The 56,149-nt window shown below is 68.0% G+C and carries 50 protein-coding genes and 1 pseudogene; 28 read left to right on the top strand and 23 right to left on the bottom strand.

Annotated features, from left to right (window positions below):
- Positions 1-164: 164 nt before the first annotated feature.
- Genes ACWEKS_RS37610 through ACWEKS_RS37600 form a run of 3 tightly spaced genes read left to right on the top strand, consistent with a single transcriptional unit; the run spans position 165 to position 2,830 of the window.
- Positions 165-545: a hypothetical protein gene (locus ACWEKS_RS37610; RefSeq protein WP_452344505.1), complete on the top strand. Its 381-nt coding sequence runs from the start codon at positions 165-167 to the stop codon at positions 543-545.
- Between the two features lie 18 nt (positions 546-563).
- Positions 564-1,469: an SGNH/GDSL hydrolase family protein gene (locus tag ACWEKS_RS37605; protein ID WP_452344504.1), complete on the top strand. Its 906-nt coding sequence runs from the start codon at positions 564-566 to the stop codon at positions 1,467-1,469.
- The gene (locus ACWEKS_RS37600; RefSeq protein WP_452344503.1) at positions 1,466-2,830 is read left to right on the top strand and encodes an acyltransferase family protein; all 1,365 of its coding nucleotides are present in this window, start codon (positions 1,466-1,468) and stop codon (positions 2,828-2,830) included. Before ACWEKS_RS37605 ends, ACWEKS_RS37600 begins: the two co-directional genes overlap by 4 nt.
- A gap of 20 nt (positions 2,831-2,850) precedes the next feature.
- Here ACWEKS_RS37600 and ACWEKS_RS37595 read toward each other — a convergent pair.
- Both ACWEKS_RS37595 and ACWEKS_RS37590 read right to left on the bottom strand, forming a co-directional pair.
- Positions 2,851-3,045: pseudogene (locus ACWEKS_RS37595) on the bottom strand (IS481 family transposase); the annotation flags it as partial.
- A 66-nt stretch (positions 3,046-3,111) separates the two neighbouring features.
- Complete coding sequence (locus ACWEKS_RS37590) at positions 3,112-3,855, bottom strand: alpha/beta fold hydrolase (RefSeq protein ID WP_452344502.1); 744 nt, start codon at positions 3,853-3,855, stop codon at positions 3,112-3,114.
- A 73-nt stretch (positions 3,856-3,928) separates the two neighbouring features.
- On the opposite strand from ACWEKS_RS37590, the gene ACWEKS_RS37585 reads away from it, so the two are divergent.
- From ACWEKS_RS37585 to ACWEKS_RS37575, 3 genes are all read left to right on the top strand, one after another.
- The gene (locus ACWEKS_RS37585; RefSeq protein WP_452344501.1) at positions 3,929-4,624 is read left to right on the top strand and encodes a helix-turn-helix transcriptional regulator; all 696 of its coding nucleotides are present in this window, start codon (positions 3,929-3,931) and stop codon (positions 4,622-4,624) included.
- 308 nt (positions 4,625-4,932) lie between these two features.
- Positions 4,933-6,396, top strand: coding sequence for an alkaline phosphatase family protein (locus tag ACWEKS_RS37580; protein WP_452344500.1), 1,464 nt, complete (start codon positions 4,933-4,935; stop codon positions 6,394-6,396).
- A gap of 183 nt (positions 6,397-6,579) precedes the next feature.
- Positions 6,580-7,248, top strand: a complete 669-nt coding sequence (locus ACWEKS_RS37575) for a hypothetical protein (RefSeq protein ID WP_452344499.1) — start codon at positions 6,580-6,582, stop codon at positions 7,246-7,248.
- Here the strand turns inward: ACWEKS_RS37575 and ACWEKS_RS37570 are convergent.
- The 7 genes from ACWEKS_RS37570 to ACWEKS_RS37540 form a co-directional block, all read right to left on the bottom strand.
- Complete coding sequence (locus ACWEKS_RS37570; RefSeq protein WP_452344498.1) at positions 7,194-7,430, bottom strand: hypothetical protein; 237 nt, start codon at positions 7,428-7,430, stop codon at positions 7,194-7,196. The genes ACWEKS_RS37575 and ACWEKS_RS37570 overlap by 55 nt on opposite strands.
- Positions 7,431-7,453: 23 nt before the next feature.
- Complete coding sequence (locus tag ACWEKS_RS37565; protein WP_379379444.1) at positions 7,454-7,744, bottom strand: hypothetical protein; 291 nt, start codon at positions 7,742-7,744, stop codon at positions 7,454-7,456.
- Positions 7,745-7,866: 122 nt separating this feature from the next.
- Positions 7,867-8,601, bottom strand: coding sequence for a respiratory nitrate reductase subunit gamma (gene narI, locus ACWEKS_RS37560; RefSeq protein WP_452344497.1), 735 nt, complete (start codon positions 8,599-8,601; stop codon positions 7,867-7,869).
- Positions 8,598-9,278 (bottom strand): nitrate reductase molybdenum cofactor assembly chaperone, encoded by a 681-nt coding sequence (narJ, locus tag ACWEKS_RS37555; protein ID WP_452344496.1) that lies wholly within the window; start codon positions 9,276-9,278, stop codon positions 8,598-8,600. Before narJ ends, narI begins: the two co-directional genes overlap by 4 nt.
- A complete protein-coding gene (locus ACWEKS_RS37550) occupies positions 9,275-9,451 on the bottom strand; it encodes a hypothetical protein (RefSeq protein ID WP_379379438.1) in 177 nt (58 codons plus the stop codon). The genes narJ and ACWEKS_RS37550 overlap by 4 nt, the downstream gene beginning before the upstream one ends.
- Positions 9,448-11,220 (bottom strand): nitrate reductase subunit beta, encoded by a 1,773-nt coding sequence (gene narH, locus ACWEKS_RS37545; protein ID WP_452344519.1) that lies wholly within the window; start codon positions 11,218-11,220, stop codon positions 9,448-9,450. The genes ACWEKS_RS37550 and narH overlap by 4 nt, the downstream gene beginning before the upstream one ends.
- 10 nt (positions 11,221-11,230) lie before the next feature.
- A complete protein-coding gene (locus tag ACWEKS_RS37540) occupies positions 11,231-14,962 on the bottom strand; it encodes a nitrate reductase subunit alpha (RefSeq protein ID WP_452344495.1) in 3,732 nt (1,243 codons plus the stop codon).
- A 323-nt stretch (positions 14,963-15,285) separates the two neighbouring features.
- Here ACWEKS_RS37540 and ACWEKS_RS37535 point away from each other — a divergent pair, with 323 nt between their 5' ends.
- The 3 genes from ACWEKS_RS37535 to ACWEKS_RS37525 all read left to right on the top strand — a co-directional run bounded on the left by ACWEKS_RS37535 (position 15,286) and on the right by ACWEKS_RS37525 (position 18,070).
- Entirely contained in the window at positions 15,286-15,729 is a 444-nt protein-coding gene (locus ACWEKS_RS37535; RefSeq protein ID WP_452344494.1) for a YdeI/OmpD-associated family protein, read from the top strand.
- A 127-nt stretch (positions 15,730-15,856) separates the two neighbouring features.
- Entirely contained in the window at positions 15,857-17,071 is a 1,215-nt protein-coding gene (locus tag ACWEKS_RS37530) for a DUF222 domain-containing protein (protein ID WP_452344493.1), read from the top strand.
- A gap of 636 nt (positions 17,072-17,707) precedes the next feature.
- The gene (locus tag ACWEKS_RS37525) at positions 17,708-18,070 is read left to right on the top strand and encodes a hypothetical protein (protein ID WP_452344492.1); all 363 of its coding nucleotides are present in this window, start codon (positions 17,708-17,710) and stop codon (positions 18,068-18,070) included.
- A 143-nt stretch (positions 18,071-18,213) separates the two neighbouring features.
- On the opposite strand, the gene ACWEKS_RS37520 is transcribed toward ACWEKS_RS37525, so the two are convergent.
- Entirely contained in the window at positions 18,214-19,326 is a 1,113-nt protein-coding gene (locus ACWEKS_RS37520; protein WP_379468259.1) for a hypothetical protein, read from the bottom strand.
- 3 nt (positions 19,327-19,329) lie between these two features.
- Entirely contained in the window at positions 19,330-20,466 is a 1,137-nt protein-coding gene (locus ACWEKS_RS37515) for a phosphotransferase family protein (protein ID WP_452344491.1), read from the bottom strand.
- A 325-nt stretch (positions 20,467-20,791) separates the two neighbouring features.
- On the opposite strand from ACWEKS_RS37515, the gene ACWEKS_RS37510 reads away from it, so the two are divergent.
- Positions 20,792-22,147, top strand: coding sequence for a DoxX family protein (locus tag ACWEKS_RS37510; protein ID WP_452344490.1), 1,356 nt, complete (start codon positions 20,792-20,794; stop codon positions 22,145-22,147).
- On the opposite strand, the gene ACWEKS_RS37505 is transcribed toward ACWEKS_RS37510, so the two are convergent.
- Entirely contained in the window at positions 22,137-23,099 is a 963-nt protein-coding gene (locus ACWEKS_RS37505) for a poly(ethylene terephthalate) hydrolase family protein (protein ID WP_452344489.1), read from the bottom strand. The two genes, ACWEKS_RS37510 and ACWEKS_RS37505, sit on opposite strands and share 11 nt — an antisense overlap.
- A 209-nt stretch (positions 23,100-23,308) precedes the next feature.
- Here ACWEKS_RS37505 and cobA point away from each other — a divergent pair, with 209 nt between their 5' ends.
- Positions 23,309-24,517: a uroporphyrinogen-III C-methyltransferase gene (cobA, locus tag ACWEKS_RS37500; RefSeq protein WP_452344518.1), complete on the top strand. Its 1,209-nt coding sequence runs from the start codon at positions 23,309-23,311 to the stop codon at positions 24,515-24,517.
- Positions 24,518-24,569: 52 nt separating this feature from the next.
- Positions 24,570-26,054, top strand: coding sequence for an MFS transporter (locus ACWEKS_RS37495; RefSeq protein WP_452344488.1), 1,485 nt, complete (start codon positions 24,570-24,572; stop codon positions 26,052-26,054).
- 15 nt (positions 26,055-26,069) lie between these two features.
- On the opposite strand, the gene ACWEKS_RS37490 is transcribed toward ACWEKS_RS37495, so the two are convergent.
- Positions 26,070-27,059 (bottom strand): SMP-30/gluconolactonase/LRE family protein, encoded by a 990-nt coding sequence (locus ACWEKS_RS37490; RefSeq protein ID WP_452344487.1) that lies wholly within the window; start codon positions 27,057-27,059, stop codon positions 26,070-26,072.
- Between the two features lie 56 nt (positions 27,060-27,115).
- On the opposite strand from ACWEKS_RS37490, the gene ACWEKS_RS37485 reads away from it, so the two are divergent.
- Both ACWEKS_RS37485 and ACWEKS_RS37480 read left to right on the top strand, forming a co-directional pair.
- Positions 27,116-27,691, top strand: a complete 576-nt coding sequence (locus ACWEKS_RS37485) for a TetR/AcrR family transcriptional regulator (RefSeq protein WP_452344486.1) — start codon at positions 27,116-27,118, stop codon at positions 27,689-27,691.
- 74 nt (positions 27,692-27,765) lie between these two features.
- Complete coding sequence (locus ACWEKS_RS37480) at positions 27,766-28,416, top strand: HD domain-containing protein (protein ID WP_452344485.1); 651 nt, start codon at positions 27,766-27,768, stop codon at positions 28,414-28,416.
- A gap of 14 nt (positions 28,417-28,430) precedes the next feature.
- Here ACWEKS_RS37480 and ACWEKS_RS37475 read toward each other — a convergent pair whose 3' ends face one another.
- Positions 28,431-28,925, bottom strand: a complete 495-nt coding sequence (locus ACWEKS_RS37475) for an Lrp/AsnC family transcriptional regulator (protein WP_379386513.1) — start codon at positions 28,923-28,925, stop codon at positions 28,431-28,433.
- Positions 28,926-29,029: 104 nt separating this feature from the next.
- Between ACWEKS_RS37475 and ACWEKS_RS37470 the strand changes: the two genes are divergently transcribed.
- On the top strand, positions 29,030-30,157 hold the full coding sequence (locus tag ACWEKS_RS37470) for a metallophosphoesterase (protein ID WP_452344484.1): 1,128 nt from the start codon (positions 29,030-29,032) through the stop codon (positions 30,155-30,157).
- 10 nt (positions 30,158-30,167) lie between these two features.
- Here the strand turns inward: ACWEKS_RS37470 and ACWEKS_RS37465 are convergent, their stop codons facing one another.
- The 4 genes from ACWEKS_RS37465 to ACWEKS_RS37450 form a co-directional block, all read right to left on the bottom strand.
- Positions 30,168-31,583 carry an NAD(P)/FAD-dependent oxidoreductase gene (locus tag ACWEKS_RS37465; protein WP_452344483.1) on the bottom strand — a complete coding sequence of 472 codons (1,416 nt, stop codon included), beginning with the start codon at positions 31,581-31,583 and terminating at the stop codon, positions 30,168-30,170.
- A 291-nt stretch (positions 31,584-31,874) separates the two neighbouring features.
- On the bottom strand, positions 31,875-33,362 hold the full coding sequence (locus ACWEKS_RS37460; protein WP_452344482.1) for a gamma-aminobutyraldehyde dehydrogenase: 1,488 nt from the start codon (positions 33,360-33,362) through the stop codon (positions 31,875-31,877).
- A 37-nt stretch (positions 33,363-33,399) separates the two neighbouring features.
- Complete coding sequence (locus tag ACWEKS_RS37455; protein ID WP_452344481.1) at positions 33,400-34,764, bottom strand: aminotransferase class III-fold pyridoxal phosphate-dependent enzyme; 1,365 nt, start codon at positions 34,762-34,764, stop codon at positions 33,400-33,402.
- 12 nt (positions 34,765-34,776) lie between these two features.
- On the bottom strand, positions 34,777-36,267 hold the full coding sequence (locus tag ACWEKS_RS37450) for a CoA-acylating methylmalonate-semialdehyde dehydrogenase (protein WP_452344480.1): 1,491 nt from the start codon (positions 36,265-36,267) through the stop codon (positions 34,777-34,779).
- A 134-nt stretch (positions 36,268-36,401) separates the two neighbouring features.
- On the opposite strand from ACWEKS_RS37450, the gene ACWEKS_RS37445 reads away from it, so the two are divergent.
- The 4 genes from ACWEKS_RS37445 to ACWEKS_RS37430 all read left to right on the top strand — a co-directional run bounded on the left by ACWEKS_RS37445 (position 36,402) and on the right by ACWEKS_RS37430 (position 43,336).
- Complete coding sequence (locus tag ACWEKS_RS37445) at positions 36,402-37,973, top strand: PucR family transcriptional regulator (protein WP_452344517.1); 1,572 nt, start codon at positions 36,402-36,404, stop codon at positions 37,971-37,973.
- 253 nt (positions 37,974-38,226) lie between these two features.
- Positions 38,227-41,280 carry a BTAD domain-containing putative transcriptional regulator gene (locus tag ACWEKS_RS37440; RefSeq protein WP_452344479.1) on the top strand — a complete coding sequence of 1,018 codons (3,054 nt, stop codon included), beginning with the start codon at positions 38,227-38,229 and terminating at the stop codon, positions 41,278-41,280.
- An 80-nt stretch (positions 41,281-41,360) separates the two neighbouring features.
- On the top strand, positions 41,361-42,575 hold the full coding sequence (locus tag ACWEKS_RS37435) for an FAD-dependent monooxygenase (protein WP_452344478.1): 1,215 nt from the start codon (positions 41,361-41,363) through the stop codon (positions 42,573-42,575).
- A gap of 188 nt (positions 42,576-42,763) precedes the next feature.
- Positions 42,764-43,336: a methyltransferase family protein gene (locus ACWEKS_RS37430; protein WP_452344477.1), complete on the top strand. Its 573-nt coding sequence runs from the start codon at positions 42,764-42,766 to the stop codon at positions 43,334-43,336.
- Positions 43,337-43,338: 2 nt separating this feature from the next.
- On the opposite strand, the gene ACWEKS_RS37425 is transcribed toward ACWEKS_RS37430, so the two are convergent.
- The gene (locus ACWEKS_RS37425; protein WP_452344476.1) at positions 43,339-44,181 is read right to left on the bottom strand and encodes an SCO6745 family protein; all 843 of its coding nucleotides are present in this window, start codon (positions 44,179-44,181) and stop codon (positions 43,339-43,341) included.
- A 250-nt stretch (positions 44,182-44,431) separates the two neighbouring features.
- Here ACWEKS_RS37425 and ACWEKS_RS37420 point away from each other — a divergent pair, with 250 nt between their 5' ends.
- From ACWEKS_RS37420 to ACWEKS_RS37400, 5 genes are all read left to right on the top strand, one after another.
- The gene (locus tag ACWEKS_RS37420) at positions 44,432-45,946 is read left to right on the top strand and encodes an APC family permease (RefSeq protein WP_452344475.1); all 1,515 of its coding nucleotides are present in this window, start codon (positions 44,432-44,434) and stop codon (positions 45,944-45,946) included.
- Positions 45,947-45,959: 13 nt separating this feature from the next.
- Complete coding sequence (locus ACWEKS_RS37415; RefSeq protein WP_452344474.1) at positions 45,960-47,348, top strand: purine-cytosine permease family protein; 1,389 nt, start codon at positions 45,960-45,962, stop codon at positions 47,346-47,348.
- Between the two features lie 5 nt (positions 47,349-47,353).
- A complete protein-coding gene (locus ACWEKS_RS37410) occupies positions 47,354-47,803 on the top strand; it encodes a nucleoside deaminase (protein WP_354851255.1) in 450 nt (149 codons plus the stop codon).
- A complete protein-coding gene (locus ACWEKS_RS37405) occupies positions 47,800-48,759 on the top strand; it encodes an isopenicillin N synthase family dioxygenase (protein ID WP_452344473.1) in 960 nt (319 codons plus the stop codon). The genes ACWEKS_RS37410 and ACWEKS_RS37405 overlap by 4 nt, the downstream gene beginning before the upstream one ends.
- Before the next feature lie 130 nt (positions 48,760-48,889).
- Entirely contained in the window at positions 48,890-49,567 is a 678-nt protein-coding gene (locus tag ACWEKS_RS37400) for an NADPH-dependent F420 reductase (RefSeq protein ID WP_364624018.1), read from the top strand.
- Between the two features lie 77 nt (positions 49,568-49,644).
- Here ACWEKS_RS37400 and ACWEKS_RS37395 read toward each other — a convergent pair whose 3' ends face one another.
- Together ACWEKS_RS37395 and ACWEKS_RS37390 are read right to left on the bottom strand one after the other, a co-directional pair.
- Complete coding sequence (locus ACWEKS_RS37395) at positions 49,645-50,007, bottom strand: DUF4189 domain-containing protein (RefSeq protein ID WP_452344472.1); 363 nt, start codon at positions 50,005-50,007, stop codon at positions 49,645-49,647.
- A gap of 541 nt (positions 50,008-50,548) precedes the next feature.
- A complete protein-coding gene (locus tag ACWEKS_RS37390; RefSeq protein ID WP_452344471.1) occupies positions 50,549-50,947 on the bottom strand; it encodes a PPOX class F420-dependent oxidoreductase in 399 nt (132 codons plus the stop codon).
- A gap of 356 nt (positions 50,948-51,303) precedes the next feature.
- Here ACWEKS_RS37390 and ACWEKS_RS37385 point away from each other — a divergent pair, with 356 nt between their 5' ends.
- On the top strand, positions 51,304-51,498 hold the full coding sequence (locus ACWEKS_RS37385) for a hypothetical protein (protein WP_452344470.1): 195 nt from the start codon (positions 51,304-51,306) through the stop codon (positions 51,496-51,498).
- Between the two features lie 43 nt (positions 51,499-51,541).
- On the top strand, positions 51,542-51,745 hold the full coding sequence (locus tag ACWEKS_RS37380; RefSeq protein WP_452344469.1) for a DUF5988 family protein: 204 nt from the start codon (positions 51,542-51,544) through the stop codon (positions 51,743-51,745).
- A 215-nt stretch (positions 51,746-51,960) separates the two neighbouring features.
- Here the strand turns inward: ACWEKS_RS37380 and ACWEKS_RS37375 are convergent, their stop codons facing one another.
- Positions 51,961-52,647 (bottom strand): TetR/AcrR family transcriptional regulator, encoded by a 687-nt coding sequence (locus ACWEKS_RS37375; protein ID WP_452344468.1) that lies wholly within the window; start codon positions 52,645-52,647, stop codon positions 51,961-51,963.
- 35 nt (positions 52,648-52,682) lie between these two features.
- On the opposite strand from ACWEKS_RS37375, the gene ACWEKS_RS37370 reads away from it, so the two are divergent.
- Positions 52,683-54,056, top strand: a complete 1,374-nt coding sequence (locus tag ACWEKS_RS37370) for an FAD-dependent monooxygenase (RefSeq protein WP_452344467.1) — start codon at positions 52,683-52,685, stop codon at positions 54,054-54,056.
- 222 nt (positions 54,057-54,278) lie between these two features.
- Here ACWEKS_RS37370 and ACWEKS_RS37365 read toward each other — a convergent pair whose 3' ends face one another.
- On the bottom strand, positions 54,279-55,154 hold the full coding sequence (locus ACWEKS_RS37365; RefSeq protein WP_452344466.1) for an NmrA/HSCARG family protein: 876 nt from the start codon (positions 55,152-55,154) through the stop codon (positions 54,279-54,281).
- Positions 55,155-55,259: 105 nt separating this feature from the next.
- Here ACWEKS_RS37365 and ACWEKS_RS37360 point away from each other — a divergent pair, with 105 nt between their 5' ends.
- On the top strand, positions 55,260-55,841 hold the full coding sequence (locus ACWEKS_RS37360; protein ID WP_452344465.1) for a TetR/AcrR family transcriptional regulator: 582 nt from the start codon (positions 55,260-55,262) through the stop codon (positions 55,839-55,841).
- The last annotated feature ends 308 nt before the right edge of the window (positions 55,842-56,149 follow it).

Raw genomic sequence — 56,149 nt, 5'->3', positions numbered from 1 at the left:
CTCCGTCGATCGGACCGTTGACCATCGATGGCCTCCTCGTCGAGTTTCCCGATTGTCCAGGGGTTTTGCGGTTTGCTGAATGCCGCACCCCGGCCGTCGGGGACTCTTGTACACTCCGCGCAAAAGTGAAAAGTCCACCGTTCAATTTGCGATTCGAGGGTTTCATGAAGTTCCGTATCCCAGGCGCACGCACCGCGGTGGCCGCCATCGGCGGGGTCGTGCTGATCGGCGCGCTGGCGGCGTGCGGAAGCGACAAGACCGCCGACACGCCCACCACCCCGGCGAGCACCACCGCTGCCGTCGTGAGCAGTTCGGCCGCTCCCGCGAGCAGCGCTGCCCCGGCGCCGAGCGCGGCCCCTGCGCCCGCCGCGGCCCCGGAGGTCGCGACCGAAGCACCCGCCCCGCAGCCGGCGGCCCCCGCAGCGCCCGAAGCGCCTGCGGCACAACCGGTTGCGCCCAAGCCCGCGCCGCAGACCCAGCAGGCGCCCAAGCCCGCGCCGCCGACCCTGGATGCCCCCGGGTTCGAGCCCCGCGCAGGCTACTGACGAAACCGGAGTACACACGTGTCGGGAATCAACGGTCGGTGGCTGTGTGCCGCGGTGGTCGCGTTCGCCGCGGCCATGACGGGAACATCGGGGGCGCAAGCGGATTCGGTTCCGCAGGGTAAGGAACTCGTCATCCTGGGCGACTCGTTCACGGCCAACGGCTGGAACCCGCTGTCCCAGGAGAAGAAGTGCGACCACGGCGACACCGCGTGGCCGGTGCAGCTGGGCGCACTGATGGGCGTGCAGGGCACCGATCGGATGTGGAACCAGTCGTGTCCGGGCGCGTCGCTCGACACCGGGGACGGATACACCCTGAAGGTCCAGGCCGCCAACGCCGACAAGGCGGGCTCGTTCGGCCCGAAAACCAAGCTGGTGACGGTGCAGTTCGGCCTCAACGACGTCTGGGGTGGCGCCCCGCAGTCCCCGTGGAGCTCGATCGAGCGCTGCTTCTACGACGTCGTCGGCGGCTGCGGTCCCGACGCGGTGGCCGCCGGCCGAATGACCGACCCGCAGAACGTGACCGGCGCCGAGTACGCCTCCCGCATCAGCAAGGTCATCACCTACATCCGGTACTACGCCCCGAATGCGCACATCGTGATCGTCGGCTACCCGGAGCTGTTCCGGCCCGACCAGGACGCCATCTGCTTCGACATCGCCGGTGTCCCGGCCACCCAGCCGCGCGGCCGCACGGTCGTCGAGTACCTCAATCGCATCGACCAGGCCGAGCGGGAAGCCGCCGCGCAGCTGAACCTGGAATACCTCGACGCCCGCGCGCTCACCGCCGGGCATGGGCTGTGCACGCCGCAGCAGTGGGTCAACGGAGTGTTCGACCCGAAAGTCAATATCGCCGGGCTGCCGTTCCACCCCGCTCCGCAGGGCGACGCCGTGGTAGCAAACGCACTGTACGAGAGGTACGCACGATGACCCGCCCGCCCGAAGTCGCCCCGCGCGAGGCCTCCGCCGCGCTCGCGGTGGAGCAGTACACCACCCAGCTCCTCCAGCCCGCCCAGGCCACGCGGGCCGCCGAACCGGTCCTGACGGCCGAGCCGGCCCGGACGAAGGGTCTCACCGAGTCCGTCGCCGAGCGCGCCCGGCGGGAGCGGCCCGCGCTGCCCTCGCTGACCGGCGCGCGGTGGTGGGCGGCATTCGCGGTATTCGTGTTGCACGCCTTGGTGTTCCTGCCGGTCTACCCGTTCCAGAAGTCGGCGCTGTTCCGCCACATCCACGAGTGGATCCCGATGCAGCTCGGGGCCGCGGGCGTCACGTTCTTCTTCGTGCTGTCCGGTTTCATCATCTACTGGTCGTTCCGGCCGGGCATGTCGGTGCGCGCCTTCTACCGGCGGCGGGTGCTCAAGATCTATCCGACGCACCTGTTGGCCGCCGCCGCCTTCATCGTGGTGGCGAGCGTGCCCCTGCACCGCGCGGTGGTGTGGGTGCCGAACCTGCTGCTGGTGCACACCTGGGTGCCGAAGTGGACCACGGTCGGTGGGCTGAACGTCCCGTCCTGGTCGCTGGCCGCGGAAGTGCTGTTCTACCTGAGCTTTCCGCTGCTGCTGCCGCTGGTCATGCGGATCCCGACCCGCCGCCTGCTGCTGGCCGCGGGCCTGCTGATGCTGGGCATCGCCCTGCTGCACACCTCGTACTTCCTGTGGGTGGACGGTCCGAAGGGCATCGCGAATGCCTTTGCGCCGCGGCTGGTTCCGGGCAACGCGTCGCCGCACTACGAACTGCACGCCTCCCCGGCCTGGTTCCAGCAGCCCGACATCCCGGTGTCCCCGTCGTACTGGCTCAGCTACACCTTCCCGCTGTCGCGCCTGCCGGAGTTCTTCCTCGGTGTGCTGGCGGCCCGTATGGTGCTCGAAGGTCGTTGGCGCAACACCAATCTCGCCTGGCCGCTGGTCGCGCTGACCGTCGCGTACGCGGCGACCTGGGTGGTGCCGGTGAACTACAAGATGTCGGTGCTGCTGCTGCCCCCGATGACGGCGGTGGTGGCCACCATGGCCGCCCGGGACCTGGCCGGCATCCGCGGCCTCAACTCCCACCCGCGCATGGTGTGGCTCGGCAATGTCTCCTTCGCCTTCTACCTCATCCAGTTCCCGGTCATGGTCCTGGTCACCCGATACCTGATCGGCGGCAGGGAATTCGGCATCCTCGGCTGGGCCGGCTTCTCCCTGCTGTGCCTGGTCGTGTCCACCGCCCTCGCCGCACTGCTCTACCACTGGGTCGACCTGCCCATCATGCGGAACTTCGCCCGCTCGAAGCGGGACACCCGCGCGAAGGTCTAGTTGTACTGCCCGGGGACGTTGCCACCGCCGTCGGGGATGTTCCCGAGCTTCTTCACGTCCACGTGGACGAGCGATCCCGGGTGGTCGTGCTCATACCGGCGAATTGGCTCACCGGTCGCCCTGTCTATATAGGACAGCCGATTCAGACGGGCCGAGCACAGGATGCGATGAGCCGTCGACGGGGCGACGCCAAGCCTGCTCGCGAGTTGAACCGGGCTGATCTTTCGGGAATTGAAGAGGGCCAGCCGCTTCGGCTGGCCCTCTTCAGGTCTGTCTGCGGTTCAGTCAGCTGGGGAAGTCGCTGCTGCGGCGAGGATGTGGGCGAGGTCGCCGGGGCGGCTCCACATGGGCCAATGCCCGGTCGGGAGGTCGATGAGGTCAACATGGTCGAGGTTTGACACCTCGGCGAACATGGGATGACCCGAGTTGGCCAGCTCCATTATCTGCGCGCTCGGGATCGAGCAGCACACCAGAGTGGTCGGGACCGCCAGACGCGCATCGTTGGTGAGCTCCACTTGCTGGCGTAGCACGGGACCGGGTTCTGGAACGGCCCTGGCTCGAAAGCGCTCGAGAGCCTCCGTGCTCAGGCCCTCGAGGCTGGCCTGCTCCCCGAGCGCGTCGAAGGGCGGCAGGGGAAACTCGTCCAGATCCTCGGGCGCATCCGGGGCGAAGATACTGCCGGACGCGACGGGCCCGCTATCGACCCACACCACTCGGCGGACAAGTTCAGGATGCTGATCGAGCACAAGGCTTACCGGCGCGTTGGCTCCGCTGTGCGCCACGATGACTACCGGCTGGGCCTCGGAAGCATCAGCCTGGGTCATAGTCTGCTCGATCGCCGTCGCCTGGTCATCGAGCGTCCTGGACGCCCGCTTGGGGTCCCGCTCATCGAGGCCGGGAAGCGTCATCGGGATGGTTCGCCAGCCGTCAGCGGGCAGGTGTTCCAGCACCTCGTCCCATGCCCAAGCCCCTAGCCAATGGCCAGCGATCAGGATTATGGTCGGGCGGCTCGCGTTGTTCGTCACACCACGATGCTCTCGAGCCTCGCGGACAAGGGTATGTCACCATTTTTGGCATGATTTTTTGCCGGGGCGGGAGATGAAGAGGGCGGAGCGACTCCACGCCCTGTCCGAGATGCTGCGACGCAGCGGACCGCGTGGATGCACTGCTGAGCGACTGGCAAAAGAGTTCGGCGTGTCCGTGCGGACGGTCAAGAGAGACCTCACCGCACTCGAGAACAGTGGCGCGCCGATCTGGTCGCGCCCGGGCCCCGGCGGTGGCTACGGGCTAGTCGCCCGAGGCACCCTGCCACCGGTCAGCCTGACCCCTGTGCAGGCAGTGGCACTACTCGCGGCAGTCTCTGCTGCACCCGATGCCCCCTACGCCGATCTCGCCTTGGCCGGCGTTCGGAAGATTATGGACGTACTCGATCCACAGACCCGGACGAAGGCCGATGAGCTGGCCAGTCGCGTCTGGGTGAACGCGCCTCCTGCTCCGCGCGCGATCAAGTCAGCGCTGGAGGAAGCGATGGCCGAGCAACGGGTGGTGCGTATCCGCTACACCTCGCGGGACGGCAGCAAGACCACCCGCGACGTCGAACCGGTGATGTTCGGCTCCACGAACGGCCATTGGTACCTGATCGGGTGGTGCAGGCTACGCAGCGATATGCGGTGGTTCCTCGTGTCCCGTATCGAGCACGCCAGTGCAACCAAGATTGCCTGCAGCGGCCATGACATTGACGAGATCGGCATCCCCCCAGCGACAGCAAGACCCGTGAATGGCCACGGTGAGTGAGGCACTCGATTTATCAACGTCTCCGGTCAATACATCTAGTCCACGCTCGACCTGTTGCTTGTCGATAGCTGTACTTGCTGGCCGACGTTCCTTGCGGCACGACCTTCCCCATTGCTGGTCGTCCGTCCAAAAGCCGGGTGGTGTTCACCGCCCGGCCATGGGCAGAGCGGTGATCCGACACCTAGAACCTGTTCTATTCGGGGCGCACTTCGGTAACGACCCGCAAAGGAACATGTATGCGCCACAAAGGCGTTGGAAACGGCCACGGCAAATTATTCGCTATCACGACTGCGGCCGCACTGGCCGTCTTGGGAGGCTCCGCGGTCACGCCGTCCGTGGCGCATGCCGCGGTCACCAGCCCGAACCTGATCGTGGATGGCGATGCCGAGGCGGTGGCACAGTGCTCGCCGAAGGGGCTGGACGGCATGACGCTGCCGGGCTGGACCATCGGCAAGGGTGAGCCGAATGCGGTGTGCTACGGACAGTCCGGATGGCCGGACGCGTCCTCGCCGGGTCCGTCGAACCGGGGTTCGAAGTTCTTCGCCGGCGGCGGCACCGGTAATGCCGAGATGGATCAGACCATCAGCGTCTCGGCCGCGGGTGCGGCCATCGACCAGGGTGGCGTGAGCTTCGATCTCAATGGCTGGCTGGGCGGATTCGGTGCCCAGGACGATCGGGTCAACATGACGGCGACGTTCCTCAGCGCATCGGGGTCCGAGCTCGGCTCCGCCGAGTGCGACGACGTGAGCAGCATCGATCGCGGCCTGAAAACCGGTCTGCTGCAGCGTGATACGAAGGGCACCCTGCCGAAGGGTACGCGCGCGGTGAAGATCCAGCTGAACTTCAGTTGGACCTACGGCGACACCAACGACGGCTACGCCGACAACCTGTCGTTCACCATCGGCGCCGCACTGCCCGCACCGAAGCTCACCGCACCCGCCACCACGGTGCCGGGTTACGACCACGTCTTCATGGTCTACCTGGAGAACCAGGACTACGACGGCCTCACCGGCATCATCGGAAATCCCCAGGCCCCCTACATCAACGGCCTGCGGTCGCAGGGCGCGACACTGAGCCAGTCCTACGCCACGACGCATCCGAGCGATCCGAACTATGTCGCGCTGGCGGCGGGCGGACTGTACGGGCTGGTCGACAACAGCGTGGGCGCGACGACCATCGACGCGCGCCACATCGGCAACAGCGCGGACGCGGCGCACAAGAGCTGGAAGGGCTACGCCGAGGACGCCAACGGCAATTGCGACCAGTCCTCGCACGATCAGTACTACCCGGATGACCTGCCGTTCTTGTACTTCCAGAACATGAAGTCCAACCAGTCCTACTGTGCGGCGCACCTGCAGCCGCTCACGCAGATGACGACCGACCTGCAATCCGCCGCCACCACCCCGAACTTCGTGTGGTTCGCCGCCAACGAATGCCACAACATGGAGGGCTGCGGCGTCGCCTCGGGTGACAGCTGGCTGGGCGCCACCCTGCCCGCGATCCTCAACTCCCCGGCCTGGAAGCAGCAGCGCTCCCTGCTGATCGTGACCTTCGACGAGGGCGCCACCAAGGCGTTCGGCCCGCTGTTCCCGAACCGGGTCCCGACCATCGTGCTCGGCTCGCAGAACTCCGTGAAGCCCGGCTACACCAGCTCCCAGCGCACCGACCAGTACGGCTTGCTCCGCACCATCGACACCGCCCTCGGCCTGCAGCCCCTGACCAACAACGACGGTTACGCGGCCACGGTGAACGACATCTGGTCCGGCCACTGACGGTCCCGTCGCTCGTCCGGACGATCTGACCGCGCAGGCACACCCGGTGTGCCTGCGCGGCATGTTCGGCGTTGCTGCGCGGCATGTTCGGCGTTGCTGCGCGGCGTGTCCGGGCGACGCGCGGCATCCTGGGCGGATCGCGAGGTGCGGGATCCTGTCGGTTCGCGCGGCTAGTCTGCGTGGATGGTCAAACCGGAGTCGGCGCTGCGCCGCTTGATGCGCGATACGGGAAAACTGCTGCAGCCGTATGGGTTTGAGGGGGCCGAGCCGACCTGGGTGCGGGGGATGCCCGGCGGTACGGCCACCGTGGCGCGGACGCGGACATTCCGAACGTTCACCGGTGGACAGCAGATGCTCCGATTCGGGCTGGGCGCCTGGGCGACCCCGACCGCGTGGTGGGAATTCCGCAACTGGCGCAACGAACGCCTGGGCCTTGCACCGCTCGCGATCGAGGCCGCGGCGGGGCCCGGCCTGCTCCCGGGCGAGGGCCTACCCGAGGACCCGGACCAGCTGTGGTCGGTGCGCCTCGACCCCGACCAGCCGGGTCACGTCCAGCCCGGCGATATCGACCTGATTCGCGCAGAGCTGCCCCGGCGCGTCCACGCCCACGCCCGCCGCGCGCTGCGCCTGCTCGACCCGGACAGCTATCTCGAAGAGCTGCTGGCGCAACCGAATCCGACCGTCGCCACTTGGGAGGCCATCGCCGTGCTGCTCGCCGAGCAGGGCCCGAGCTCCCGCCTGGACGAGGCTCTGGCTCGCCTGACGCGCGCAGCGCGGGAGCAGCCCGACTCGCGCACTCAGGACGTCGTCGACTTCATCGCGGCCCGCACCTTGTCGAGCCGCTCGGCGTAGAAGAACACCCGTCCGCATCCCAGGCAGAGCAGGGCGAGCAGGTCCGTGAGGGCCCGCCCGCCATTGCGCTGGATCAGATACGTATCCATATTCCCGCTGAGCGTCACGCGGCGTTCCCCGCAGTCGGGGCAGGGCGTGGCCGGTGGCGTAACCCGCTCGGGCGCGGTCTTCTTCGAGAACACCGCGCTATTGTCGCCCGGCGAGCCTATTGCTGCCCGGCGGAGCGCTGATACTCGCGCCAGGCCTTCTGCGTTTCGGTGAGTTTCGGCTTCGGTGTGCGATTGCGGAAGAAATTGACCACCATCACGACCGGCAGAATGAACGCCTGGAAGAAGATGAGGTAGGAGCCGCCGTCGAAAAGGAAGGCGAGATAGAAGGCGTAGCCGAGATAGACCGCGCCGAAAATGCCGTTGATCGAGCGTGAGGCGCTGCTCTGCCCCTGTCGCACCACCGCCAGCGCCAGCATGATCACGCCACTGAGCGCGAGCAGGCCCACATACCAATTGAACATGGTTTCCCCCGAAGACAATTCGAGCCCAACCGTTCGGCTCGGCCGCGCCGAACCATAACACCGGCCGGGACCGGGCGCCATCGATAAATCGATGCACGCCCGGTGTCTCAGCGCCGCGGAATGGCGGGGGTATCCCAGGCGCGGGCGTAGCGGGCCTTGTCCGCGGACTTGTTCGGCTTCGCGCGGTACACCACGTACGGGCGGACCAGGTAGCCGATGGGCGCGGAGAACATGTGGACCAGGCGGGTGTAGGGCCAGAAGGCGATGAGGGACAACACGATCAGGCCGTGCGCCTGGAAGGTCCAGGGGGTGCCGACCATGAGGTCGGGGTGCGGATGCAGGGTGAACAGGCTGCGGAACCAGGGGGAGACGGTCTCGCGGTAGTTGTAGGTACCCCAGAGCAGGTTGCTGCCGACGGTGTTGAGCAGACCGGTGATCAGGGCGGCGGCCAGCAGGATGTACATCACCTTGTCATTGGTGGTGGTGGCCTGACGGACGGCGGGGACGGTGACGCGGCGGTAGAGCAGGATGCCGATCCCGGCGATGACCGCCACGCCCGCAACCGATCCCGCGGAGACGGCGACCACGTGATAGGTCTCCTCGGAGATGCCGACGGCGTCGGTCCAGGACTGCGGGATCAGCACGCCGAGCACGTGCCCGCCGATCACCCCGAGCATGCCGAAGTGGAACAGCGGGCTGCCCAGGCGCAGCAGCCGCGACTCGTAGACCTGTGAAGACCGTGTGGTCCAGCCGAATTGATCGGTGCGATAGCGCCACAGGTGCCCGAGCACGAACGACGTGAACGCGATGTAGGGCAGCGTCAGCCAGAGCGCGGAGCTCATCGGCGGGCCTCCGATCCGGTGAAGGCGAGCGGGTCCATGGCGAAGGGCTCCAATCCGACTTCCTCTTCGGGCGGGCCCTGGGCGGCGAGTTCGGCGATACGCCGGCGGTCGGCGGTGGTGACCGGTGGCAGGGTCGCCACCACCGACGCCAGCACCCCGGCATAAGGAGATCCGCTGTCGGAAAGCGACAACCGCAGCAGTTCCAGCACCGGGACGTGTTCGCCCAGCAGTCGTTCGCCGCCGACGGGATCGACGGTGGCGGCGAATTCGAGCAGCACGGGCAGGTGGTCGGGCAGTTCCTCGTCGCCGAGTTCGACCCCGGCATGCCGGTAGGCGTGCTTGAACCGCAGCAGCGCCATCCCGCGCTTGCGGGTGTCCCCGTAGGCGTAGAAGGTCAGGTGCAGGCTGGCCCGGCGGCGCATGTCGAAGGTCTCGACATACTCCTGGGCCAGCGCGATCGCATCGCCGGTGCGCAGGTACGCGAGGAACCCGGCCAGCAGCGGACGGACCGCGTCCGGCAATTCCGCTGCGGCGGCGTCGAGTTCGTCGAGCATGGCCAGGGTCTGCGCGCTCGGATAGTCGAGCAGCAGCGCGCCCAGCCGCCACACCAGTCGCCGATCGCGTTCGCTCATGGCGACGGCGGGTTCGGGCCGTCGCCGCAGTTTCAGCAGGCTCATCGCGGTGCTCCGGTGGATTCCGTTGCGGCGGTATCGAGTTCGTCGATCATGGCGCGCGTGCGCGGGTGCGGGTAGTCGAGCGACAGCGCATTCAGCCGCCACGCCTGCCGCCGATCCTCTTCGTGCGCGGTGACGGCGGGTTCGGTGCGCCGTCGCGGTTTCAGCAGGCTCATCGTGTGGCTCCGGTGGGTTCCGGCTCGGCGGCGGCAGCGCCGTTGCTGACGCCGTCGACACCGGAACCATGGTGGCCATTGCCGTTCCCGTTGCCGTTTCCGGACGTGGCGGTGGATACGCCGGCGCCGCTGCCGTTCGCTCCGTTTCCGCCATGGCCATTGGCACCGGAGCCATTGGTGCCGGTTGCGGTGGGCACCAAGCCTTTCGTGCTCCTGCCGTCCCAGTTCAACAGGTTGATGCGGTTGGATTTCTGGTCGGGGGAGGCATCGTTGGTGTCGGTGAGGTGGAATTTGTCGGCCATGTAGTCGAAGGCCGTCATGCCGGGGCCGCCGTCGGTGTCGAGCGAGCATCCCGTGGCGAGGGAATCCAGTTCGTGGGCACGGGAAGTCGCGCCGGACGGGATCACGTACCGGTGTTCGTACTTCGCGATGGCCAGCAGCCGGTACATGGCCTCGATCTCTTCGGGCTCGAGGCCGACGGCGTCGGGGATGGACAGGTCGGGTTCCTGGCCGAGGTTGATCGAGCGCATGAACGACCGCATCCCGGCGAGCCGCTGCAACGAGGCACGGACCGGGCCGATCTCACCGGCGGTGAACAACTCGGCCAAGTACTCCAGCGGAATACGCAGGGCGTCGATGGCGCCGAAGAGGTTGTTGTGGTTCTCCCCGTCGTGCCCGGTCTGGGTGAGGGTGTCCACCACCGGCGACAGTGGCGGCACGTACCAGACCATGGGCATGGTCCGGTATTCCGGATGCAGCGGCAACGCGATCTGGTAGTCCACGATCAGCTTGTAGACCGGTGAATCCTGAGCGGCCTGAATCCATTCCGGGGAGATCCCGGCCCGTTCGGCCTCGGCGATGACGCGCGGGTCGTGCGGGTTGAGGAACACACCCAGCTGGGCGGGATAGAGGTCCTGGTCGTTCTCCACCGAGGCGGCCTCGAGGACCTTGTCGGCGTCGTAGAGCATGACCCCGATGTAGCGCAGTCGCCCGACGCAGGTTTCCGAGCAGACGGTGGGGATGCCGACTTCCACCCGCGGGTAGCAGAAGGTGCATTTCTCTGCCTTGCCGGTCTTGTGGTTGAAGTAGATCTTCTTGTACGGGCATCCGGTGACGCATTGCCGCCAGCCGCGGCACTTGTCCTGGTCGACGAGCACGATGCCGTCCTCGGCGCGCTTGTAGATCGCGCCCGACGGGCACGACGCGGCACACGAGGGGTTGAGGCAGTGCTCGCAGATGCGCGGCAGGTAGAACATGAACGTTTCTTCGAACTCCAGCTTGACCTGCTCGGAGAGCTTGGCCAGCAACGGGTCCTTACCCACCTGCTCCGGGCCCGACCCCAGCGAGTCGTCCCAGTTCGCGCCCCAGGTGACGTTGGTGTCCTCACCGGTGATCAGCGACTTGGGCCGCGCCACCGGCGTGGTGTCCATCTGCGGTGCGGACAGCAGATTGTCGTAGTCGTAGCTCCACGGGTCGTAGTAGTCCGACACCGTGGGCAGATCCGGGTTGGCGAAGATATTGAGCAGCCGCTTCATCCGCGACCCGGACTTGAGGGTCAGCCGGCCCTTCCTGTCGAGGGTCCAGCCGCCCTTCCACTTCTCCTGGTCCTCGTAGCGACGCGGATAACCCTGTCCCGGACGGGTTTCCACATTGTTGAACCACACGTACTCGGTGCCGGAACGGTTGGTCCAGGCCTGCTTGCAGGTGACGCTGCAGGTGTGGCAGCCGATGCACTTGTCCAGGTTCATGACCATGGCCAGTTGCGCCATCACACGCATATCAGTACTCCACTTCCTGCGAGCGCTTGCGAATCGTGGTGACCTCGTCGCGCTGATTTCCGGTGGGGCCGTGGTAGTTCAGCGCGAACGACTGCTGCGCATAGCCACCGATGAGGTGCGAGGGCTTGATCATGATCCGGGTCAGCGCATTGTGGATACCACCGCGTTTACCCTTGCCCCGCTGGACATCCGCCGTGCCTTCGATGCGCGGCACGTTCACCGCGCGGTCCTGGGCGTGGTACATGAACACCGTGCCCTCGGGCATGCGGTGCGACACGATCGCGCGGGCCACCACGATGCCGTTGCGGTTGATGGCCTCGATCCAATCATTGTCGGCGACACCGATTTTCGCGGCGTCCTTGTCCGACATCCAGATCGCCTGACCGCCCCGCGAGAGCGTCAGCATGTGCAGGTTGTCCTGATAGGCGGAGTGGATCGACCACTTCGAGTGCGGCGTCAGATACCGCACGGTCACGCCGTTCTCGCTCACCTTGCCGATGCCCGGCTCGGCGAACAGCGCGGTCATGTCCAGCGGCGGCCGATAGATCGGCAGCTGCTCGCCCAGCTCCATCATCCAGTCGTGATCGAGATAGAAGTGCTGCCGCCCGGTCAGCGTGTGCCAGGGCTTGGACCGCTCCACATTGATGGTGAACGGCGAATACCGGCGTCCGCCCGTCTCGCTCCCGGACCATTCCGGTGAGGTGATCACCGGAACGGGCCGGGCCTGCGTGTCGGCGAAGGTGATTCGCTTTCCCTCGTGTTCGGCAGCCAGGTCGGCCAGCTCGGTTCCGGTGCGCCGTTCCAGCGCATGGAACCCTTCCACCGCGAGCCGGCCGTTGGTGGTGCCGGACAGTGCCAGGATCGCCTCGGCCGCGTGGGTGTCCTTGGCCAGGGACGGACGGCCCTGCGCGACACCGGAAACCACAGTGCCGTTGACGCCGCGCAGGTAATCTACCTCGATATCGGGCAGAGTGGTGACACCCTTGGTGGTGAGTCCCAGCGTTTCGACCAACGGCCCGAGCGCGGCCATCTTGTCCGCGACATTCGGGTAGTCACGTTCGACGACAACGAGTTTCGGCATGGTGACACCCGGAACGGGCTCGCATTCGCCGTGCTTCCAGTCCAGCACCCGCCCGCCGGCCTGCGCCAGCGCGTCGGCGGTGTCGTGCTGCAGCGGCACCGCGACCAGGTCCCGGCGCACGCCCAGATGCTTCTCCGCCAGCCAGGAGAACCCGCGGGCAATGCGGTGGAAGGCCTCGAAATCGGTCTTGGCCTCCCACGGCGGGGAGATGGCCGGGGAGAAGGCGTGCACGAAGGGGTGCATGTCGGTGGAGGACAGGTCGTGCTTCTCGTACCAGGTGGCGGCCGGGAACACGATGTCGGAGAACAGGGTCGTGGACGTCATGCGGAAGTCCATCGACATCAGCAGATCCAGCTTGCCGGTAGCGGCCTCGTCGCGCCATTCCAGCTCCTGCGGGCGCACCCCGGTGGTCTCGGTGGTCTGCAGGTTGGAGTCCGCGCCGAGCAGGTGCCTGTGGAAGTACTCGTTGCCCTTGCCGGAGGAACCCAGCAGGTTGGCGCGCCACACCGTCAGCACGCGCGGGAAGTTCTCGGGCGCGTCGGGATCCTCGCAGGCGAAGCGGAGATCGCCCGACTTCAGGCCGTCCACCACGTAATCCGCGGGCGTCCTGCCCGCCTGCTCGGCCTCGTCGACGAGATCGAGGGGATTGCGGTTGAGCGTCGGATACGACGGCATCCAGCCCAGACGTGTTGCGAGCGCGATATTGTCGGCCGCCGTGCGCCCGGAGAAGGTGCCCTTGCTCAACGGTGAGGCGAACGACTCGGAGGTGAACGGGTCGTAGCGCCACTGGTTGTTGGCCAGATACCAGAACACGGTGCCCTGCATCTGCCGCGGCGGCCGCTGCCAGTCCGAGGCGAAAGCCAGTGTGGCCCAGCCGGTCACCGGACGGCACTTCTCCTGGCCCACGTAATGCGCCCAGCCGCCGCCGTTCACGCCCTGGCAGCCGGTGAGCAGGGTCAGGGTGAAGAAGGAGCGGTAGATCTGGTCGGAGTGGAACCAGTGGTTGGTGCCCGCGCCCATGAGGATCATGGACCGGCCCTTGGAACGCTCGGCATTGTCGGCGAATTCGCGGCCGAGGCGTTCGGCCTGCTGGGCGGGGACGCCGGTGATCGACTCCTGCCAGGCGGGAGTGTACGGCTGGGTCGCATCGTCATAGCCGGTCGGCCAGCTGCCGGGCAGGCCGGACCGGGCTACGCCGTACTGCGCCAGCAGCAGGTCGAACACCGTCGTCACCCGTCGTCCCGCGATGACGGTGGTCGGCACGCCACGGGTGAGGACACCGCCCTCGGACCCACCCGGCGGCCCGTCGAAGCGGGGGAACTGCACGGCCGCAACATCATCGGTGCGCCCGTGCAGGGTCAGCAGGGGATCGATGTCCCCCAGATCCAGGTTCCAGCGCCCCTTGCCCGCCTCGTTGAAGCGGTGGCCGAGAGAGCCATTGGGCACCTGCGGACTGCCGTCCGCGTCCAGCAGCACCGTCTGGTGCTCGACGCCCTCGCCGGTGCGGCCGAGATCGGCGGCGGTGAGGAACTTGCCGGGCGTGAAGGTGTGACCGCTGTAGTCGCCGTCGGTGGACCAGCCGCCCTCGTGCTCGTCCAGCACCACCAGGTACGGCAGATCGGTGTAGCGCTTGACGTAGTCGTTGAAGTACGGAGTCTGCTTGTCCACGAAGAACTCTCGCAGCACCACGTGACCCATGGCCATGGCCAGGGCGGCGTCCGTACCCGGGCGTGCGGGCACCCATTCGTCGGCGAACTTGGTGTTGTCGGCGTAGTCGGGGGAGACCACCACGACCTTCTGGCCGCGGTAGCGGGCCTCGGTCATGTAGTGCGCGTCCGGGGTTCGGGTGACCGGGACATTGGAGCCCCACATGATCAGGTAGCCGGCGTCGAACCAGTCGGCGGACTCGGGCACGTCGGTCTGGTCGCCGAAGACCTGCGGGGAGGCCACGGGTAGGTCGGCGTACCAGTCGTAGAACGACAGCATCGAGCCGCCGATCAGCGAGATGAACCGGGCGCCGACCGCATGCGAGACCATGGACATGGCCGGGATCGGCGAGAAGCCCGCGACGCGGTCGGGGCCGTACTTCTTGATCGTGTAAACGTGTCCGGCGGCGGCGATTTCGGCGGCTTCCCACCATTCGGCGCGCACGAACCCGCCCTTGCCGCGCGCCGACTTGTAGGCCTTGGCCCGGTCCGCGTCCTCGACGATGGACTCCCACGCCAGCACCGGATCCTTGAGCCGCGTCTTGGCGTCGCGGTACAGCTCCAGCAGCGTGCCACGCACGTACGGGTAGCGGATGCGCGCGGGGGAGTAGGTGTACCAGGAGAACGACGCACCACGCGGACAGCCGCGCGGCTCGTACTCCGGCTTGTCGGCGCCGACGCTCGGGTAGTCGGTCTGCTGCGACTCCCAGGTGATCACGCCGTCGGAGACGTAGATCTTCCACGAGCACGAACCGGTGCAGTTCACGCCGTGCGTGGACCGCACCACCTTGTCGTGCGACCACCGGTCCCGGTAGAACTCGTCGGCCTCGCGCCCGCCCACCTTGTGCAGGGTGCGCAGGTCACCGGACACCTCGCCGCGGTTGAAGTACTTCCCCAGTCGAAGCAGCGCATCGGCGGACGAGTGTCCGTTCCGCGTAATAGCCATAACGCCCCCTTCGAGCTGGAAAACCGGGCTGCTGGCTCGACTGTAGGGACGCCGGGGGAGGCGTCAAAACGGTTTGCTCACAATGCTCGAAGCGCATTTGTGAGCTGTGAGATCGCCGCAATGTTCCGGTCACTGAGGGGTAGCGGCCGAGGTCACACCTTGCGGTCGCGACCTGGGAAAACCTCTTCGCAGGCAGTGAAACAAGTTCTCGGAAGGGGCTTCCGGGGCAGCGGCGGTGAAGCTTCCGAAACGGTTGGTTCTCGGTTACTTAATATTTGTTAACACACCTTCGGATTGCTGAGTGATCGCTATATCGTGCACCCATGCAACGATTCGACGGCGTCATCGAAACCGCTGCCAACGGTGGTGCATACATTCGCATTCCCCCCGACATCATCACCGCCCTCGGCGGCGGTGGCCGCATCCCGGTTCAGGCCACCTTCGACGGCATCCCGTACCGAGGCGCCATCGCCACCATGGGTGCGGGACCGTGCCTGGGCCTGCTGAAGGCGATCCGCGCCGAACTCGGCAAGGGGGCTGGAGACCGGGTCGCCGTCACTGTCGAGCGTGACACCGTGGAACGCACCATAGCTGTCCCCGACGACCTCGCCGCCGCACTGCGGGAGGCGGGGGTACAGGACGCCTTCGACAGGCTCTCGTACACCAGCCGCCGTGAGCACGTCACCGCCGTGACCGACGCCAAGAAACCGGAGACCCGCACTCGCCGGATCGGCAAGATCGTCGACTCCCTCGCCGGCGGTTCTTGAAACCGATCCACTGTCTCATTGAAATCCATTGAGGCAATGGTTATTTCAGATTCAGTGGAGTTGAATTATGTTGGGATATAGGACATTTCGGGTTCCGATGGGTGTGGGATAGCGATAGAATTAGTGCATGACTTCGACGGGGGTGACACTCGACAACTGCGGCATCGCAGAACTGGCGGCCGCCGTCGAAGCCCTGTCGAATTCCGTCCTCCGCGGGAACCTCACTCCGCTCGCCGACGGTGATGTCGTGGAGTTGATGCAGCGGTTGGAAACCTGCAAACGTCAACTGTCGGCGCTGGATTCACGCCTGATCATCGAAGCCTGCAATCGTTCGCTGCCCGAAGGCAGTGGAGCGAAGGGCGTAGTGCCGTTCCTGCGCCAGACGTTGGGGTTGTCGAGGTATGACGCGTCGGTGCGGGTGAAGATCACCCACCAGTGCGGAGAATTCTTCGAACCCACCGGTCATCTGCGCCCGGCCGCGCTGGAGAAGACCGCCGAAGCCTATGAGACAGGCGACATCTCACGCGATCACGTCCGCAACATCATCGACGTGATGAACCACCTGCCCACCGACATCCCCGCCGAGACGCGCGCGGAAGCCGAACACCTCTTGGTCGATCACTCCCGCATCGGCTGGCCCGATGACCTGCCCAAGATCGGCCGCGACATCCTCGCCCGTATCGACCCCGACGGCAAGGTCGTCTCCGACACCGACCGCCGTCGCCGCCGCGGCTTGATCCTCGGCCGTCCCGGGGTGGACGGGATGTCGTGGATCGAGGGCTGGATCACCCCCGAACTGCGGGCACTGCTGGATGCCGTCTTCGCCAAGCTCGCCCGTCCGGGCATGTGCAACATCGACGACGCCGACAGCGTTACCGCCACAATCAAGGTCGTCGACTCGAAGGTCCTCGAGGCCGCGGCCCGTCGCGACCGTCGCGATGCCGGGCAGCGCACCCACGACGCGTTGTTCGCGTTGCTGCAGCCCGGTGTCGACCCCGCCAAGCTCGGCTCCCACCGCGGCCTGCCGGTACAGGCCATCCTGACCATGTCCGTCGCGGATCTCGAGCATGGGGCCGGGGTCGCGACCACCGCCTCCGGTGGCCACGTGTCGATCAACGAGGCGTTGAAGATGGCCGAGGGGACCCGCCCGGTGCTGGTGGTCCTCGACGCCGACGGGCTGCCGCTGTACCTGGGTCGCTGCCAGCGCCTGGCCACTCCGGCTCAGCGTTTGGCGTTGATCGCCCGCGACAAGGGCTGCACCCGACCCGGATGCGACGCACCCGCCTCGATGTGCGCGGTGCACCACATCACCGACTGGGCCAAGGGCGGCCCACCGATCTGACCAACCTGACCTTGGCCTGCGATCACTGCCACGCGCTGGTCAACGACGGTCCCGACGGTTGGAAAACCGTTGTCGTGGGGAAGGATTCCCCGTATCGGGGGCGCACCGGGTGGATCGCCCCGAAACGTCTTGACCCGACTGGCATTCCTCGCGTGAACGACAGACATCACGTCGGCGAGTCGGTCACCGCTGCCATCGATTCCAGTTGCCGAAGGTGGGGTTCACGGGCGGCGTGATTCCCGGCTGCTCGTGTGCTGTTGGCGTGCGCAGGGACCGGGGAGTGTGGTTGCGTCGCCTGCCCTACCGGACTCGAGCTGACGCCGGGTTGAGAGCCGCCACCCACCGATCCCGGCCCACGGACCGTACGCATCGCCTTCTACGGACAAAACCCACCGCAAGCCCACCCTGAAATCGCCGAACACCGAACAACCACAGCGGTCTTCTCCTCGCGACATCCCATCCTGCGGATACCCCAACCCCGAGACCTAAGCGAATACCTCCGGCATCGACACCCACATGCAGGTTCAAAGGTGAGCGGGCTGGTAGACGAAGGCGCGTCCCCAAGTCTGCCCCCCTCCCTTCTCCAGGCATCTTTGGTCTTTTGTTTTTTGCGTTTTGTTCTTTATCTTTTGCCTTGTGGCGTATCCCACCCTCGTACCCGACGGCTGGCGCAGCTTCCTGATGTGGTGGCGTTTCTGGGGCACCGTCGGCTTCTGCGCCACAGCCTTCCTGTCCTTCCTCATCATCAGAGACCTGGACGGCATCCCAGAGTTCTGCGGCTGGCGGCACCCTTGCCCACCCCAGATCATCCTGGGCCTGGGCGCCTTCCCCCTGTACACCTGGGCAGCCGGTGGCGCCGTCTCCTGGCAGCTCGGTCGCATAGCCCGACGCCACGGCTGGCGCCCCACCTGGGCACTCGCGATCGGTGCCCTGATCTTCATTGCAGGCTTCCTACTCAGCCTCTACATGGTCGCCACTTACTGGTGGCCCTCCACCTGACCACTTCCTCATCCGGGCCGCGGCGTCCGCGATCAGTGAATTCCGCAGTAGGCCACCGGAATTGCCGACATGTGATGTCACTCTCGCACGCCGCAGCCCCCGCCGGGTGGTTGGTTGCCGGCGAGGGCTGCGGCTGTGCGCGATCAGGGTGCGACAGCACCCCAATCGGCGAATCCGGTCGGATCGTGGCGCCCCATGGTGCCGTGCTCGAACAGTCCCCAGCCCTCGGCGTCGCCACAGCGCGCCTTGCCGACGTGGTCGATGACGCCGAACGGAATGCGCCCCGCAATGGCCGGATCGGTCAGGTCGTAGAGCTTGCTCTCGGACCAGTCGCGGCCCTTCCATTGGCCGTGCTGCCAATCGGGGTCGCCGCCGTAGCCGCAACCGACATTGAGGGCCATGAAGGTTCCGGCCTCGACCTCGACCTCGAGCGGCTTGCCGTCGGGCGTGGTGAGATCCAGGCGCACCCGCGTCGGGATGCGCGTGCCGGACTTGTACGTCAGATGCACACGGGGCCAGCCCAGTTGCTCGACTCGCCCGTCCTTCCAGATCCGGGTGGCGTCGTTGAGGGTGCGGAAGCCGTTGGGCTCCTCCTGCACGATGACGATGATGGAGAACTCGTCGAACAGCAGCGGCACGTACAGCCACCAGAAGCCTTCGGACGGTTCGGACCCCAACCGGCCGGGGTGATCGGATTCGCCGACCGGGCGGATGCCCCAGGAGCGGTCGCGGGTGCCGCACCACGCTGACGGGTCCACGCTGATGTCGGTGCCGTCGACATGCAGTGTGCCCGACCAGGTTCCGACCTGCGCGAAGCGCTGCGCGTCGATGATGGGCCGGTGCACGCCGGTGAGGATGGTGTGCGGCTGTTCGGCCATGGCCGGGAAGGAACCCTCCCAGGTCAGGTCGAAGGACAGGTCCTCGTGTTCGCAGAGCACGCGGATCTTCTGCAGCGGTTCGGCGATCTCGATCCGGTAGCCGCCGACCTTGGGCTCGAGGCTGCGCTCGGCCAGGGCGTCGGAGAACCGCACGGCCCGCTGGGTGTCACCGCGGCGGACGGTCGCGAACGCGTCGGTCACGCCCAGGTTCGGATATACGCCGAAACCGGTGACCAGGAAGGTGTCGCTGCCGGTGTCGAGCGCGTTGAAGTAGTTGCGGTCGTAGAAGTTCCGATCACTGGTCCCGACCCGCGACATGGACAGCGGGGTCTGGTGGATCGGGTATTCGTCGAGCGAGTTGATCTGATTCTGCGTCATCTCTCAATCCCACGAGTAGGTGCCGTCGAGCATGGCTTCCAGCAGATGCCGGTGCATCACGTAGTCGTCGCGATCGTCGTTGTCGGCCGCCTCACCGAAGTGGATCATCCGCCGCCGGATGCGGGCCATCACGATGCCGTGCCGTAGCGCGGCGTACATGAGGTACCAGTCCAGGTCGCGCACGGCGTGCCCGCTGGCCTCCTCGTAGAGCTTCTCCACATCGGCGCGCCGCATGTAGTCGGCCAGGCCCGGCTGGTCGAACCGCGTGGCGATGTCCTGGAAGAACCGGTGGATGAGAATCGTCCAGGCCACGTCGAGTTCCCGCGGGCCGATGGCGGCCATCTCCCAGTCCAGCACCGCGACCGGATCGAACTCGTCGAACATGACATTGCCCGGCCGGGCGTCGCCCCAGCTCAGCACGTCCGGTCCGGTATCGGTGGGGAAGTTCTCCTCGAGCCAGTCGAAAGTGCGCTCCAGCAGCGGGATGCGGAAGCCGTCGCGGGCGAGCGCCCAGTCGTACCACGCCCGCTGGGCCTCGAAGTGCCGCCGCAGCGCCGAGCCCTCGCCCGCCAGCATCGGGAACCGCTGGGCCGGATCGGGAATCGAGTGCACCTCGGCGATGATCTCGATGGTCCGGCAGGTCACCTGGTAGCGCTGCTCCGGGGTGGCCTCGTGCAGCCAGCCGATGAACACGTACGGCGGATTGTCCTCGGGCACACGGCCGTTCACGCGGCGCATGACGAAGAACGGTGCGCCGAGCACATTGTCGGAACCGGTCTCCAGCCAGCACAGCGGCGGCACCGGCAGGTCGGTGGCCTCGGCGACACCGGCCATCACCGCGAACTGTGTTGCCAGGTCGTAGTTCTCGAACACCGGGAAGGAGCTCTGATCGGGCGCGAGCCGCGCCACGAAGGACCCGCCGGCCGCCTGCCCCTGCTCGGTCCACTCGGCGTCGAAGAGCAGCGTGGTGCTGGACATGCCGCCGGCCTGCGGCCGGGTGATCGAGGTGACCTGCGGCGGCTCGTCGGCCTCGACCTTGGTCCCGAGCCACTGCGCGAGTTCGGTCGCGAGTTCATCGAGGTTCTGGTCGGAAACCGTGAGTTCCATCCGCTGGTTGGGATCGGCGTGGGCCGAAGTCATGGGGTCCTCCCTGCGCGGGTGTAGCGGAGTGTGCCTGCGGGCTACCGGATGCGGCCGAGTCGCCGCTGTGGTAAGCCCGGTCGGCACGTTGGGTGAAATGTAACGCGTTCTAAATAGCTCCGGTAGAGGATCGGCGAGACCCGATTCACCAGTACCGGTGACTGGGATGTGGCTTGGTCGCCACGTCGTGGTCGTGCTGCCACGTACGCCTCGAGAAGTAGTTCCTATCAGGCATATTCCGGGTCGGCTCAGGGTGAATCCGGAAGCGTGCGGACCGCCGGACCGCCTACCGTCGGAGCTTCCGAATGGAAGTGAGGGACGGGGCATGGGCGTGCAGACAATCGACACCACGACCGATCGGGAGGGGAGGGACACCGAACCCGCACGGTCCTGGAATCCGATCGGACGCATTCTCTTTCGCTTCGGATTCCTGTACTTCGGGCTCTTCTGCGTCTTCTACCCGCAAATGCTGATCGACTTCGCAGGACCGCTGCAACGCTGGCTCCCGGACGACTGGCCCCGCCTCTGGATGAGCGTGTCCCTGCCCGTGGTGAAGTGGACGGGCCACACCGTCTTCGGGACCGATGTGGCGCTGCACAGCACGGGCAGCGGTGATCAGGTGGTCTTCTGGATCCTGGTGTTCTGCCTGCTCGTGATCGCGGCGGCCGGGACCGTGCTCTGGACCATGCTGGACCGCACCCGGACCGAGTATCACCGCCTGTCCGCGTGGTTCCTGCTCTTCATCCGGTTGTGCCTGGCCGGTCAGATGCTCGGATACGGGTTCGCCAAAGCGATTCCGACGCAGATGCCCGAGCCCGCGCTCACCACGCTGCTGACCCCGTACGGCGACTTCGCGCCCATGAGTGTGCTGTGGAGTCAGGTCGGCGTGTCACCGGTGTACGAAACCCTGCTCGGGACCGCCGAGGTGCTGGGCGGTGTGCTGCTGCTGATACCGCGCACCCGGTTGGCGGGTGTGCTGCTGAGCCTGGTGAGCATGGCGCAGGTGTGGGTGCTGAACATGACCTTCGATGTGCCGGTGAAGCTGCTGTCGTTCCATCTGATGCTGCTCTGCCTGGTCCTGCTGGTGCCCGAGGCCCCGCGGCTCACCGCGCTGCTGACCGGCCGGGCCGCCGGTCCGGCCGCCACACCGGAGCCGTTCCGCACGCGCCGGACGCTGCGCTGGGCGGCCGCCGCTCAGGTGCTGCTGATCGTGTGGTTGTCGGCGGGCTACGTCTGGATCGGGGCGGACAACTGGCACGAATACGGCGGTGGCAGCCCGAAATCCGAACTGTACGGCATCTGGACGGTCACCGACTTCACCCGCGACGGCCAGCCGGTGCCGCCGCTGCTGACCGATGAGAGCCGCTGGCGGCGACTGGTTTTCGACCAGCCCACAATGGCCGTCGTGCAGCGCATGGACGATCAGTTGATGCCGCTGGGCGCGCAGATCGACACCGGCGCACACCGACTGGTGCTCCGCGGCGCGCAGGCGACCACCGACCTGGCGGATCTCGGCTACCAGCAACCGACGCCGAACCGGCTGGTGCTCGACGGCCGGCTGGACGGCCACCCGGTCGCCATCACGCTCGATCAGGTCGACCTCGGCCAGCTGCCGCTCCGGAAGGGCCGTGGCCTGCACCTGATTCGGGAAGACGCGAACTTCGGCAAGGTCATGGGGTAGTGATGTCGCTGATCTGGTTGGTCCACAGCGGATTCGGGGCGAGGAATTCACCGGATCCGGCCGCGAACGCCCGCTGGGCGTCGGCCCTGCCGAGCAGCCGGGCGGCCAGCCAGGCGGTGGGATAGCCGAGGTAGCCGGAGACGCCGGAGGTGCACGGCCAGGAGGCGTCGGCGCAATCCGGTTGGCCCTGAACATCATTGTGATTCGGGCCGACCAGGGTGCCCCACGCCTTCTGGACACCGGCGGGCACCGCCTCGTAGAAGGCCCGCAGTGATTGCAGGCCGACGGCCGTCGGCGGCAAGGTCTGCTCGGACGGCGAGATGACGGTGTCGGCCGAACCGTTCACGAAGAAGACCGAACCACCGGCCAGTCCGAGGGTGTCGGGGCACCAGCCCAGGAAGCACGACAGCTGGATGGGCAGCTCGATCGGCACCGCGGTCTTGATCCGGCCGCCCGAATGCATCATGGCGTTGAGGGCGCCCGTCGCTCCCTGCGAATGCCCCACCGCGCCAATCGCATCCGGGTCGAGCCGGTCGTGGAAGACGCTGCCCGGGTCCGCGGCCAGGGACAGCAGCCGGTCGACCGCCCTCGCGATGTCGATCCCCGACCCGGTGGCCGCGTTCTCGGTGGCTATCACCACGAACCCCCAGGACGCGAAATGCCGCAGCAGATACGCGTATTGGTTCGGATGCGCGTTGGTCCCGTCGCCCCAGGTGATGATCGGATGCCGGAACCCGTTGGCCCCCAGCTCGGTCGGATACCAGATGTCGTAGGCCGCCCCGGTGGAGTCGCAACACGTGAAGGCGCGCTGTTCGGTCACCGCCCAAGGCCCCGGCTGCGCATAGACGGCCTCGACCGGCGGGTCCGCGTGACCGATTCCGAAGGGAATGCCGAGCACCACCAGTGCGGCGAGCAGGCAACAGCGAACAAGCACGGCGGCACTGCGTGTCATAGCTATCGAGCATAGAAATGACCGGCGCGTTGGATGCGCAAGATGACCGCGACCGTTGTGAACTCTGTATCGATTGCCACCCGGATGCCGGGCGATTGTCGTGGGCCGCCGCCCACGCCGTACCCTGAATCCTTGTGCAGAACCCCGCAGCCACCCCCGATGACCAGCCGGTTCCCGAGTCTCGGGTCGACACCGGTGATCCGAACTACCTGGTCGGCCTCGATCTGAACGGTCGCCGCGTGGTCGTGGTCGGCGGTGGCACGGTGGCGCAGCGGCGGCTCGGGCTGCTCATCGCTTCCGGTGCGGATGTGCACGTGATCAGCCGCGAGGCCACGCCCGCGGTCGAGGGCATGGCCACCTCGGGACAGCTGACCCTGGAGTTGCGCGCCTACGCCGACGGCGATCTCGACGGCGCCTGGTACGTCATGGCGTGCACCGACGAGCCCGAGACCAATGCGGCCGTGGTCGCGGAGGCCACCCGCCGCCGCATTTTCTGCGTCCGCGCCGACACCGCGCGGCTGGGCACCGCGGTCACCCCGGCCACCGCGCGCTACGACGGCATGACGATGGGCGTACTGGCCGGCGGGCAGCACCGCCGCTCGGCCGCGGTGCGCAACGCGCTGCTGGAAGCCCTGCAATCCGGTGTGGTGACCGATGATTCGGCCCCCGTGACCCCGGGCGTGGCGCTGGTCGGCGGCGGCCCCGGCGATCCGGATCTCATCACCGTGCGCGGCCGCCGCCTGCTGGCCCGCGCGAATCTCGTTGTCGCCGACCGGCTCGCGCCGCCGGAGCTGCTGGCCGAGCTCGGGCCGGAGGTGGAGGTCATCGACGCGGCCAAGATTCCCTACGGCCGGGCCATGGCGCAGGAGGCCATCAATGCCGCGCTCATCGAGGGCGCGAAGGCGGGCAAGTTCGTGGTGCGGCTCAAGGGCGGCGACAACTATGTCTTCGGGCGCGGCTACGAGGAACTCGAAGCCTGCGTCGACGCCGGTATCCCGGTGACCGTGGTTCCCGGTGTCACCAGCGCGATTTCGGTGCCCGCCCTGGCCGGTATCCCGGTCACCCACCGCGGTGTCACGCACGAGTTCGTGGTCGTCAGCGGCCATGTCGCCCCCGACCACCCGGATTCGCTGGTGGACTGGCCCGCGCTGGCAAAGCTGCGCGGCACCATCGTGCTGCTGATGGCGGTGGAGCGGATCGAGAAGTTCGCCGACGCGCTGATCTCCGGTGGCCGTGCCGCCGACACCCCGGTCACCGTCATCCAGGAAGGCAGCCTGCGCACCCAGCGCATCCTGCGCGCCGACCTGGCCACCGTCGCCGAGCGGGTGCGCACCGAGGGCATTCGCCCGCCGGCCATCATCGTCATCGGCCCGACCGCGGGCTTCACCGCGGGTGCGCCGGACCAGGACAACTCCTGACGTCGCGTAATGAGTTCGGTTCGCCGGATAGTGCATCCATTACAGTGGGCGGGTGCTCGATAACCCCGCTGCGACGATGCAGTATCCGGTGACCAAGCGGGCGTTCGGGCTCGCAATTCTCGTCCTCAGCGGGCTTCAGCTGATGGTCGTGCTGGACGGCACCGTCATGATCCTGGCGCTGCCGCGACTACAGGAACAGCTCGGCCTGTCCAGCGCGGGTAGTGCGTGGACGGTCACGGCCTATGGTCTTCCGTTCGCGGGCCTGATGCTCCTGGGCGGGCGTCTCGGCGACTCGTTCGGCCGCAAGCGGATGCTGATTCTCGGCGTCGCGCTGTTCACCGTCGCCTCGGCGCTGTGCGGCACCGCGCAGAACGAGGCCTGGCTGATCGCGGCCCGCGCGCTGCAGGGCACGGGCGCGGCCATTGCCGCGCCGACCGCCTTCGCGCTGGTGGCGAGCACCTACGCGCCCGGCCCGGCCCGCAATCAGGCGGTCGCCATCTTCGGATCCATGGTCGGTATCGGCTCGGTCGGCGGTCTGGTCATCGGCGGCGCGCTGACCCAGGTCGACTGGCGCTGGATCTTCTGGATCAATGTGCCGATCGGCATTCTCATCGTCTGGGGCGCGATCTACCAGCTGCGCGACACCGCGCACCACCGCATGTCCATGGATGTGCGCGGCGCCATCCTGGGCACGCTTGCCTGTGTGTCGATCGTCTTCGGCGCGACCGAGGGGCCCGAAATGGGTTGGGGCTCTCCGGTCATCCTCGGCGCGCTGATCGGCGGCTTCGTCCTGCTCATCGTGTTCATCTTCGCCGAGCGTGACGTGGACAACCCGCTGCTGCCGTGGTCGCTGTTCAAGAGCCGCGACCGCGTGATCACCTTCGCCGCCATCTTCCTGACCTCCGGCGTGCTCGGCGCGACCACCTTCTTCGTCGCGCAGTTCCTGCAGAACGTGCTGCGCTACAGCCCGCTGCAGGCCGGTCTGGCCAGCATTCCGTTCACCCTCGGCGCGGGTGTCGGTACCGCGGTGGCGTCCAAGGCGTGCATGTATGTCCGGGCGCGCTGGCTGCTGCTGGCGGCGGCCCTGGTGCTGGCGGGCGCGCTGTATTTCGGTTCCACACTGGACAGTTCGGCCGACTATTTCCCCACGCTGCTGGTCATGATGTCGATCGTCGGCTTCTGCGTGGGCACCGCCATCGTGATCCTGCCGCTGTGCGTGCTGGTCGGCGTGGACATGGCCCACATCGGCCCGTTGTCGGCGGTCGGGCAGATGTTCATGAACATGGGCACGCCGTTCGCGGTGGGCGTGCTGAGCCCGGTCGCCCTGTCGCGCACCCTGGCGCTCGGCGGCAAATCGGGCAAGGTGAGCGAGATGTCGCCGAGTCAGATCGATGCGCTGGGCAGCGGGTACACCCTCGTCCTGCTGGTGTGCGCCATCGGCACCGCGATCATGGGCCTGCTGGCGCTGACGCTGCGGTACACGCCCGGGCAGCTGGCCCAGGCGCAGCACGCGCAGGACGAGGCTCAGAAGAGCTGACGAGGCTCAGCAGAGCTAGGGCACCGCGGTGACCGCGATCGCCGATTCGGTCAGGCTGCCGAGGTAGATCGCACCGTCCTGTTCGGCGACCCCGGTGACCATGGCGTAGTCGGTGCCCTCGCGCTGCAGGTCGTGGACGAGATTTCCGTCGAAGTCGAAGGCCTGCACCCACACCGTGCGGGCCGGTTTCGGTTGCAGCGCTTCGGGAATCGCCCACACCAGCCGGCGCAGCACGCCGGGCAGCGGAAGCAGCATGTCCAGCAGCGGATTTCGCGGCGACACCAGCGCCACCCAGGCCAGCCCGTCACTGCCGAGGCCCATATTGTCGGGGAAGGCGGGCAGGTTCTCGGCGAAGTAGTCGTGGGTGCCCGCCTTCGGCCCGGTCAGCCAGTAGCGGGTGATGCTGTAGCCGCCGGTCTCGGCGACCAGCAGGCATGAGCGGTCCGGGGCGAGCACGATGCCGTTCGCGAATTTCAGCCCGTCGACCAGGGTTTCGACGCTGCCGTCGGGATTGCGGCGCAGCAGCCGGCCGGTCTCGGAGTGCTCGAGCATGTCGCCCATGTATTCGCCGAGCGACCAGTGCCGGGTGGATTCGGTGAAGTAGACGGTGTCGCCGTCGGCGACCACATTGCTGGTGAAGTTCAGCGGCACGCCGTCGACCTCGGACACCAGCACCTCGACCTGCCCGCCCGGCTTGTCCAGGCGCAGCAGCCCGCGGTCGGCATCGCAGATCAGCAGCGAGCCATCGGGGTTCGCGTGCAGTCCCAGCGGCCGCCCGCCGGTATGCCCGATCCGCTCGACTGTGCCGTCGGCCGGGTCGACCGCCACCAGGGTGCCGTCCGCGAGTCCCGCGACGATTCTGCCGTCGGGGGCGATGACCACATCCTCGGGCCCGTCTCCGGGCACCTCGAGCCGCCGCACCGGCGGCATGGGTGGCGCACTGTGGTTTTCGTGGGCGCGGGCCGTCGCCTTGGGCGGCGTCCAGCGCTTGGGCTGCATGGACATGGCTCACTGTAACCCGGCCCTTGGTAGTCAACAGTTGTTGGCCTACACTTGTGGGCATGACTGTGGAGACGGGGCCGCGGCGGTCGGATGCCACCCGCGCGGCGATTCTGGAGGCGGCGCGCCGCCGCTTCGCCGAGGACGGCTACCGGAAGGCGACGATCCGGGCGATCGCGGCCGACGCCGGGATCGACCCGTCGATGGTGATGCGCTACTACGGCAACAAGGACGGATTGTTCGACGCCGCACTGGATGTCGACCTGGAGCTGCCGGATCTCGGTGCGGCCGAGCCGGATTCGCTGGGCGCACTGCTCGCGGCGCGTTTCCTGGAGCTGTGGGAGCAGCCGCCGACCAGCGAGATCCTGCTCACCCTCATCCGTTCGTCGCTGACCGACGAGGACGTGGTGGAACGCACCCGGCGCATCTTCGCCCAGCAGCTCATGCCGGCCGTGCTGCGTTTCGGCGATCCGGCCGACGCACCGCATCGCGCGGGTCTGATCGCCACCCAGATCCTGGGACTCGCCCTGTGCCGCTACGTCTTACGGCTGCCGCCGGTGGTGGCGCTGAGCTCGGAGCAGATCGTCGCCGAGATCGGGCCGACCATTCAGCGCTACCTCACGCTCGGGAACGCCTGACCTTGTGACCCAGTGGTGAAAACCACGCTGCCGGAGGGGTTTTCTCCGGACCGAAGATTGGGCACACTGCCCGGATGGGGATGAGTCTGGACGCGGATCTGCTGGACCGCTGGACGAAATTGGCCGGGCCGCAGGCACGCGCGGTGGGGGAGGACCTGGTCCGCCGCTACCGTGAGCCGCACCGCCGCTATCACACCGTCGAGCACCTGGCCGCCATGCTGGCGGTCATCGACGATCTCGCCGCCGACGCGGAGGATCTGGACGCGGTGCGCTACGCCGCCTTCTTCCACGACGCGGTCTACGCCGTCGACGGCACCGATAACGAGGAGGCCAGCGCCCGCCTGGCCGAAACCGCCCTGCCCGCACTGGGAGTCGGCGCGGACACGGTGGCGGAGGCCGCGCGGCTGGTCCGGCTGACCGGCGGCCACCATCCGGACCCATCGGACCGCAACGGCGCGGTGCTCTGCGATGCCGATCTGGCGATTCTCGCGGCCGACACGGCCGCCTACGCCGCCTACACCGCCGCCGTCCGCGCCGAGTACGCCCACGTTCCCGACCCGCTCTTCCGCTCGGGCCGGGCGGCCGTGCTGGCGGCGCTGGCCGGGCAGCCCGCCCTCTTCCGCACGCCCACCGCCCGGGCCCGCTACGAGTCCGCGGCGCGCGCCAACCTCGCGGCGGAACTCGCCACGCTCACCGCGGCGGCGGGCGAACCCGGGGCCGAGTGAGGGGGGCACCCCGATCAGCGGGTGCCGTACTTGTAGGTCTGCTTCCGCAGCTTGAGGTACACCATGATCTCGGCGTGCCGGACCCCGGCCAGCCCGCGAATCCGGTTGGACACCAGGTCGAGCAGGGCTTCGTCGTCCGGGCACACGGCCTCGCAGAGGATGTCGTAGCGGCCGGCGCACACCACGACATAGTTGATTTCCTCGATGGCGGCCAAGATGTCGGCCACCTGCTGCACCGGCCCGTCCACGGTGATGGCGATCATGGCCTGCCGGAACAGCCCGACCTGCAGGGGATCGGTGACCGCGACGATCTGGATCACCCCGGCATCGGCCAGCTTCTGCACGCGCTGGCGGACGGCGGCCTCCGAGAGACCGACAGCCTTGCCGATGGTGGCGTACGCGCGTCGCCCGTCCTCCTGGAGCTGGTCGATGATCCGCTTGGAGATGTCGTCGAGGATCGGAGCTCCCCGGCCGGAGTTCTGGTCGATCACGAGATCATCCTTCCTCATCGCGGCTGGTCGGGCGAACGCCCGACCGGCGGTCGCGAGCGCGCGGGTATGTTGGGATCGGTCGCCGGGTCCGGCGGTTTTCGGTCCGACAAGGATGATCTCCCGTGAAGTACGTTCCGCGCGCGGTTCTGTTCCTCGGCATTCCCGCGCTCCTGTTCGCCCTCCCCTGGTGGCTGCTGGTCTACACGACGATGTCCGGGACATGGTTCTGGCTCGGGTCGGCGGTGTTCCTGCTCGGCTATCTGGCGCTGCCCGCGGGCATGCTGCTCGGGCACGGCCCGCGGCAGTCCGACGCGGCGTCGCTGGTGGGCGACACCATGCTGGGTGTCATGTGGGTGGTGTTCACCTGGTCGGTGATCGGCGCCGCGGTCCGGGGTGTGCTGGCGGTCGCGGGGGTGGACGATCCGGTGCGCTCGCGCGTGGTGGCCGTCGGGGTGCTGGCGGTGTCGATCGTGCTGTCCGCCTGGGCGATCTACGAGGCGCGCCGGGTGCCGCGCGTGCGCACGGTCGAGGTCGAGATCCCCGGTCTCGGTGCGGGTTTGGACGGTCTCCGGCTGGTGGTCGTCACCGACACCCACTACGCCGCGACCGATCGGTTGCGCTGGTCGGAGCGGGTGGTCGAGGAGGTCAACGCGCTGCGTCCCGATATCGCCTGTCACGCGGGCGATCTCGCCGACGGCTCGGTGGAGAAGCGGAGGGCGCAGGTCGATCCGCTGGGCAAGGTCGAGGCCGAGTACGGCCGCTTCTACATCACCGGCAATCACGAATACTTCGGCGACGCACCGGGCTGGATCGACCACATGTCCGGCCTGGGCTGGCAGCCGCTGCGCAACCAGCACGAGGTCATCAGCCGCGAGGGCGACAGCCTCGTGCTGGCGGGCATCGACGACCCCACCGGTAGCGGCCTGCCCGGCCACGGCCCCGATATCACCGCGGCCCTGGCCGGCGCCGATCCGGCACTGCCGGTGGTCCTGCTGGCCCATCAGCCCAAACAGGTCACCGATGCGGTGTCGGCCGGTGTGGCCCTGCAGATTTCGGGCCACACCCACGGCGGGCAGATCTGGCCCTTCCGGTACCTGGTCCGCCTGGATCAGCCCGTGGTGGCCGGGCTCAGCCGCCACGGCGAGCGCACCCAGCTCTACACCAGCCGGGGCACCGGCTTCTGGGGTCCGCAGCTGCGCCTGTTCGCGCCGAGCGAGATCACGGTGCTGATCCTGCGCCGGCCCAACTGATTCCGGCCGCTCAGCTGTCGAAGCCCAGGCCGGTGTAGTCGAGGGTCTTCAGCCACAGATTGCGGCGCCCCTGGTGCGCGTCCGCGCGCGCCAGGGACCAGCGGGTGAGGTGAATTCCCGCGGACCGCAACGGTTCCGGCGGCAGCGGCAGCGGCCGGGAGCGGACCATGCGCAGGCGGGTCCGCTCGGTGTCGCGGCCCCACAGCTGGTCGAGCATGACCTCCGCCCCGAAGCGGGTCGCGCCCACCCCGAGCCCGGTGTAGCCGGCGGCATAGACCAGCCGGCCCTTGTAGGCGGAGCCGAAGAAGGCGCAGAACCGGCCGCAGGTGTCGATGACCCCGCCCCAGCGGTGGGTGAAGCGCAGGCCGTCGAGCTGCGGGAAGGTCTGGAAGAAGTGCTGGGCGAGGGTTTCGAAGGTGGCCTCGTTGTATTCCAGGGCGGGGGCGATGCGATTGCCGAAGTGATAGATGGCGTCGTAGCCGCCGAAGAGGATGCGGTTGTCGCTGGTCAGGCGGTAGTAGTGGAAGCGGTAGGAGGCGTCGCCCAGACCCATGCGGGTGCCCCAGCCGATGCTGTCGAGCTGTTCGGCGGTGAGCGGCTCGGTCATGAGCGCGTAGTCGTAGACCGGCACCACATGGCGTGACACCTTGGGCACCGGGCCCGCGAAAGCGCTGGTGCACAGGGCGACCCGGGGCGCGCGGACCTCACCGTGCGGCGTGTGCAGGGTCAGCGTGCCGCCGTGGGATTTCGAAAGGCGTTGCACCGGAGTGCCTTCGAAGATGCGGACACCGGAATCCAGGCAGGCGCGCCGTAGTCCCCAGGCCAGCCGGGCCGGATCGAGCATGGCGACGCCGTCGCGGTCCCACCAGCCGCCGAGGTAGGTGGGGGAGTGCACCATGCCCTGCATCTGGCCGGCGTCGAGCAGTTCGGTGCGGTAGCCGAGGGCTTCGGCGGCGTCGTGGCTCTCCTGCAGCCATTCGACCTCGTGGGGCGCGGTGGCGACCTCCATCTCGCCGGTGCGCTCGAAGTCGCAGTCGATGCCGTACCGCAGGATGGCCTTCTCGATGTCGTCCAGGTTGGAGCGGCCGAGCCGTTCGAGCTGGCCGATCTCGTCGGGGAAGCGCTCCATGCCATTGGCCAGGCCGTGGGTCAGGCTGGCGGAGCAGAATCCGCCGTTGCGGCCCGAGGCCGCGTGTCCGCAGAGACCGGACTCCAGCAGCACCACGTCGATGCCGGGATCGCGTTCCTTGGCCAGCAGCGCGGTCCAGAGTCCGCTGTAGCCGCCGCCGATGACGGCCAGATCCGCGGTGGTGGCCGTGGTGAGGGGGTCGGTGGGGGTCGGCCGCTCGGGCCGGTCGGTCCAGTACGGCGTCGGCGCTGCATCGATGAGTGCCGACGCCCACAGTTTGCTTCCTTTGGCCGACATGGCCGATCAACTCCTTCTCTCGTGCCGTTACGGCGAACGTTCGCGCCTGCGTGCTCGGGGTACGTGGAAGCCGCCGATGGTCACCCGTGGGGGGACCAGTCGGCGGCTTTCGAGAGAGTCAGCTGGTGGCGGCGCGATCCTCGGAGCGGCGGGGCATACGCACGGTGGACCGCAATACCTGCGTCGGCGACGTCGGCCGGTCCATTTCCGCCTCCTCCTGTGTCATGAGGATAGCCCAGAAATTCGCGGGCGGGTCCGATCGGAGCCCGCCCGCGCGATATCGCCGCCTTTTTACCCGGCCCGGAAGATGATGTCGTGCCAGGGCTTGTGCGCCGCGCCGGTGATATCCGACATGACGTGCTTGATATTCGTGTACTCCTCGAATGCGTAGGCGGACATGTCCTTTCCGAATCCGGAGGACTTGTACCCGCCGTGCGGCATTTCGCTGATGATCGGAATATGGTCGTTGATCCACACGCAGCCGGCCTGAATTTCCCGGCTCGCCCGCTGGGTGCGGAACACGTCGCGGGACCAGGCGGAGGCGGCCAGCCCGTAGACGGTGTCATTGGCCAGCGCGATGGCCTCGTCGTCGGTGTCGAAGGGCAGCACGACCAACACCGGGCCGAAGATCTCGTGCTGCACGATCTCGGAGTCCTGGGCCGCGCCGGTGATCAGGGTCGGCTCGAAGTAGGAACCCGCCGCCGGGGTGTGTTCCGGAATTCGGCCGCCGCGAACGATTTTCGCGCCGGATTCGCGGGCGCGTTCCACCATGCCCAGCACTTTCTCGCGGTGTGCGCGCGAAATCAGTGGTCCCATATCGGTTTCCGGGTTCTCGACCGGACCGAGCACCACCCGGTCCATGAGATCGGTTACGCGGCCTACGAATTCCTCGAACAGCGGGCGTTGCACATAGGCGCGGGTGGCGGCCGTGCAATCCTGGCCGGTATTGATGAGCGCGCCCGCGACCGCGCCCCGAGCCGCTGCCTCGGGGTCGGCGTCGTCGAAGACGACGAAGGGGGCCTTGCCGCCGAGTTCGAGATGGACCCGCTTGACCGCACCGGCGGCGGTGGCGGCCACCCGTTTGCCGACCCCGGTGGAGCCGGTGAACGACACCATGGCCACGGCGGGATGCTCCACCAGCGGCTGTCCCGCCTCGGCGCCGGTGCCGGTGAGCACATTGATCACGCCCGGCGGCACGCCCGCGTCGATGGCGGCCTCCGCGAACAACAGCGAGGACAGCGGGGTCAGCTCGGAAGGCTTGAGCACCACCGTGTTTCCGGCGGCGACGGCGGGCAGGATCTTCCAGGCCGCCATTTGCAGCGGATAGTTCCAGGGCGCGATGGACCCGATGACGCCGAGGGGTTCCCGCCGGATCGACGAGGTGTGGTCACCGGAGTATTCGGCCGCCGCCTTGCCTTCCAGGTGCCGGGCGGCGCCGGCGAAGAAGGCCGTGTTGTCGATGGTGCCGGGCACGTCGAATTCCGTGGCGAGGCGAATCGGCTTGCCCGCGTTGCCACTTTCGATCGCGGCGAGGTCCCCGGCACGAGTGCGCAGGATCCGGGCCCATTCGTGCATGAGGTCCGACCGCGCGGCCGGGGTGAGCCCGGCCCAGCCGGGGAAGGCCGCCCGGGCCGCGGTCACCGCCGACTCGACGTCGGCCGCGTTCGCGCCGGCACCCGAGGCGATGACCGCGCCCGTGGCCGGCGCGATGATCGACAGCGGCGCACCCGACCCGGATCGTCGTGCGCCGCCGATGAATTGCAGTTGTTCCTGATCCATCGCGCTCCTCGCGTTCTCGAAGGTCACCGTCTCCGGGTCACACGGTATGGGAGTCGGCGACCGTGAGCGCCTGGTCGAGGATGGCGAGTCCCTCCTTGGCCTCGGCCTCGCTGATGGTGCAGGGCGGGACCACGTGCAGGCGGTTGAAGTTCACGAACAGCAGCAGTCCGGCGGCCTTGGCAGCGGCGACGGTCTGGCTCATGGCCGGGCTGGTGCCGCCGTAGGGCGCCAGGGGTTCGCGGGTGGCGCGGTCGCGGACCAGCTCCACGGCCCAGAACACGCCGAGTCCGCGGACCTCGCCGACGCTCGGGTGCCGCTCGGCCAGTTCCCGCAGGCCCGGGCCGATGACGCGCTCGCCCATGTCGGCGGCGTTCTCGACGATGCCCTCCTCACGCATGGCGGTGATGGTCGCGACGGCCGCGGCCGTGGCCAGTGGATGTCCGGAGTAGGTGAGCCCGCCCGGATAGGCGCGGTCGTCGAAGGTGGCCGCGATGTGCGGTGCGATGGCGACGCCGCCCAGCGGCACATACCCGGAGTTGACGCCCTTGGCGAAGGTGAGCAGGTCCGGCGCCACGTCGAAATGGTCGATGGCGAACCATTCGCCGGTGCGGCCGAAGCCCGCCATCACCTCGTCGGCGATGAACACGATGCCGTACTTGTCGCACAGTTCGCGCACGCCGGCCAAGTATCCCGGGGGCGGCACCATGATTCCGGCCGTGCCCGGCACCGATTCCAGAATGACGGCCGCGATGGTGCTCGGCCCCTCGAGCGCGATGGTCTGCTCGAGGTGCTGCAGCGCCCGTTCGGTCTCCTCGGCCTCGGTGGTGGCGTGGAACTGCGAGCGGTACAGGAACGGTCCGAAGAAGTGCACGACTCCCGCATTGCCGTGGTCGTTCGGCCAGCGCCGCGGGTCGCCGGTCAGATTGACCGCGGTCTCGGTGCCGCCGTGATACGACCGGTAGCGTGCGAGCACCTTGTACCGCCCGGTGTGCAGCCGGGCCATGCGCACCGCGTGCTCGACCGCGTCCGCGCCGCCATTGGTGAAGAAGATCCGGTTCAGCTCACCGGGAGTGCGTTCGGCGATCAGCCGCGCCGCCTCCGAGCGGGCGTCGTTCACGTACGCCGGGCCGATGGTGCACAGCGTGGCCGCCTGCTCCTGGATGGCGGCCACCACCTTCGGATGCTGGTGTCCGATATTGGTGTTCACCATCTGCGAGGAGAAGTCGAGCAGCCGGTTGCCGTCGCCGTCCCACACGTAGCAGCCCTGGGCGGCAGTGATCACCATGGGATCCAGCGACTTCTGCGCGGACCAGGAATGGAAGACGTGCTTGCGGTCCAATTCGTAGGCGCGGGCGGCTTTTTCGCGGGCCGCCTCCGGGGTCAGCCCATTGGGCAGGGTCATCGCGGACTCCGTTCAGTGGTTCTGGGGGAAGCCGAGGTTCAGACCGCCGTGGCTGGGATCGAGCCAGCGGGTGGTGACGGCCTTGGTGCGGGTGAAGAAGTGCACGCCGTCGGTGCCGTGCGCATGCGAATCGCCGAACAGGGAGTTCTTCCAGCCTCCGAAACTGTAGTAGGCCATGGGGACCGGAATGGGGACATTGATGCCGACCATGCCGACCTCGACCTCGTTGTGGAAGCGCCGGGCCGCACCGCCGTCATTGGTGAACAGGGCGGTGCCGTTGCCGTAGGGGTTGGCATTGACGAGGGCCAGCGCCTCGTCGTAGCTGTCCACGCGGACCACCGACAGCACCGGGCCGAAGATCTCGTCGGTGTAGACGCTCATGTCGGTGGTGACGTGGTCGAGAATGGTGGGGCCCAGCCAGAATCCGTCGGCCGCGCCGTCGATGGCCACCCCGCGGCCGTCGAGAACCACGGTGGCGCCGGAGGATTCGCCCGCCGCGATATAGGCGGCCACCTTGTCGCGGTGCGCCTCGGTCACCAGCGGGCCCATATCGGTGCCGCGGGTGCCGTCGCCGGTGCGAATGGTCTTGGCGCGCTCGGTGATCCGCGCCACCAGGTCGTCGGCGATATCGCCCACCGCCACCAGCGCGCTGATGGCCATGCAGCGTTCACCGGCCGAGCCGAAGCCCGCGTTCACGGCGGCGTCGGCGGCCAGGTCCAGATCCGCGTCGGGCAGCACCACCATGTGATTCTTGGCCCCGCCGAGGGCCTGCACGCGTTTGCCGGCGGCGGTGCCATGCTCGTAGACGTACTTGGCGATCGGGGTGGAGCCGACGAACGACACCGCCTTGATGGCGGGGTTCGCCAGCAGTTCGTCCACCGCCACCTTGTCGCCCTGGACCACGTTGAAGACCCCGTCCGGCAGCCCGGCCTCACGCCACAGCTCGGCCAGCCACAGCGACGGCGAGGGGTCCTTCTCGCTCGGCTTGAGCACCACGGTGTTGCCGGCTGCGATGGCGACGGGGAAGAACCACATGGGCACCATGGCCGGGAAGTTGAACGGCGAGATGATGGCCACCGGGCCCAGGGCTTGCCGTACGGAGAAGATGTCGACCTTGGTGGAGGCGTTCTCGGTGTAGCCGCCCTTGAGCAGATGCGGTATGCCGCAGGCGAATTCGACGACCTCGAGGCCGCGGGTGACCTCGCCCATCGCGTCGGCGAGCACCTTGCCGTGCTCGCTGGTGATGAGGGCGGCCAGCTCCTCCTTGCGCTCGTTGAGCAGTTCGCGGAAGCGGAACAGCACCTGGGTGCGCTTGGCCAGGGAGGCGTCGCGCCAGGCCGGGAACGCGGCCACGGCGGATTCGATCACGGTGCGGACGTCGGCCGCGGAGGCCAGGGCGACCTGTCCGGTCACCACGCCGGTCGCGGGATTGGTGACCGGTGCGGTCGCCGTGCTGGAACCGGTGAAGGACTTGCCGTCGAGCCAGTGTGCGATGGTCTGCATATCTCCTCGATTCCGTGAGTGTCCGTCCCTACTCTGCGCCATTACCCGCCGGTTGATTCCCGACGTTGTGTATCCATTTTCCAACTTCGTATTACGATTCGTCGGTGCTCCTCTCCGTTGCTGATGTGCTGGCCATGCCGGTCGTGCGGGCCGGGCAGCCGCAGGTCGTGGGCGGCGGTCCGCTGGATCGGCCGGTGCGGTGGGTGCATGTGAGCGAACTGCCGGACGTGGCGAAACTACTGGTGGGACGCGAATTGATTCTCACCACCGGACAGGCGCTGGCCGGTAGCGACGCGGCCACCGTGGCCTACCTGGAATCGCTGGCCGCGGCGGGGGTGTCCGGGTTGGTCATCGAATTGGGCACCTACGTGCGGGAATTGTCGCCGGTGGTGGCCGAGACCGCCGACCGGGTGGGGTTGCCGATCGTGGCGCTGCACCGGGTGGTGCGGTTCGTGGAGGTCACCGAGGCGGTGCACCGGGTGATCGTGGCCGACCAGTACGCGGAGCTGGAATTCGCGCGCACGGTGCACGAGACGTTCACGGCGTTGAGCGTGCGGCGGGCGTCGCTGGCCGAAATCGTGAAAACCGCTGCCGGGATGCTGGACGCCTCGGTCGTGCTCGAGGACCTGGCGCATCGCGTGCTGGCCCTGACCGCGCGCCACACCGGCACCTCGGCCCTGCTCGAGCACTGGGAGACCACCTCCCGGCTGCTGCCCGGCACCGACCCGAATGTGGTTCCGGTGGGCCCGCATACACAGCGCTGGGGCCGGCTCATCCTGCGCTCGAACCGGGTGCCCACGGCCCGCGCCCGCATGGTGCTCGAACGCGCCGCGCAGACGCTGACCCTGCACCGGATGATCGAGCGCGACCGCTTCGGGCTGCACCGGCAGGCCCAGACCGGGCTCATCGACGATATGGTCAACGGCCGCCTCACCGACGAGCGTGACGCCGTGGCGCTGGCGGCGGCGCTCGGGCTGGCCCGCCGCGCCCGCTATGTCCCGCTCGCGGTGGAGGTCGCGGCGGCGGCCGAGGCGGATCCGGTGGCGCAGCAACGCCGTACGGCCGCACTGCTGGACGCGGCGCTGCACGGGGTGGCGCTGGCCAAGGCCACCGCGCTGGCCGCACCCGACCACGGCAATCGGGTCACCATCGTGCTGGGGGTAGCCCGGAGCGGCGACCTGGACAGCGCGCTCACCGCGATCTGCTCGGCCATGCTCGGCGAGATCCGCCGCGTGGCGGGTGTGGAGCGCGCGGTCATCGGCGCCGGGGGTGAATCGGACTCCCTCCTCGACACCGCGCGTGAGCTGGCCCAGGCCGCGCACGTCGCCGAAGTCGCTCTCTCCCTGGACCCTTCGGTCCCGCGCCCCTTCTATCGCAGCGGCGACGTCCGCCTGCGCGGCCTGCTGTCGCTCATCCGCGACGAGCCGGGCGTCCAGCGCTTCGCCGAGACCGAGTTGAGCGCCCTGCTCCGGCACGACATCCGCAATGCCGCCGACCTCACCCGCACCCTGCGCCAATTCCTCGACCTGGCGGGCAACAAGACCGAACTCGCCAAGCGCCTCAATATCAGCCGGCCCACCCTCTACGACCGCCTGTCCCGCATCGAACGCATCCTCGACGTCGATCTCGACGACGGCGAGACCCGCACCTCCCTCCACACCGCCCTGCTCATCCGAGACCTGGTCGCTGCCCCAGAACCTCGCTGACCGCCGCCCCGGCGAGATCCTCCGACGTGAATTCCGTGGTAGGGGCGGGCCCGAGAAGCGCTGTGCGCCGGCGCATTCTCGAGGCGGTGATCCGGATCGCCGCCCGTCGTCCAGGTATGTCGCCGGCCTGGCCTTCGAACCGGCGGTGCTTCCGACATGGGTCGGTGGGCTCCGGGCAGAGCGCATCGGAATGACCGGGAGCGGCGGAGGTCCGCGCGTCGGGGGCCAGGTCCGGCCCGGGCATACTGGCCGCGTGGAGTTCGGGATTCTGGGTCCGATCGAGGCGCGACGGGCCGATGGGGGCCCGTTTCCGATCGGGGGTCCGCAGGTGCGGGCCTTGCTGGCGGTGTTGGCATTGGATGCCGGGCGGGTGGTCGGGCGGGAGCGGCTGATCGACGACCTGTACGGGTCGGAGCCGCCGGGGGATGCGGGACATGCGTTGCAGTCGCAGGTGTCGCGGCTGCGGCGGGCGCTGCGCACTGGTGTGGGAGACGGCGAGTTCGTCGAATCGGCCGGGGCGGGTTATCGATTGGCGGTCGACCCGGAGTCGGTGGATGCGCTCCGATTCGCGCGGCTGGCCGAGCAGGGGCGGAAAGCCTTGCGGGACCGCGATTCCGGTGCGGCGATGACGCTGCTGGACGAGGCGCTCGGATTGTGGCGTGGTCCGGCGCTGGCCGATGTGCGGGACGCGCCCTTCGCCGAGAGTCAGGGCGCGTGGCTGGACGAGGCGCGGCTGGCCGCCGAGGAGGATCGGGCCGAGGCGGCGCTGGCGGTGGGGGATTCGCAGGCGGTGGTGGCGACACTGTCGGAATTGGTTGCGGCGCATCCCCTCCGAGAGCGGGCACGCGCTCTGCTCATGCGTGCCCTGTACGCGGGGGGCCGCCAGGCCGAGGCGCTGGAATCCTTCGAAGCGGGACGGCGGCTGCTCGCCGACGAGCTCGGGGCCGATCCCTCGGCCGAGCTCATGGACGCCCACCTGGCGATCCTGCGCGCGGATGAGGTTGCGGCCGTGTCGAACCGGCGGCTGCCCACCCCGCTCACCAGTTTCGTCGGCCGGGAGGACGAACTGGCGCGGCTGGTGCCACTGGTCGCCCAGGCCCGCCTCGTCACCCTGATCGGCCCCGGCGGCACCGGGAAGACGCGCCTGGCGCTGGCGGCGGGCGGCCGGGTCCGCGGCGACATCTGCTTCGTCGAATTGGCGCCGCTGGTGGACGGTGTGCCGGCGGCCCAGGCGATCGCGAGCGCCCTGGGCTGTCGCGACCTGTCGGCGCATGCGGCCCCCGGACCACGCGATTTCGAGTCGCAGCTGGTCACCGTGCTCGCCGACCGTCCGCTGCTGCTCATCCTCGACAATTGCGAGCACGTCGTCCTCGATATCGCCCGCCTCGCGCACCGCCTGCTGGTCGCGTGCCCGGGCCTGCGGATTCTCGCCACCAGCCGCGAGGCGCTGCGGGTCACGGGCGAAACGCTGTTCCCGGTCCCCCAATTGCCCATGGCCCCACCGGATTCGCCGCTGGCCGACCAGCTGGCCGCCCCGGCGGTGCGCCTGTTCGCCGACCGGGCCGCCGCGGTCCGGCCCGGCTTCCTCCCGGACGCGGGTACCATCGCCCTGGTCGCCCGCATCTGCCGCCGCCTCGACGGCCTGCCGCTCGCCATCGAGCTCGCCGCCGCGCGCCTGCGCACCCTCGACCTCCCCGAGATCGACGCCCGGCTCACCGACCGCTTCCGCCTGCTGGCTCGCGGCGACCGCACCGCCGAACCCCGCCACCAGACCCTGCAGGCCGTGGTGGCCTGGAGCTGGGAACTCCTCGAACCCGCCGAACAGCAACTGGCCCAGCGCTTCTCGGTCTTCGCGGGCGGCGCGACCGCCGAGCAGGCCCGCCGCGTGTGCTATATCGACGATATCGACGACCTCCTCGCCGACCTCACCGACAAGTCCCTGCTGGACATTGCCGCCGGCCGCTACCGCATGCTCGAAACCATCCGCGAATTCGCCCGCACCCGCGCCATCGAATCCGGCGACCACGAGAAAACCCAACGCGCCCACGCCGAATACTTCGCCGACACAGCCGAAATCGCGGACCCCCTACTACGCACCGCCACCCAACTCCAGCACCTGGCCCGCCTCACCACCGACCACGACAACCTCCAGTCCGCCCTGCACTGGTCCGCCACCGCCGACCCCACCCTCGCCGCCCGGCTCATCGCCGCCCAAGCCTGGTACTGGTGGCTCACCGGCCACTCCGGCGACGGCCCCGCCCTCGCCAACCGCCTGCTACCCGAACTGAATTCGGCAGTACGTCGGCCGGACCCGGCCGCCCGGCCGCACGGTCAGCCGATGCACCGCGATGACGTCGGCGACCGCCGAGACGCAGACCTCCACGAGCCTGCGGCGCTGATCACTCCCACTGCCGCGCACCGGTCGGATACGCGCCCGCTAGGCGAGGAGCGGCGCGTGCCGTTCGTTGCGGAAACCGCTGCTGGGCATGATGCACCGGGAGTGGAGTCGAGCGTCGCCGCGAAGGCTCGCCTATCCCGGCCCGAGCGGCTGGTTGCCGTGGATGCGGAGCAATACGCGCTGGTGGTGGCGGTGGCAGCGCGGGGACGGGATGATCTCGCGGCCGCGGTCGAGCGGGCGGCGGCGGGGGTTGCGGCGCAGGAGCATCCGATGCGGCAGCCGCATCTGATCTTTCTGCTCGCGCTCGCGGGCGGGATGCTGCCCGGGGATCCTGCGGAGTTGCGCCGGTTGTTCGGGGCGGATGACTGGTCGCAGGCGTTTCTGCGGCTGGGGGACGGGATGGCGTTGTTCATGTCCGGGCGGGCCGGCGAATCCGAGCCGGAGTTCGCGGCGGCGCTGGCGGGATTCCGGCGGATCGGGGACCGGTGGGCGATCGCGGCCGCATTGGACAAGCTGGCGGCGGTGGCCGAGCGGCGCGGCGATCGGGCCGCCTCGCTGGCCCTGATCGATGAGGCGATCGCGGTGAACACCGAATTGGGTTGGGCCGCGGACACTGCCGACCTCTTGACCCGTCGCGGCGACATCCACCTCGGCGGGGCGGCGGACCGGGATGCCGAAGCGGCGCGCGCGGATTATGAACGGGCAGCGGAGCTGTCGCGGACCCACGGCGCGATCGACATGTACGCCGGTGCACTTCGCGGCCTGGGGGATGTCGCTCGTGCCGAGGACCCGGCGTCAGCGCGGAACCTGTACCGGTCGGTGCTGGCGATCCCGGCCGGAGGTTCGATCGCCATCACCGAGGCGCACGAGCGGGCGCGGGAGGGTCTCGCACTGTTGGAAGGCGCCTGAAATCGCAGGTCGGGATGTTGGTGAGGGCCGGTGAGCCGACGGTGAGGGATTGGTGAGCACCCCGGCCGAAGCTGTGTGACATGACCAGCACACAACAGTTCGCCAACAAGACCGTCCTCATCTCCGGCGCCAGCGTCGCCGGCCCGGCCCTCGCCTTCTGGCTGAAGAAGTACGGCTTCACCGTCACCGTCGTGGAGCAGGCCCCGGCCCTGCGCGAGGGCGGGTACAAGGTCGATATCCGCGGCGTGGCAATGGAAGTCGTGGAGCGGATGGGGCTCACCGACGAGATCCGCAAGGCCTCCACCGATATGCGCGGCGGTGCGTGGGTGGACGCGACCGGCAAGGCGATCGCCACCCTCGGACCGGACCTGATCGGCATGCGTTCGCCCGGCGACGACGAGGTGCTGCGCGGCGACCTGGCGCGCATCCTGTTCGACGCCGGCAAGAGCGGCGTCGACTACCGGTTCGGCGACGCCATCACCGAGCTGATCGAGCACGCGGACGGCGTCGAGGTGCACTTCCGCCACGCGGCTCCCCAGGTGTTCGACCTGGTGATCGGCGCGGACGGCATGCATTCGACGGTGCGCCGCAGCGTCTTCGGCGCGGAGGAGCAGTTCGCCCGGCACACCGGCATGGCGGCCTGCGTCATCTCGGTGCCGAACTACCTGGACCTCGATCACTGGGAGCTCATCCACGCCGCCCCCGGCAAGGTCGTGCAGGTGTACAGCACGCAGCGCTCGGCGGCCAAGGCGCAGTTCATCTTTCCCGCCCCCGAGCAGCTGCCGGACCGCCGCGACACCGCCGCACAGCAGCGGCTGGTGGCCGAGGCCTTCGCCGGCGGCGGCTGGGAGACCTCGACCCTGCTCGACGCCATGCCGGACTCGCCGGACTTCTACTTCGACACGGTGAGCCAGATCCACCTGGAGCGCTGGTCCTCGGGCCGCGTCGCGCTGGTCGGCGACGCCGCCTACTGCCCGTCCCCGCTGTCCGGGCAGGGCACCAGCATGGCCCTGGTCGGCGCGTACGTACTGGCCGGTGAGCTGCGCGCCGCCGCCGGCGACCACCGCGTCGCCTTCGCCGCCTACCAGCAGCGCATGCGTACGTACGTCGACGAGAACCTGACCCTCGGCTGGAACAACGCCACCCAGATGGTCGCCGCCGACGCCCGTGCCCTGCGCATGCAGATGACCATGCTGCGCATGCTGCGCTGGATGCCGTGGAAGGGCATGGCCCTGCGTCCGATCATGAAGCCGATCGAGAAGGCCGCCAATGCCATTCGACTCGAGCGGTACTGATCGGGGCGCGGTGTCGGCATCGAGCGGGGCGCGGTGTCGGCATCGAGCGGGGCGCGGTGTCGGCATCGAGCGGGGCGCGGTGTCAGCATCGAGTCTGATCCGGGGCGGTCAGGGTTCATTCTCCGGGTGGATCCCTGATGCGGGCCGATCCCGTTTGATGGTTATCTCGAACCGGAAGGGAGTCCGACGTGACCATCGCCGTGTACACCACCTGGGCGTGGATGGCATTCGAGATCGCGCTGCGGGTGCGGGATCGCATGCGCGGCACCGGCTCCACCGCCGGGGACGGCCACACCAGGCTCCTCATCTTCGTGCTGGTGGCCGCCGCCATGACGGTCGCCAGCTTCGCCGGAATCCTCCTCCCGGCCGACAGCCCGCTGCGTTTTCCCGGCCCGGTCCTGCCGTGGCAGATCCTCGGCGTCGCCCTCATGTGGCTGGGCCTGGTCGTGCGAGCCTGGGCGATCGCGGTGCTGGGCAAGCACTTTCGCACCACCGTCGAGGTGGACCAGGACCAGCCGGTCATCAGCACCGGCCCCTACCGCTGGATCCGGCACCCCTCCTACACCGGCATCCTGCTGCTGACGCTGGGCTTCGGCCTGGCCGCCGGCAACTACGTGTCCCTGCTGCTCACCACCGTGGTCCCGGTCTACGCGTTCCTGCGCCGGATCACGCTCGAGGAGAAGACACTGGTGGCGACCCTGGGCGCGCCCTACGAGACCTATCGCCTCACGACCAAGCGCCTGGTCCCCGGCGTCTGGTGACCTCAGGCGGGGTCGGCGCCCATTGGGTTCGGGTAGGGGACCTCGCCGCTGCGGACCACGGCGCGGGCGGCCGGCGTGAGAGCGGACAGCATTTCGAGGATGCCCGGGACGCCGCGGTAGGCGGTCATGGCCAGGGCATCGGTGCGGGCCTCGACGTGTGCGCGCAGGGCGCGCCCGGCCTCGGTGATGCCCTCGGCGTTGAGCACGCCGCGGTCGGTGAGCCGCTCTCGCGCTGCCTTCCAATCGGTTTCGCTCCAGCCGCGATTGTCGCGCCACAGCTGCGCGGGGGTGCCGGTGGACGCCGAGAACAGTACGTGCGCCTCGCAGCCGTCGATGCCCTCGCTCAGCAGGCACGCCACGTGGCCGTCGCCGCGGTGTTCGCGCAGCGCCGTGACCGCCTGCCAGAGGGCGTGGACGGGGTCGTCCGGGGTGGGCAGGTCGCGATTGGCGGCGAAGAGCGGGCGGCCCGCCGCCGGCGCGGTGGCGATGGCCTGCTGCAGGCGCGGGACGGCGCGGGCGGCGATGTCGGTGATATCGGGCACGACGGCGCGCAGGACCGCGGCCGCGGCGATGGTGCGGGTGGCGATGATCGCGTCCGGTGCGGCGAAACCCCAGGCATCCGGAATGGCCCGCCGGACCATGGCCGGATGGAAGTTGTAGAAGGTCGCCTCCACGACCGACGGTCCGACCGCGCCGAGCGGGGCGGAGCGCGACGCGAAGTAGCCCATCCAGAAGCCGCGCAGGCCAACGGCTTTGTTGGCGGCGATGCAGTCGGCTGCGAAATAGGTGACGGCGTGCAAGGGCTCCAGCACGCGCCACACCTCGCGGGCGAGGTCGTTGTCCATGTACCAACCCTAGTGGCTGAATTCAGCTAACTGAAGCCAGATTGGTGACGCGATCCGCCGCGGTGAGCGAATCGACATGGCTGTGCGCCATACGAACCGTAAAGCACCGGACCGGGTTTCCGGCTGACTGTAAGAATAGTGACCTGAGTCACTCCTTTGGTTTCTGCCGGTAACTCCGATTCATATCCAGGCAACATTCCAGCCCGAACATTCCTCGCAGGTCAGTCGACCAAGATTGAGGAGCTTCACCATGGAATCGAGTGCACCAACCGTACTTTCCGGGGGATCGGACACATCCGCAGCGGGAGTGTCGCGGCTCAAACCCAATGTGGTCGGTCTGCTCGGCGTGGTGTTCATGGCCGTCGCGACGGCCGCGCCCATCACCGCCATGACCGGCAATGTGCCGTTCATGATGTCGGCCGGCAGCGGAATCGGCACGCCCGCGGCGTTTTTGATCGCCATGGTGGTGCTGGCCATCTTCACCGTCGGCTACACCACCATGGCCAAGCACATCACCACCACCGGTGCGTTCTACGGATTCATCTCCTACGGACTGGGCCGCACCGCTGGCCTGTCGGCCGGGCTGCTGGCCACCTTCGCCTACATGGTGTTCGAGCCGTCGCTGATCGGCATCTTCTCCAGCTTCGCGCACAACACCGTCTCCGATCAGGTGGGCGTGAACATTCCGTGGTGGGTGTTCGCCATCCTGATGCTGGTGATCAACGGCCTGGGTACCTGGTTCGGCGTCGCCGTGGCCGAGCGGCTGCTCATCGTGCTGCTGGTCACCGAGGTGACCGTGCTGACGGTCATGGGCCTGTCGGTACTGCTGCACGGCGGCGGGCCGGACGGGTTGTCGCTGGCCCCGATCAATCCGGTCAACGCCTTCCACGGTGCGTCCGCGGGCCTGGGACTGTTCTTCGCCTTCTGGTCGTGGGTCGGATTCGAATCCACCGCCATCTACGGTGAGGAATCCAAGGATCCGAAGCGAATCATCCCGCGCGCCACCATGATCGCCGTCCTCGGTGTCGGCGTGTTCTACCTGTTCATCTCCTGGATGACCATCTCCGGCAACGGGCAGGGCAGGGCGATGGAACTGGCCGCCTCCGACAATCCGATGAATCTCTTCTTCGCACCCACCGAACGCTATGTCGGGCACTGGGCCGTGGACACCATGCAGTGGCTCATGGTCACCGGTTCGCTGGCCTGCGGCATGGCCTTCCACAACTGCGCCTCCCGCTACCTCTACGCGCTCGGCCGCGAGGACGTGATTCCGGCCTTGCAGCGGACGATCGGGAAGACCCACCCGCAGAACGGATCCCCGTACATCGCCGGTCTGGTGCAGACCGTCTTCTCGGCCGTGCTGGTGCTGGCCTTCGGCCTCGCGGGCAAGGACCCCTATGCGAGCCTCTACACGCTGATGGCGGTGCTCGGCACCATGGCGATCCTGATCGTGCAGGCCGTGTGCTCCTTCGCGGTCATCGCCTACTTCCGCAACCACCACCCCGAAACCCGGCACTGGTTCCGGACTCTGGTGGCCCCGCTGGTGGGCGGCGTGGCCATGATCGGCGTGGTGCTGCTGCTGGTCCTCAATATGGACACCGCGGCCGGAAGCGAGGCCGGGTCGCTGATTCTGAAGGCGACGCCGTACCTGGTGGCCGCGGTGGCCATCGCCGGTATCGGCTACGCCCTGTACCTCAAGCGCACCGACCCCGGCCGCTACGCGCTGCTGGGCCGGACCGTGCTGGAAGAGTCCCACGAGCGCTGAGAGGCGGAAAGCCATGACCGACACCGAGATCCGTCCTGCCTACGGCGACCGCGTGATAGCCGTCGAGCCCGGCGGCGACGACTACATCCCCGAGGAAGCCCGGCACGGTACGCCGCGAAAACTGTTCTGGACGTGGATGTCTCCGAACATGGAGTTCGCCACCGTCTTCGTGGGCGTGCTCGCCGTCACCGCGTACGGCATGAACTTCTGGCAGGCGAGCCTGGGCATCGTCGTGGGTACCGGGCTGGGCGCGGCAGCCCACTACCTGCTGTCGGCGCGCGGGCCCCTGCACGGTGTCCCGCAAATGGTGATGGGGCGCTTGGCCTTCGGCTATCGCGGCAACACCCTGCCCGCCGCGTTCATGTCGGTCATGTGCGGAGTCGGCTGGTTCGCCACCAACTCGGTCAGCGGCGCGTTCGCGCTGAATTCCCTGACCGGCATGCCGAAACTGACCGCGCTGCTGGTGATCGTGGTGGTGCAGACCGCCTTCGCCTTCTTCGGCCACAACCTGGTGCAGGCGGTGGAACGCATCGCCTTCCCACTGCTGGCCATCGTGTTCGCCATTGTCACCGTGGTGATCTTCAGCAAGGCCTCGCTGGGCGCGCCCGCACCGGCCGGGGGTGTGGGCGGCATGGGCGGCTTCCTGCTCACCGTCGGCACCGCCTTCGGTTACGGCGCGGGCTGGAATCCCTACGCGGCGGACTACTCCCGCTATCTGCCCGCGACGGTGTCCCGGGCCGCGACCGGTGCGTACGCCTCGGCGGGCCTGTTCATCTCCTGTGTCTGGCTGGAGGTGGTCGGTGCGGCCTCGGCGACCGTGGCGAGCACCGCGCAGGGCAGCCCCACCGATGTGTTCACCGCCAACCTGCCCAAGCTGCTGGCGGACCTGACCCTGCTGGCCATCGCGGTGGGCGCGGTGGCCGCCAATGCGCTCAATGTCTACTCGGGCGCAATGGCTTTCGTGACCATGGGCTTCACGTTCTCGGTGCGCACGCAGCGGGCGCTGGTGTCGGCGGCCTTCGGCGTGATCGGGTTCCTGGTCGCCTGGTGGGCGCTGCCGGACGCGGCGGCCAGCTACGAGGGCTTCCTGCTCATCGTCGCGTATTGGATCGGTCCGTGGCTGGGTGTGGTGTTCGCCGACGAGTACCTGCGTCGCGGTCAGCGCATCGACCATCTGCTCTACGACCGCGCCCACCGCAACTGGGCCGGCGTGGCGGCGTTCCTGGCCGGGATGGTGGTGTCGGTGCTGCTGTTCTCCAATCAGGAGAAGTTCGTCGGCTTCGTCGCCAAGGCGGTGCCGCAGCTGGGCGACATCACCTTCTTCGTCGGCTTCGTGCTCTCCGGCGCGGCCTATCTGATCGTGAACCGGTCCCGGATCGCTCGCGCCGCGGTGGCAGCATGATCGGCATGATCAACGCACAGGATCTGCTGGTCACCGCCTATGACGAGGCGCAACTCGGGCTGCGGGAAGGCGGGATACCGATCGGGGCGGCCCTGTTCGACAGTGCCGGCAACCTGCTCGGCCGCGGCCACAACCGCCGCGTCCAGAACGACGATCCCAGCGTGCACGCCGAGACCGACGCCTTCCGCAATGCCGGCCGCCGCCGCGACTACCGCGACACCATCATGGTCACCACCCTGTCCCCGTGCTGGTATTGCAGCGGCCTGGTCCGCCAGTTCGGCATCGGCGCGGTCATCGTGGGGGAATCGCGCACCTTCACCGGCGGCCACGACTGGCTTGCCGCACACGGGGTTTCCATCACCGTGCTCGACGACCCGGCCTGTGTGGACATGATGACCCGCTTCATCGCGGAACGGCCCGAACTCTGGAACGAGGACATAGGAGTGGCGGAATGACCCCCATAGCGACCGTCGACCTGGACCGCTGGCGCGAAGGCGGCGAGACCGCGGCCACGGTGCTGCGCGAGGTGGACGCGGGCATGCAGCGCGCCGGATTCCTCCTGGTGCGCGGACACGGTGTGCCGCACGGGCTTCCGGCCGACCTGCGGGCGGCGGCCCGGCGCTTCTTCGCGCTCCCGACCGAGGTGAAACAGCGGTATGCGGTCTCCGTCGGCGGGCGCGGCTGGATCGGTCCCGGTCTCGAGGCCAACGGCTACGCCGAGGGCACCGAGACCCCGCCGGACCTCAAGGAGACCTTCGCGATCGGCGCGGACACCCGCACCGGCGACGCCCTGATCGACACCGTGTGGTTCCTCGACAATGTGTGGCCCGAGGAGGTGGGCGAGCTGCGCGAGCTGTTCCTCGCCTACACCGCGGCCATGCGCACCCTCTCCGACGAACTGCTCGCGCTCTTCGCCGCCGCACTCGACCTGCCGCACAACCCCTTCGAGGGCCTGGCGAGCCGTCCGACCTGGACCTGCAATATCAACCGGTACCCGCCGCTGGCCGAGGTCGGCCCGCCCGAACCCGGCCAGTTCCGCATCGGTCCGCACACCGACTTCGGCACCGTCACCGTCCTCGACCGCGAACCCGGCGCGGGCGGATTGCAGGTCTACACCGAGGACGGCGGCTGGGCGGACGCGCCCTACGACCCGTCCGCCCTGACCGTGAACATCGGTGACCTGCTGGCCTACTGGAGCGGCCAGCGCTGGCCCGCGGGCCGCCACCGCGTACTCCCGCCCCAGGCGTCCGCACCCGACGAGGACCTGGTGTCGCTCATCTACTTCTACGAACTCGACCACGACGCCCGGGTGACGCCCCTCGAGCCGCCCATCGGCCGGGTCTCCGGCCTGGCGCCGGTCGTCTCCGCCGAGTTCCTGCGCACCCGCCTCGACGCCATCACCCTCGGCTGAGACCACCCGGCGAGCTCCCACGGCCGTCGCGTGCCGGCGGCCGTGGGTGCGACCTGGGGACCCGCCCACCGGGTGACCGCCGGCGGATCTCGCGGGAACATTGCCCGCCGCGACCGCGTTACCAGCGGGCATGACGACGCTCGGATTGATCGGAAGCGGAAATATCGGCGGCACCCTGGCCCGGCTGGCCGTGGCCGCGGGAATCGATGTGGTGCTGAGCAATTCACGAGGGCCGGAGAGCCTGGCGGAGCTGGTGGCCGAACTGGGGGAGCGGGCCCGTGCCGCGACCCCGGCCGAGGCGGCCGCCGCGGGAGACATCGTGGTGGTGACGGTACCGCTCAAGGCATATCAGCAGGTACCGGCCGATCCGCTGGTCGGCAAGGTGGTCATCGACACCAATAACTACTATCCCGGCCGCGACGGCGAATTCGCCGACCTGGACGCGGGTGTGGCCACCAGTTCCGAACTGCTGCAACGGCATCTGCCGCGCTCACGGGTCGTGAAGGCGTTCAACAACATCCTGTTCAAGCATCTGGCCGTGCTGGCCCGCCCCGCCGGGGCGGCAGATCGCACCGCGCTGCCCATCGCCGGTGACGATACCGCGGCGAAAACCGCTGCGGCGGAACTGATCAGCAGGCTCGGCTACGACACCGTCGATATCGGCTCGCTCGCCGACAGCTGGCGCACGCAACCCGAAACCCCCGTCTACGGCACGCCCTACGCCGTCGCCGCGCCGTTCTGGGAGAACGAGGCGGCCCCCGCCGATGCGGAGACGGTGCGCAAGGCGGTCGAAGCCGCCGAACGCTGAAGCTCCTGAAAGGGGCTCCAGCGCGAGGACTCCAGGGTCGGCCGACCATGTCAGGGCGGTCGTCCGGCCCCGGTGGGTCAGTCGTTGCAGATGGCCGTGCGCACCAGGTAGGAGTCGGAGTACCACTTGGCGGAGTTCTCGGCGTCGGCCGGCGTCGCGCCGTAGCCGCCGGTGTACTTGTTCATCGAATCCGAGAAGGCCACCGCGCCGCAGCCGGTGAAGGTGGTGACGGTCGAGCAGCTCGCCTTGGCGCACTTGTCGATGGCGGCCTGGCTCGCCGAGTCCTCGGTGTCGTAGTTCCAGGACCAGCCCAGGTCGCCGTAGTCGGACACCGCGATCGCGCCCCACGAGCCGGAGGCAGCCTGGGCCGGGGCCGCGGGCAGCACCGCGGCGGCGGTGGCGAAGGCGAGGCCGGACAGGGCGAACAGAGTCTTGCGCATGTTGTTCCTTGCGTTGATCGAACTGGCGCGCGCATCCCGGGGTGGGGTGCGCGCGCCGCTGTCGAGTCAAGATCGGCGGGCTTCGAAGACGCGTTAACCGGCAAGTGGTTGGGGCACAGCGTGTCCGGGGTCGAGCGGACGGCGGAAGCGGGGGTTTCTTCACCAGCAAGTCCGATGCCCGAACGGAGCCCCTTGCGGAGGACCCCTCCTGAGCGGGTTAATTGGTGTTCGAGCATTCCGCCCCCGCCGGGTCGACTTGTCCAGCGGTCCGAGCGCAATCGAGTGCACTCGGCGAGGTCGTCCGGTACCAGTACAGCGGAGGTTGCCATGACCAAGAAATCGAGTGCACTGACAACAGCCCTAGCGATTGCATCCATCATCACTGCCGGTGCGGGCGTGGCCACAGCCGAACCGGCACCTGCCCCCGTAGCGGAGCAACGGTCCGAAGCCATGGCCGGCTATTCCGCTCTACCCTGCTTACCCTGGATCCTTCCGCCCGCCGTCAACGTCGGAGCGTTCTTGATCTGTCTTGTGTGATGTCCTACTCGGCGCGGCGACTGATGAAGTCGAAGGATCCGCCGTCGATGCCCCAGGAGATGATCCGTTCGGGGTGAATGCGGATGACCGCGCGTTCCTGGGGCTGGAACGGCGGCTCCTCGTCATCGAGCGCCTCGGCCGTGCCGCGTACCTCGATGCCGCGAATCACGTATGGGTCCAAGGAAACCTGTTGGTCGATGACGAACGACACCCGGCTGCCCGCCTCGACATTGCGAAACTTTCGACTGGCACGCATCCGCATGCCCCCGATGTCGATCGTGCCGTCGGCGTTCACCCGATAGCTGGTCGGGTTGTTCTGCACAACGCCGTCGGGCGACACCGTCGCCAGCCGACCGATCCCGGCCTCCGCGAGGAACTGCTGTTCGTTGATGGTGAAGGTCATGTCATTACTCCTCGGTGAATTCGATATCAGGTGTGCCGCGGCGATCAGCCGGAAGTTGTCGGGTGCGGGAACCGCAAGCTGTCGCCTGCCCGTCCCGCGCGTCTTGCGACGGCGGTTCATCGGGACCGCGACATCGCGGGGATGGGCTACCTGCTCTGAGATCAGAACAGAATCAGCGCGGCGCACAGTCCGGCAATGGCAATGAACGGGTGATCATGAGCATTTCGGCTTCCCCTTCCTGATGTCTAGCATAGCTAGAAACTGGAGCAACGGTAACATCTACGTCAGCGACTTGTCTAGCGTTGCTAGACTTCAGATCGCTACCCCGGGATCGCGCTCGAATCAGCAAGCTGCACATGCCCGTTCTGGCCGAGCGGACGCTGTCGCCCGGCAAGCCGGTCACCGAACGCTGGCAGATCGCCGGCCTGCTGGTTCCGCTGGGGCTCATCGCGGTCCCGGTCCTCGTCGACCGGGGTTGCGGGCAGCCTGACCGCGTCGGGGTCGGCGATCGACGGCGCCTGTTCCGTTGCCCCACTTTTGCCGTTAACTGATCGATAGAATGCCGCTGAGCTGGTCAATCAACGAAAGGAGCGCATGATGTCGGCGAAGTGTTTCATCGAAGGCGGACCAGATGACATGCCCACGCGAATCGTCCCGATCACGCCGCCCGGTTTCGAGGTGAAGATCGAGCGTCGTGCCGGCTACGAACATTACAAAAGCACCCCAAGGTTCGCCGAGACCGCCGAGGGGCGGCTGCCTGTGTACGAGTGGTTCGAACGAACCGAGATTGCGGAGTAGATAAAACCGGCGCGACCGTTTGCTCACCCAAGGCGTGAGCAAACGTCCGGTCGTGCCTGCATACCGCACTGACCGAACCCGTCAGCGCGGTGCATCGGAAAATCAACGGGCAGAGCGTCGTACGACCGCCGGCCAGTGCGCGCTCATGGCGAATGCAGTGTGTCGCGTAGGTGTGGTTCCCCGTTCGGGCGGGATCGGCCTCGGTGCATTCGTGATCACTCGGCCGTCTGCTGAGAGTCAGCGATCCCGGTGAGGATGCGGCGCAAACCGTACGAGAACTGTTCGGCCGGGCTCAGATCGGCGGATTCGGTCATGCGCGAAACCCGGGGATATGCGCCGCTTTCGATGATCTTGCGCATGTAGGGGGCGACGGCGGCGCGCCACTCATCCTCGGTCTGACCGGTGCGCCGCTGGGTTTCTTTCTCGGCGAGCTCGCGTATGACCGCGCCGCGCACGTAGTCCCTGATCAGCCCGACGGCCGAGGCCGCGTCGGCGATGTCGGAGGTCAGTGGGGCGGCTGCGGTGAGGGCGTGTTCCAGGCCGTGCAGCCAGTTGGGGCCGAGCGATGGCCGGGTGGCCAGAAGCGGGGCGAGCCACGGGTGCCGTAGCCAAAGCTCGCGCTCATGGTGGGCGTACGCCTCGAGGTCGGCGCGCCAGTCTCCCGTCAGCGGCACGTGGTCGCCCTGTACCGCATCGGCCATGAGGTCGAGCAGGTCGTCGCGGCTGTCCACGTAGCGGTAGAGCGAGGTCGTGCCGGTCGACAGCTCGGTGGCGACGCGGCGCATCGACAGCGCGTCGAGCCCCTCGGCGTCGGCGATGGCGACGGACGCGTCCACGATGCGCTCGACGCTCAGGGCCTGCCTTTTCGACCGGTACGGCTCACGTTCCCAGATAAGCGACATGGACAGGAGTCTACAGACGTGGATACAGTGTTCCCATGAACGGGAACACTGTGCCCACTGATGTTTTGATCGTCGGCGGCGGATCCGTCGGGCTGATGCTCGCGGTGCTGTTGCGCCACCACGGCGTCAAGCCCCTCGTCGTCGAGGAGAAGCCGGAGCTGTCGCCCCACCCCAGGGCCACCGGCATCGGGTCGCGGTCGGTGGAGATCCTGCGCGAAGTCGGCCTGGATCACGCGGTCAACGAGGCTGCGGTCGACTTGCGGGCCGGGAAGATCAGAGGGCACACGCTCTCCGAGGCCGACTTCACCGAAAGCGCTGAGTGGAAGGCGAAAACCGCGGCCGAGCTCACCTACACGCCGGCCCGGATCCGCGGCACCTGCGCACAGAACCGGCTCGACCGCGTACTGATCACCAGGGCGGGCGACGTGGAGTTCGGCGTGGCGCTCGACTCGTTCGAGCAGGATTCCGGCGGCGTCACGGCGACCCTGTCCGACGGGCGTGTTGTGCGGGCGCGCTATCTGGTGGCCGCCGACGGTGTGCGCAGCCGGGTTCGGGAGGTCCTCGGCATCGGCCTCACCGGTCCCGGTGTGCTCGGTCAGGAGACGACGAGTGTCCTGTTCGATGCTGATCTGCGTCCGCGTAAGCCGTTCGCAATGTGCAATATCGAGCATCCGGACGCGACCGGCCTGCTGGTGACCGTCGACGGCGTACGCGAGTGGGTGTTCCTCACCCGCCTCGACACCGAGCCGACTCCCGACCTCATTCGCACCGCGCTCGGCGACCCGTCGATCGAGGTGGAGATCCGCAGCGTGCTGAGGTTCCGGGGGCGCGGCCAGGTGGCCGATCGGCTTTCCGTCGGGCGGGTCTTCCTGGTGGGCGACGCAGCGCACGCGATCCCCCCACTGGGCGCGTTCGGGTTGAACGCCGGGATCGCAGACGCGCACAATCTGGCGTGGAAGCTCGCGCATGTACTGCGCGGTGACGCCGGACCCGAGCTGCTGGAGACGTATCACGCGGAACGCCATCCGGTGGCCCTCATGACGATGGAGCAGGCGCGCCTGCGGTTCAACGATCCGTCCCTGCACTGGGGAAAGGACATGGCAGAGGCGCGCAAGGCAGCGGGGGCGATCAACGCACCAGTGGTGCACATGGGCTATCGCTACGGCGGCGCGGAGCTCCCCTCCACCGAGGATGTCGCCCTCGACCTCGACGGGTCGCCGGGATCCCGTCTGCCGCATATGTGGGTGGCCGACGGGGTGTCCACACTGGATCTCGTCGGATCGCAGTGGTGCGTACTCACGGCCGATCCCGACGTGGAGGCCGACGTTCCGGTGCACCTCGTAGACGGCTGGCCGTACGGCACGGTGCTGGTCCGCCCTGACGGTTTCGTGAGCCGTTCGTACGGCTAACGCGCCCTGTGCTGTCGCAGCCCGCGCGGTTCGAACCGGCCGGCAGCGTCTCGAAGATCAACGGGCAGAGCGCCATACAGCCGCCGGCCGTCCGCGCTCATGCCGAGTTCAGTGCATTCGATCGCTATCCGTTGTTCCCACAGCGTTGTGCGCGCATGTTAGAGCCTTCGGCCATCGCCTGACAGCGGAAGATCAACCCGATGAGGTCATTTCGGGCTGCGGTCAGGGTCGCGGATCGACCAGTGGTTGGATCAGTTCCGCTCCCCGGCGTTGCAGCCAGTTCCGCATAGTCAGCAATCCTGGGTGCAGCGAACGCAGTTCATCGATGTCGACATAGGGAACGCTGCCGTCCCCACTGTTGAACAACTCGTAGGCGTGGGCGAACCCTTCGTTGATACTGCGTAGTTCCTCGATCGAGCGTTGGATATAGGGAACTTCCCTGCCGACCACGGCACTGACATGTGCGGCGACCTCGGGAGGCGTCAAGACGTCACCGACCAGCTCCAGCGTCCGGCCTTGATAGTTGTCCGGGTTCCGCAACGCCAGTGCGGTGAAAGCGCCGATGTCATCGAGCGCGATGAACTGCTGGCGTACATGGGGAGCCGCAGCGGTCCGCAGCGCACCGTCGCGAATCCCGACGGTGGCCGACTGCGTGATCAGGTTCTCCATGAACGAACTCGGTCGCAACACTGTGGCCGAGATACCTGACGCGGCGATGTACTGTTCGATCTCCCATTTGGCCGACTGGCCACCGCGATCGGCACCCAGACCCGAGCTGTAAACCAAATGCCGCACTCCATGTTTCACGGCCGCATCGGTGATCGCCCTGCCTGCCTTAACCTCGTCCTGCTCCGGAGACAGCGGTCCGGGGTGCACGCTGTATACGCCGTAGGTGCCCTCGACGCAGCGATCAATCGTTGCGAGATCCTCCAACGAGCCCGCCACGACCTCCACGCCTGCATCGGCCAAACGTCGAGCTTCGCTGCTGTCGGGACGGCGAGTCAACGCGCGCACTCGCCAGCCGTCGGCGAGCAGCCGGGACGCGACCGCGCCTCCCTGCTGTCCGGTCGCGCCAGTGACGAATACAACCTGGTCCATCGCTGTCCTCCCCAAATCGAAGTCATAAAACCGGAGAAATATCTCCGGTTAGGGAGCATACGGAGAGAGTTCTCCGCTTCGCAAGATCGGAGTTACCATCGACCGATGAGTGGCCAGGCCGAACCGACCAGCAAACCGTTACGCGCGGACGCTCGCCGCAACCGTGACCAGGTATTGGCCGTCGCCCGCGAGATACTGGCGGCCGAGGGCGGCTCCGTCTCTTTCGACGAGATCGCGCGCCGCGCCGGGGTTGGTGTCGGCACCGTGTACCGGCATTTCCCCACTCGCACCGCATTGTTCGAATCGATCGTGGTCGGCCGTGTCCAGGAGTTCACCGAACGAGCACGCACACTGGCCGCCGACGACACCGCGGCAGGCGGGGCATTCGATGGCTATTTCGCCTACCTGGTCGGCGAGATCGCGCACAACCAGGCGCTGTGCGAAGCCCTCGACCACGGCACCAGATCCGCACTCGCGATACCCGACCAGTTATATGACGAGTTCAATCGATCGTTCGAAGACGTTCTCGCACAGGCGAAAAAGGCAGGGACGGTAAGAGCGGACGTCGACGGCACCGACGTGCTCGATCTGCTCATCGGAACCGCGACAGCGGTCCGCCGCGCTCAACCACGCGGCTCCGCGAACCAGCTGATCACACTCGTGCTCGACGGGCTCCATACCCGATAACCGACCACCACGCAGTGTCGGCGGATCGCGCGCTTGCGGCGAGTCCGCTCGAACTTACTGGGCTATTGAGCGATGCCCCGCGCAATCTGATGAACGCACTATTCTGGCCGGGACCCGGCCCTGACACCAGTCTTAAGTAGCGGCATACCGCGCTGACCGAACCGGCCAGCGCGGTACCGCCGGCGGCGAGATCGACGGCGGCCCAGAGACATCCGCTCATGGCTCCCCTTTATGTCAAGACCGGGATGTGGGTGTGGGGTTAGCCTGGTTGGTGGGTCCGGGATGTGGCTTGTCCGAAGGATCGGGTG

Source organism: Nocardia sp. NPDC004711 (assembly GCF_053601595.1).
This window is presented reverse-complemented; position numbering and strand designations above follow the sequence as displayed.

Bases quoted from the DNA above. Each gene is read 5' to 3' on its own strand.
- ACWEKS_RS37485 (WP_452344486.1), top strand. From the start codon at position 27,116: ATGACTGTGGAGACGGGGCCGCGGCGGTCGGATGCCACCCGCGCGGCG.
- ACWEKS_RS37465 (WP_452344483.1), bottom strand. From the start codon at position 31,583: ATGTCGGCCAAAGGAAGCAAACTGTGGGCGTCGGCACTCATCGATGCA.
- ACWEKS_RS37455 (WP_452344481.1), bottom strand. From the start codon at position 34,764: ATGACCCTGCCCAATGGGCTGACCCCGGAGGCGGCCCGCGAAAAAGCC.
- ACWEKS_RS37515 (WP_452344491.1), bottom strand. From the start codon at position 20,466: ATGACTTCGGCCCACGCCGATCCCAACCAGCGGATGGAACTCACGGTT.
- ACWEKS_RS37380 (WP_452344469.1), top strand. From the start codon at position 51,542: ATGATGTCGGCGAAGTGTTTCATCGAAGGCGGACCAGATGACATGCCC.
- ACWEKS_RS37550 (WP_379379438.1), bottom strand. From the start codon at position 9,451: ATGAGCCTGCTGAAACCGCGACGGCGCACCGAACCCGCCGTCACCGCG.
- ACWEKS_RS37435 (WP_452344478.1), top strand. From the start codon at position 41,361: ATGACCAGCACACAACAGTTCGCCAACAAGACCGTCCTCATCTCCGGC.
- ACWEKS_RS37505 (WP_452344489.1), bottom strand. From the start codon at position 23,099: ATGACACGCAGTGCCGCCGTGCTTGTTCGCTGTTGCCTGCTCGCCGCA.
- ACWEKS_RS37410 (WP_354851255.1), top strand. From the start codon at position 47,354: ATGATCAACGCACAGGATCTGCTGGTCACCGCCTATGACGAGGCGCAA.
- ACWEKS_RS37385 (WP_452344470.1), top strand. From the start codon at position 51,304: ATGCCCGTTCTGGCCGAGCGGACGCTGTCGCCCGGCAAGCCGGTCACC.
- ACWEKS_RS37520 (WP_379468259.1), bottom strand. From the start codon at position 19,326: ATGACGCAGAATCAGATCAACTCGCTCGACGAATACCCGATCCACCAG.
- ACWEKS_RS37585 (WP_452344501.1), top strand. From the start codon at position 3,929: ATGAAGAGGGCGGAGCGACTCCACGCCCTGTCCGAGATGCTGCGACGC.
- ACWEKS_RS37360 (WP_452344465.1), top strand. From the start codon at position 55,260: ATGAGTGGCCAGGCCGAACCGACCAGCAAACCGTTACGCGCGGACGCT.
- ACWEKS_RS37445 (WP_452344517.1), top strand. From the start codon at position 36,402: ATGCCGGTCGTGCGGGCCGGGCAGCCGCAGGTCGTGGGCGGCGGTCCG.
- narJ (WP_452344496.1), bottom strand. From the start codon at position 9,278: ATGAGCCTGCTGAAACTGCGGCGACGGCCCGAACCCGCCGTCGCCATG.
- ACWEKS_RS37395 (WP_452344472.1), bottom strand. From the start codon at position 50,007: ATGCGCAAGACTCTGTTCGCCCTGTCCGGCCTCGCCTTCGCCACCGCC.
- ACWEKS_RS37510 (WP_452344490.1), top strand. From the start codon at position 20,792: ATGGGCGTGCAGACAATCGACACCACGACCGATCGGGAGGGGAGGGAC.
- ACWEKS_RS37610 (WP_452344505.1), top strand. From the start codon at position 165: ATGAAGTTCCGTATCCCAGGCGCACGCACCGCGGTGGCCGCCATCGGC.
- ACWEKS_RS37575 (WP_452344499.1), top strand. From the start codon at position 6,580: ATGGTCAAACCGGAGTCGGCGCTGCGCCGCTTGATGCGCGATACGGGA.
- ACWEKS_RS37365 (WP_452344466.1), bottom strand. From the start codon at position 55,154: ATGGACCAGGTTGTATTCGTCACTGGCGCGACCGGACAGCAGGGAGGC.
- ACWEKS_RS37490 (WP_452344487.1), bottom strand. From the start codon at position 27,059: ATGTCCATGCAGCCCAAGCGCTGGACGCCGCCCAAGGCGACGGCCCGC.
- ACWEKS_RS37370 (WP_452344467.1), top strand. From the start codon at position 52,683: ATGAACGGGAACACTGTGCCCACTGATGTTTTGATCGTCGGCGGCGGA.
- ACWEKS_RS37400 (WP_364624018.1), top strand. From the start codon at position 48,890: ATGACGACGCTCGGATTGATCGGAAGCGGAAATATCGGCGGCACCCTG.
- ACWEKS_RS37475 (WP_379386513.1), bottom strand. From the start codon at position 28,925: ATGAGGAAGGATGATCTCGTGATCGACCAGAACTCCGGCCGGGGAGCT.
- ACWEKS_RS37460 (WP_452344482.1), bottom strand. From the start codon at position 33,362: ATGGATCAGGAACAACTGCAATTCATCGGCGGCGCACGACGATCCGGG.
- ACWEKS_RS37535 (WP_452344494.1), top strand. From the start codon at position 15,286: ATGCAACGATTCGACGGCGTCATCGAAACCGCTGCCAACGGTGGTGCA.
- ACWEKS_RS37415 (WP_452344474.1), top strand. From the start codon at position 45,960: ATGACCGACACCGAGATCCGTCCTGCCTACGGCGACCGCGTGATAGCC.
- narI (WP_452344497.1), bottom strand. From the start codon at position 8,601: ATGAGCTCCGCGCTCTGGCTGACGCTGCCCTACATCGCGTTCACGTCG.
- ACWEKS_RS37480 (WP_452344485.1), top strand. From the start codon at position 27,766: ATGGGGATGAGTCTGGACGCGGATCTGCTGGACCGCTGGACGAAATTG.
- ACWEKS_RS37540 (WP_452344495.1), bottom strand. From the start codon at position 14,962: ATGGCTATTACGCGGAACGGACACTCGTCCGCCGATGCGCTGCTTCGA.
- ACWEKS_RS37450 (WP_452344480.1), bottom strand. From the start codon at position 36,267: ATGCAGACCATCGCACACTGGCTCGACGGCAAGTCCTTCACCGGTTCC.
- ACWEKS_RS37390 (WP_452344471.1), bottom strand. From the start codon at position 50,947: ATGACCTTCACCATCAACGAACAGCAGTTCCTCGCGGAGGCCGGGATC.
- narH (WP_452344519.1), bottom strand. From the start codon at position 11,220: ATGGCGCAACTGGCCATGGTCATGAACCTGGACAAGTGCATCGGCTGC.
- ACWEKS_RS37600 (WP_452344503.1), top strand. From the start codon at position 1,466: ATGACCCGCCCGCCCGAAGTCGCCCCGCGCGAGGCCTCCGCCGCGCTC.
- ACWEKS_RS37425 (WP_452344476.1), bottom strand. From the start codon at position 44,181: ATGGACAACGACCTCGCCCGCGAGGTGTGGCGCGTGCTGGAGCCCTTG.
- ACWEKS_RS37405 (WP_452344473.1), top strand. From the start codon at position 47,800: ATGACCCCCATAGCGACCGTCGACCTGGACCGCTGGCGCGAAGGCGGC.
- ACWEKS_RS37375 (WP_452344468.1), bottom strand. From the start codon at position 52,647: ATGTCGCTTATCTGGGAACGTGAGCCGTACCGGTCGAAAAGGCAGGCC.
- ACWEKS_RS37530 (WP_452344493.1), top strand. From the start codon at position 15,857: ATGACTTCGACGGGGGTGACACTCGACAACTGCGGCATCGCAGAACTG.
- ACWEKS_RS37420 (WP_452344475.1), top strand. From the start codon at position 44,432: ATGGAATCGAGTGCACCAACCGTACTTTCCGGGGGATCGGACACATCC.